Here is a 56,639-nt window from a genome sequence, read left to right on the forward strand (position 1 = left end):
TAGTCGGTCACAGCCTTGCGATGCATGGAGATCAGGTCGGTCACCGGCTTGGTGAACAGCTGGCCGATGACGTCGGCGACATGGGTGCCGCCGCCTGGCCGCGTCGTCAGCAGGCCGCGTCCCTCGAGGGATTTCAGCGCATCGCGCAGGATCGGCCGCGACACCTCGAACTGGCGCGCCAGTTCGCGCTCGCCGGGCAGCCGATCGCCGGTGCGCAGCACGCCTTCGAGGATCAGGCTCTCGATCTGCTGCACCACCTCGTCGGCGGTGCGCGAATGCTCGATCCTGGAGAAAATGTCGCTCAAAGGGGGGCCTTGAAAATCTTGCCGGTGTCGCGCAGATTAAAGCCAGTGTCGCCAACTGGTCAAATTATTTATCCAATTCGCCCGTTCTGGTCGGTTCCCGGGTCGCGTTCGCATATCGGCTGTTGCTAAACTTTGCTGTTTACGTCCTCTGGCGATTGCCTCTAGAGGACGCCATTGCACGAAGGGTCGAAAACAGGGGGACCAGCCGTGTCGGACGAGACGTCCAATCTCGAATTCCAGCCGCGCGCCCAAGGCAGCGTCATGGGCTTTCCGGCGCATGAGGGACGACCGGGCGCGCTCGGCGAGGTCCATGCACGCCCGCATCCGCTGATGGAGAAGCCGCGCGTGCTGGTGCAGCTTGCCTTCATGACCGAGGGCGGTTCCGGCGTCGACATGGCCGTGCTCTCCGAACTGTCACGGCGCCTCGGCATCGCCGCGCCTGACCGTCATGCCCGCCACCATGCCATGAAATGGGGCAAGGGCACGCTGCGCTGGGAGCGGCATACGGAATTCTCGACCTATCTGTGGGAAGGGCCGCTTGCCGAAAGCGGCAGGGCGCAGGAGGATTCGCCCTTCGGCAACGGGTTTTCGCCGCCGGGAACGGTCATTTCCGGCATCAGGCTCGAAATCCGCAAATGGACGCAGGCGAGCGAGAGGCTGATCGCCAGCTTCGACCCGACCAGCCTGTGCTATTCGCTGGTCGAGCGCGGCAACGCCGCCATCATCACCGACTTCCGCCAGGACGGCGACGGCCTGACCCGCATCCTGGTGCTCGATCGCGGCCTGACGCCGGCGCGGACTGGCGCGCTGTCGCAGCGGCTGATCGACATCGAGACCTACCGCACGCTGGCCATGCTCGGCCTGCCGTTGGCCTTGACGCTGTCGGGCCGTGCCCGCCGCATCGAAGACAGGCTGGCGCAGACCACGCTGGAAATGAAGGTCGCCCAGACCCGCGACAGCCAGACTTTGCTCGCCGACCTGACCGAGCTTGCCGCGGAGCTCGAGGCTGATGCCGCCTCCAGCCTCTACCGCTTTGGCGCCAGCCGCGCCTATGACGGCATCGTCGTCGAGCGGCTGGAAGCGCTGGAGGAAGAGGCCGTGCCGGGCTACGACACCTGGGGCGGCTTCCTGCAGCGGCGCGTCGCGCCCGCCATGCGCACCTGCCGTTCGGTCGAGGAGCGCCAGGCCAATCTGTCGCGCAAGCTTACCCGCGCCACCACTTTGCTGCGCACCTGGGTCGATGTCGAGGTCGAGAAGCAGAACCGCGACCTGCTGGCCTCGATGAACAATCGCGCCCGCTTGCAACTGCGCCTGCAGCAGACGGTGGAGGGTCTCTCCGTCGCCGCCGTCTCCTACTATGTCGTCGGCCTCATCTCCTATCTCGCCAAGGGCGCCTCGATCTTCGGCCATGCCTTTGCGCCCGAAGTCGTCACCGCCGCCGCGGTGCCGGTTGCCGTGCTGCTCGTCTGGTGGGGTGTGCGCCGCGTGCGGCGCATGCACGCCGAGCCGGCGAAACATCCGGGCGAATAGGCCGGCCGACCTTGCTACAGATGTGATCGGCGCGCAGCGGCAGATTGCCGCTGCGGAAGGCCGTTCCGCCGCCGGCTTTCGATTTCGACCAAAGCGGGGTTTGCAACAGATGCCTCCATCTGGTAAAAGATTTTTACCAGTCAAGCGATGGAGGCTGCTGATGTCCGGCCTGGCCATGCCGAAGCCAGACGATGCCACGATGCGCCGGCGCGACGAGATCGTCGCCGACATGCGCATCATCGTGCCGGGCGAGGGCGTCGTCGACGCCGAGAACTCCATGCGCGCCTTCGAAAGCGACGGCCTGACCGCCTATCGGCAATTGCCGCTGGTCGTCGTGCTGCCCGAAACGGTGGCGCAGGTCTCGCGCGTGCTGAAATACTGCAACGACCGCAACATCCGTGTCGTGCCGCGCGGCTCCGGCACCTCGCTCTCCGGCGGCGCGCTGCCGCTCGAGGACGCCGTGTTGCTGGTCATGAGCCGCTTCAACCGCATCCTCGAGATCGATTTTCCGAACCGCGCCATCGTCGCCCAGCCGGGCGTCACCAATCTCGGCATCACCACCGCCGTCGAGCAGGAGGGCTTTTACTACGCCCCCGATCCATCCTCCCAGATCGCCTGCTCGATCGGCGGCAACGTCGCGGAGAATTCCGGCGGCGTGCATTGCCTGAAATACGGCCTCACCGCCAACAACGTGCTGGGCATCGAGATGGTGCTGATGAATGGCGAGGTGATACGGCTGGGCGGCAGGCATCTGGACTCAGAAGGATACGACCTGCTCGGCGTCATGACTGGCTCCGAAGGCCTGCTCGGTGTCGTCACCGAGGTCACCGTGCGCATCCTGAAGAAGCCGGAGACGGCACGGGCGCTTTTGATCGGCTTCCCGACCAGCGAGCAGGGCGGCCAATGCGTCGCTGACATCATCGGCGCCGGCATCATCCCCGGCGGCATGGAGATGATGGACCGCCCGGCGATCCACGCGGCGGAAGATTTCGTCCATGCCGGCTATCCCCTCGATGTCGAGGCACTGCTGATCGTCGAGCTCGACGGACCGGGCGTCGAGGTCGACCACCTGATCGGCCTTGTCGAGGCCATCGCCCACAAGAACGGCTCGACCACCTGCCGCATCTCGCAATCAGAGCAGGAGCGGCTGAGTTTCTGGGCCGGCCGCAAGGCGGCGTTCCCCGCGGTCGGCCGCATCTCGCCCGACTACTACTGCATGGACGGCACCATTCCGCGCAAGGAACTGCCGCGGGTGCTGGCCGGCATGCGCGAGCTCTCCGAAAAATACGGGCTCGGCGTCGCCAACGTCTTCCACGCAGGCGACGGCAATCTGCACCCGCTGATCCTCTACGATGCCAACGTGCCGGGCGAACTCGACAAGGCCGAAAGCTTCGGCGCCGACATCTTGCGCCTCTGCGTCCAGGTCGGCGGCGTGCTGACCGGCGAGCACGGTGTCGGCGTCGAAAAGCGCGACCTGATGCCGGAAATGTTCAACCAGATCGACCTCGACCAGCAGATGCGCGTCAAATGCGCCTTCGATCCGAACCATCTGCTCAATCCCGGCAAGGTCTTCCCGCAGCTGCGCCGCTGCGCCGAGCTTGGGCGCATGCATGTGCATCGCGGGCAGGTGGCGTTTCCGGACATTCCGAGGTTTTGAGGGTGATGGCGCCTCAGGTCGACATGTCGGCGTTCCAGGAACGCGGCATCTCCGCACTCGCGGGTGCGTCGCGCCCATGACCACTTTCACCCCTTCCACGCCATCCGAAACTCTCTCCACCGTCCAGTGGGCAGCGGCGGAAGACGCGCCGCTGGAAATCCTCGGCCACGGCTCCAAGCGCGGCATCGGCCGCCCGCAGCAGAGCGAGCACACGCTCGACCTGTCGAAACTCACCGGCGTCACCCTCTACGAGCCAGCCGAGCTGGTGCTGTCGGCCAGAGCCGGCACGCCGCTTGCCGAGATCGAACAACTCCTGGCGCAAAACGGTCAGCAGCTGGCCTTCGAGCCGATGGACTACGGCCGGCTGCTCGGCGGCCAACTGGGGAGGGGCACCATCGGCGGTGTGCTCGCCGCCAACCTTTCCGGTCCGCGTCGGCTGAAGGCTGGTGCCGCGCGCGATCATATCCTCGGCATCAGCGCGGTTGCCGGCCGTGGTGAGGCCTTCAAGTCCGGCGGCCGCGTGGTCAAGAACGTCACAGGCTACGATCTCTCCAAGCTGATGGCGGGCAGCTGGGGCACGCTGGCGGTGCTGACCGACGTCACCTTCAAGGTGCTGCCGGCTGCCGAGACCGAGGTGACGCTCGCCATCCGTGGCCTGCTCGACGATGCCGCCACCGCCGCCATGGCGCTGGCACTCGGCTCCAGCGCTGAAGTGTCGAGTGCCGCCCATCTGCCCGAACGCGTCGCCGCGCGCGTCGCCGGAAGCACGCTCGGCAGCGATGCCGCGACGCTGCTGCGCGTCGAGGGATTTGGTCCGTCGGTCGTTTATCGCATCGCCGCGCTGAAGCAGTTGCTCGGCAAGGCCGGTCCACTGCAGGAGATCGCGGGCGCGTCGTCCAAAGCCATCTGGCGCGATGTCCGCGATTGCGTGCCTTTCGCCGACGGCACGGAAAAACCGGTCTGGCGCGTCTCGATGGCGCCGTCTCAGGCGCACCAGATGGTGCTGACGCTGCGCATGCAGGCCGGCGTCAGCGCCTTCTACGACTGGCAGGGCGGGCTGGTCTGGCTGCGCATGGAGGCGGGGGATCCCGAGGCGAGTCTGTTGCGCGGCCTGATCCGCAAGCATGGCGGCGGCCACGCGACGCTGGTGCGTGCCGCCCTCTCGCATCGCGCCGCCGTGCCCTTGTTCGAGCCGCAGGCCTCGCACCTCGCGGCCCTGTCGGCGCGCCTCAAGGCCGAATTCGACCCCAAGGCGATCCTCAACCCAGGCCGCATGGCGCCGGGCTCAGGCTCTGCTACTCTGAACCCGACAACGGAGGGAGCAGCACCATGAGCAACACCAATCCAGGCCAGAACACACCGCGCCAGACCGACCGCTGGCTGGAGCCGGGCGCGACCAATGCGCTGGTCATCTACATCCTCTATCTCGCCGGCCTCGTCATCGGCATCACCGGCCTTGTCGGCATCGTGCTCGCCTACATCAACCGCGGCAAGGCCGGCGGCTTCGTAGAGAGCCACTATACATTCCTGATCCGCACCTTCTGGATTGGCCTGCTCTACGCGCTGGTCTCGATGGTGCTGATCTTCGTGATGATCGGCTTCCTGCTGATGTTCGCGGTCGCCGTCTGGTTCATCGCCCGCTGCATTCTGGGCATCCAGGCGCTGCAGCGCGGCGAGCCGGTCAAGAACCCGGAAAGCTGGCTCCTTGGGCAATAGAGCATGATCCCGAAAAGTGGGGACCGGTTTTCGGAAAAGATCATGCTCAGAAGGTAAGGACTTCTAGTGCAGACCAATTTCTCAGCTGCCCAGCTTGCCGATCCGCATGTCGCAGAATCGGAGAAGATCCTGCGCAAATGCGTGCATTGCGGCTTCTGCACTGCCACCTGCCCGACCTATGTGACATTGGGCAACGAACTCGATTCGCCGCGCGGGCGCATCTACCTGATCAAGGACATGCTGGAGAACGGTCGTCCGGCCGATAAGCAGATCGTCACCCATATCGACCGCTGCCTGTCCTGCCTCGCCTGCATGACCACCTGCCCGTCCGGCGTCAACTACATGCATCTGGTCGACCATGCCCGCGCCCATATCCAGGAGACCTACAGGCGCCCACTGCTTGATCGGGTGATCCGCGCCATGCTGGCTTTCGTGCTGCCCTATCCCGCGCGCTTTCGCACGGCGTTGAAGCTGGCAAAGCTCGGCAAACCCTTTGTCGGCCTATTCGAAAAGATCCCGGCGCTGAGGCCGCTGGGCGCCATGCTCAAGCTTGCTCCGGCCTCGATCCCCCCGGCATCGCCGATGGCGTCTCCGGGCGTCCATGCCGGGCAAGGCACGAAAAAGGGTCGCGTCGCCATCCTCACCGGCTGTGCGCAATCGGTGCTCGCCCCCGCGATCAACGACACGACGATCTCGCTGCTGACGCGGCTCGGCGTCGAGGTGGTGGTGCCGGACGGCGAGGGCTGTTGCGGCGCGCTGGTGCACCACATGGGCCGCGAGCAGGCAGCCCTTGCCTCGGCGAGGCAGAACGTCGATGCCTGGACGCGCGCCGTCGACCAAGGTGGGCTCGATGCCATCATCATCACCGCGTCGGGCTGCGGCACTACCATCAAGGACTACGGCTTCATGCTGCGCCTCGATCCGGCCTATGCCGAAAAGGCGGCACGCGTTTCGGCGCTGGCAAAAGACATCACCGAGTACCTCGCCGCTCTCGACCTGCCCGAGCCGGTGCGTAAGCCCGGCACGGTCGTCGCCTATCACTCGGCCTGTTCGATGCAGCACGGCCAGAAGATCACCCGCCAGCCGAAGGACCTGCTGACCAGGGCCGGCTTCGTCGTGCGCGAGCCACGCGAGGGACATCTGTGCTGCGGCTCGGCCGGCACCTACAACATCCTGCAATCCGAGATCTCGGCCAAGCTGCGCGACCGCAAGGTCCGGAACATCGAGGCGACCGGAGCTTCAATTGTCGCCACCGGCAACATCGGCTGCATCACCCAGATCGCTTCAGCCGCGAAGCTGCCGGTGGTGCACACGATCAAGCTGCTCGACTGGGCCTATGGCGGCGAGCCACCAAGAATGAGTTGACTGGGAAGAATTCGCCCAAGACGATGCGGCGATGCACAAGCCAGAGCCAGAAGATATCGAAACCGTTGTTCGCCTTCTGTCGGACCAGTCACGTTCGAACTTTCAGGCTCGCTATGCCGAATGCGAAACCGTTGTAGCTCGGCATCTGAAAGATGGATCAGAGTTTCTATTTCAGCTTATCAAGGCGGCTGTTGAAGCCGATGTCCACAGGATCACTCTGATCGAGGATGCAGTTTCGTTTCTCGACGACACGCATTTGGGCAAGCTTGCGTTCTTCCTACAGGGCCGGTCGAAGCGCGGAACCGATGTCGAAGAGCTTTTATCCCATGCCGTTCTGCAAGCGCCCGAGTTGTTCCTGGACAGCGCGCTTGCCGACAATCCCGATTTCGCAGACTGGCTGACGGATGATGATCCACGTTCGCCGCCCGCGTGCCATCACTTTGTCTTTGAAGAGGGCGCTCCGAGCGACATGTCCTTTCCGACACATCGCAATCACCCCACCTGGCATCTGCCGGCGGCGGGGCGGCCATTCACGGTCGGCGGTGAGGGGATGGGCGCATGTCCGGGTTGCGGCAAGAGACTGGTGCATCTCGTTACCTTGGACGATTTTGGCGCCCAGATAGCGGCACCTTTTCCTCGGCTCCGCATCGAGACGTGCCAGGGCTCTCTCGAACCGACCTACTATTCCCATGATACCAATGGAATGCCGACACCGATCGCGCCATTCCATTCCGCCGATGATTTCACATCGGAGCCGGTTACAAAGGAAAGCACTGTCCGTCTGGCACCGACGCCGCCGCGCTGGCTCAGGCAGTCGTGGCTGACGAGCAATTCAAGGCAGAATCTGTTTCGGCTTGGCGGGCTACCGTCGTGGGTTCAAGGACCGCAGTTTCCGCTTGTTCCCAGAACGAACAGGAAAATGAAGTTTCTTCTCCAGTTCGATTCGTTCGCGGGCTTCTTCTGGGGCAGCGGTGGCATGCTTTACGTCTTCTGGGACGAAGAAAGCCGGATCACATGCCATGTGCCGCAATACACGTGACGAAAGCAGTTATTCCGCCGCGAGTTTGTCCGCCACGCCGTAGGTCGCGTTGTACAGCGCGCGCTGGCGGTTGAGTGCCACCATCGTGTTGCGCAGCAGGATCGCGACCGTGATCGGGCCGACACCGCCCGGCACCGGCGTGATCCAGGACGCCACGTCCTTGACGCTGTCGGTGTCGACGTCGCCGACGATGCGGCTTTGCCCGTCCGGTCCGATCTCCGAATTGATGCCGATGTCGATCACCGCGGCACCCGGCTTGACCATGTCGGCCTTGATCAGCCTTGGCTTGCCGACGGCGACGAACAGCGCATCGGCGCGCCTCGCATGCGCCGCCACCGAGCGCGTCATGTGATGACACACCGTCACCGTCGCGCCTTCGCTCATCAATAGGAAAGCGATCGGCTTGCCGACGATCTCGGAGTGGCCGACGATCACCACTTCGAGCCCCTTCAGGTCGAGGCCGGTTTCCTTCAGCAGTTCGACCGAGGCCGCCGCCGTGCAGGGCGCCAGGTCGAGCTGGTTGTAGACGATGTTGCCGATCGAGGCCGGATGCATGCCCTCGACATCCTTCAGCGGATGCACCGCCGCCTGCAGCGTCTTGATCGGGATATGCGCCGGCACCGGCCGCTGAATGATGATGCCGGTGACGCGCGGATCGGCGTTGAGCCCATGGATCGCCGCTTCCAGCTCGCCGGCGGTGATGTCGGCGGCAAAGCGCCGTTCCTCGAAACCGATGCCGGCCAGTTCCGCCTTGGCGCGCTGGTTGCGCACATAGACGTCGACAGCCGCCGTGTCGCCGACGGTGATCGACACCAGCTTGGGCGGGAAACCTTCGGCCCTCGCAATCGCCGCATCCTCGCGCACCGCGGCGATGATGCGCTGGGCAACCGGACCGCCCTTGAGGTAGCGGCTGTCGTCGGGCGAGGCCATGGACTGAACCTTCGATCTGGAAAACGTTGGCGCCGACATAGCAAAAGAACCGCGGGAAGGGCAGCGCGAAACGCGAAACCGCCATGCGACCTATCGTCGAAACCTTGCGGCGGCTGAAGGCGGCGACGCGTTGCGCAAAACGAAAAGGGCAGCGCGGGTTCCCGTGCTGCCCTCTCGTGACTGACCGTATCCCCACACGGCCCGTCCCCCGTTAAATCGTTGCCAGTCTAAGCACGTCCCTCAAAAGCGCGCTATGGCTTGAGGGCAACAGCGCGCCAAAAACCACTCAGCGCTGCCTAACCAGCTGATTCGCAGTGACTATATCACCACCACGGTCGTTCCGACATTGACCCGTTCATAGAGATCGACAACGTCCTCGTTGCGCATGCGGATGCAGCCCGACGACACTGCGCCGCCGATCGTCCATGGCTGGTTGGTGCCGTGGATGCGGTATTCCGTGGTGCCGAGATAGAGCGCGCGCGCGCCGAGCGGGTTCTCCTCGCCGCCGGCGAGATAGGTCGGCAGATAGCGGCCCTTGGCGGCTTCGCGCTTGATCATCACCGCCGGCGGACGCCAGTCCGGCCAGACGCGCTTGTTGGTGATCTTGTGCGTGCCCGACCATTCGAAGCCGGGCTTGCCGGTGCCGACGCCATAGCGCCGCGCCTTGCCGTTCTTCTCGACCAGATAGAGGAAATTCTGCGTCGTATCGATGACGATCGTGCCCGGCTTCTGCGGCCCGTCATAGGCGACTTCCTGCGGCAGGTAGATCGGGTCGATCTGCGGCCGCTTCACCAAGCGCCTGGCCGGCGCCTGCACGGCTGCTGTCCGCACCTGGTCAGGTTGTGCCGGCTGTGCGTAGCGCATGCGCGGCTGCTGCGCGGCCTGCCGGTTCTGCCGCACGATGCCCGGGGCCCGGCCAAGCTGCAGCACCCAGGGCGCCGAAAGGTCGGGGCTCACCATCACCGGCGGCCGGTCGGCATAGCGGTCATCAGCAAAGGAGGAGGTGGTGCCGGTGGCAAGAAGGGCCGCGGCGCCGAACACGGAACGCAAGAAGATATTCATCGGAACGCACCTTGATCGTCTGACACGCGGGGGAAAGTGCCCCCGGTTGCGCGATCCTTGGCGCCAAGCGGCAACCGAAACATGAATCGGAATGCGTAAAATGCCGGTTTGTCAGTAAACCTTTTGGTGTGGTTACCGGCCCGTTCAGGAATCTGGTAAAGCCACGGTAAAAGCAGCGCAAAGGCGCATTAACGAATGGAATTTCGCCATGGAAAACGAAAACACAGGCCTGCTCGCTGGCCCCGATGGCATCTCACGCTGCTTCTGGCACGGCAACCTGCCTGACTATCTGCATTACCATGATCATGAATGGGGCCGGCCGGTGGCCGACGACCGCAGGCTGTTCGAAAAGATCTGCCTCGAGGGTTTCCAGTCCGGCCTGTCCTGGCTGACCATCCTGCGCAAGCGCGAGAATTTCCGCGAGGCCTTCGCCAATTTCGAATTCGACAAGGTCGCCGCCTTCACCGACAAGGATGTCGAGCGCCTGGTCGGCAATTCCGGCATCATCCGTCATCGCGGCAAGATCGTCTCGACCATCAACAACGCCAAGCGCGCCCGCGAAATGGCCGACGAATTCGGCTCGCTCGCTGCCTGGTTCTGGAAATTCGAGCCGGGCTCGGACGAACGGCCAGAAATCGTCGATCTCGCCCATCTGCGCGCCAATCCGACGACGGCGGTTTCGGTCAGGATTTCAAAGGAATTGAAAAAGCGCGGCTGGAGCTTTGTCGGCCCGACCACCGTCTACGCCTTTATGCAGGCGATGGGTCTGGTCAACGACCATCTCGAAGGCTGCGTCTGCCGCAAGGAGGTGGAAGCGGAGCGGAAGAAGTTCAAGCGGCCGAAATGAGCGGCAGTCACACGCCGCTGGCGCCGGTCAGGAACAGGCCGGCGACGATCGCGGCAAGTGCGGCGAAGGCCGGATAAATCACCAGCAGGCCGGTCATCAGCGCATCGCGCGCTGTCGAGCCCTTGCGTTCATCCGCAGTGACCTCGAACGGACCCGCCATCTGGCTTGCCGTCACGGATGCATTGCTGCCCGCCGGCCGGAGCCGTGCCGGCAGTTCGCGGACGCCTCTGTGTTCGATGTCGAACTTTCCTGCCGTGGTCATGGCCCGAACCCCTTGTTTCGGCGTGCTTATCGGCTCTGATTGTGTCGGCACGATGCCGCACCTATGGCGGAATTGTTTCCTTTTGGCGCAGTTTGTTTCAGCAAAGGCGCAAACCCTTGCCGCTCCCGGCTGCATCGGTTAGGACACGCGCGCCGCGGAAATAAGAAATTTTCTACCGCGCAACGCCACGAAACACCGAGTATCCATCCCATGGCCGACAAATCGGAAAAGACGAAAGCGCGGCTGCCGCGCGGCTTTGCCGACCGCAGCGCCGACGATATCCGCGCCGTCGAGAAGATGATGGCGACGATCCGCTCGGTCTACGAGCTTTACGGTTTCGAGCCTGTCGACCAGCCGCTGATCGAATACACCGATGCGCTCGGCAAATTCCTGCCCGACCAGGATCGGCCGAACGAAGGCGTATTCTCCTTCCAGGACGACGACGACCAGTGGCTGTCGCTGCGCTACGACCTGACCGCGCCGACGGCACGCTTCGTCGCCGAGAATTTTGAAAAGCTGCCGAAGCCTTATCGCAGCTATCGCTCCGGCTGGGTGTTCCGCAACGAGAAACCCGGCCCCGGCCGCTTCCGTCAGTTCATGCAGTTCGACGCCGATACGATCGGCACGCCGGGCGTCGCGGCCGACGCCGAAATGGCGATGATGATGGCCGACGTGATGGAAGCGCTGGGCATCAAGCGCGGCGACTACGTCATCCGGGTGAACAACCGCAAGCTGCTGGACGGCGTGCTGGCGGCGATCGGCCTCGGCGGCGATGAGAATGCAGGGCGTCGGCTGACGGTACTTCGCGCCGTCGACAAGTTGGACAAGCTGGGTGTGGAAGGTGTGCAGTTGTTGCTGGGCACCGGACGAAAGGACGAGAGCGGAGATTTTACGAAGGGCGCTGGACTGGACAAGCAACAGATCGAGCTAGTGATGAACTGCGTCGCCGCAGTCGGCGAAATGCACACCAGCAACCATGCCACTGTACAAGATCTGAAAAGCTCTCTCGGGAACATACCGGCTTGTGAAGCAGGCTTGAACGAACTCGAAGAAATTGCGTTGCTTTGCGACGCAGCTGGATATGGACCGGCACGAATTAAGATCGATCCCTCTGTCGTCCGCGGCCTCGAATATTACACCGGCCCGGTCTTCGAGGCCGAGCTGCTGGCAGAGATCCCCAATGAGGACGGCCAGATCGTGCGCTTCGGCTCGGTCGGTGGCGGCGGTCGCTATGACGGGCTGGTTTCCCGCTTCCGTGGCGAGCCGGTGCCGGCGACCGGCTTTTCCATCGGCGTCTCCCGGCTGATGACGGCGCTGAAGAACCTCGGCAAGCTCGACATGTCGGATGTGATCGCCCCGGTCGTCGTGCTGGTGATGGACAAGGACACGACAAGCCTCGGCCGTTATCAGAAGATGGTATCGGAACTGCGCGCCGCCGGCATCCGCTCGGAAATGTATCTCGGCGGCGCCGGCATGAAGGCACAGCTGAAATATGCCGACCGCCGCGGCAGCCCGGTCGCCATCATCCAGGGCGGCGACGAGCGCGCGAAGGGTGAGGTGCAGATCAAGGATTTGATCGAAGGCGCCAGGATGTCGGCCGAGATTGCCGACAACGCCGAATGGCGCGCGGCGCGGCCGGCGCAGGTGACGGTTGCGGAGAGTGAGCTGGTCGGTGAGGTCCGGAAGATCCTGTCGGCGCAAGCAGCCGATCGTGCGAAAGGTGGTGCCTCGCGCCCATCCAACCGATGACCTCCCGCTATCCCGCCATCGCCGCCGACATCGCCAGCCTCTTCGCCGCGCGCAATACCCATGCGGTCGAGGTCGCGGTGCTGCAGCCGGCCGACCCGTTCCTCGACATGGCTGGCGAGGATCTGCGCCGCCGCATCTTTCTCACCGAGAGCGAGACCGGCAAGACGCTCTGTCTCAGGCCGGAATTCACCATTCCCGTCTGCCTCGACCACATCGCCAGCCAGGCCGGCACGCCGCGCCGCTATTCCTATCTCGGCGAGGTGTTTCGCCAGCGCCGCGAGGGCGGCAACGAGTTCTTCCAGGCCGGCATCGAGGATCTCGGTGACCGCGACACACCGCAAGCCGACGCCCGTTCGCTGGCCGACGCGCATGCGCTGCTGTCGTTGGCTCTGCCCGGCAAGACGCTGAACGTCACGCTCGGCGACCAGACCATTTTCGAGGCGGTGCTGGCAGCACTGGGCCTGCCGCGTGGCTGGCGCATGCGGCTTGCCCGCGCCTTCGGTTCGGCGGCGATGCTGGAGGCGGCATTGGCCGACCTCGCCAATCCGCCACGCAACGGCCAGCTGTCCGGCCCGGTGGCTGCCCTTGTCCTAGGTGGCGATCTGGACGGGCTTTCCGCGCACATTGCCGGCGGCATGGAGGAGACCGGCCTGTCGGCGTCGACCGGGCGCTCGCCCTCCGATATCGCGCGCCGCCTGATCGAGAAGGCCGAACTGCGCAGCGTGCGGCTGTCGAACGAGGCGTTCTCGGCGCTGAGGACATTTCTCGCGATCGACGTGCCGCTTGACAGTGCGCCTCAGGCGCTCGAGAGCTTCGCGGCTGGTGCCGGCCTTTCGCTGGGCGCGGCCCTGGACAATTTCGCCGCTCGCGCCAAGGCGATCGAAGCGCATGGCCTGCCGGCCGCGACAATTCACTATGACGCCGCCTTCGGCCGCCCGCTCGACTATTACACCGGCCTGGTCTTCGAGGTCGCGGTGGAAAATGGCGAACGGCCGCTGGCCGGCGGCGGCCGCTACGACCGCCTGCTGACGCTGCTCGGCGCCAAGACGCCGATCCCCGGCGTCGGTTTTTCCGTCTGGCTCGACCGCATCGAGGCGCAGCGGGGGACGGCCAAATGATCACGCTGGCACTGCCGTCGAAAGGCCGGCTCAAGGAGCAGGCGCTGGAAGTCTTGGCCAAGGCCGGGCTTGCCGTCAGCTTGCCCGGCGACGAGCGCAAATACCGCGCCCGCATCGAGGGCATGGACAGCATCGAGGTGGCCTTCCTGTCGGCCTCTGAAATTGCCGGCGAGATCGGCCAGGGCTCCGTCGATTTGGGCATCACCGGCGAGGATCTCTTGCGCGAGAACCTTGCCGACTGGGAGGCTTGTGCCGAAATCGTCGCCCGCCTTGGCTTCGGCAATGCCGATGTCGTGGTGGCGGTGCCCGACATCTGGCTCGATGTCGACACCATGGCCGATCTCGACGATGTTGCCGCAGATTTCCGCCAGCGCCACGGCAGGCGGCTGCGCATCGCCACCAAATACTGGCGGCTGACCCAGCAATTCTTTTCGCAAAAGCACGGCATCCAGGTCTATCGCATCGTCGAGAGCCTGGGCGCCACCGAAGGCGCGCCGGCGGTGGGCTCGGCTGATGTCATCGTAGACATCACCACCACCGGCTCGACGCTACGCGCCAACCATCTCAAGGTGCTGACCGACGGCGTCGTCCTGCGGTCGCAGGCTTGCCTTGTCGCGTCGAGGAAGAGCCGCGCGGCGGCGGATGAAGCAATGTTGCGCGATATTGCTGCGAAGATGAGCGCCCTCCCTCCCCCTTGAGGGGAGGGTGGACAGCCGCCGAAGTCGAATGGACGGGTGGGGTCCGCGGTGACGCGCTCCATCTTTGGTCAAAGCCAAATAAGAGGTTGAGGCAGTTGAGGCGACCCCATCCGCCTCGCTTCGCTCGACACCCTCCCCTCGAGGGGAGGGATCGAGCTTCACTACCATCGACGGGATTTCCACCACCACGGTAGGCTGATAGGTTCGGTATGTCTGCGGAGGAGACGGCGATGGCGATCAAACTCGACGAGCTGAACAACGCCACCAATCTGCGCGGCCCGGGCAAGGGCGGCACCTTCGTCGCGCCGATCGACGGCAGAGCGCATGTGTCGGGCGAGCGCACCATGCCGCTGCTCAACAAGACGATCCCGGCGCTGTTTTCCGATACCGTCAGCAAATACGGCACGCTCGATGCCGCGGTCTTCGTCGACCAGGACAAGCGCTTCACCTGGAGCGAGCTGTCGGACACTGTGGATGCGCTTGCCGCCGGCCTGCTCGCGCTCGGCCTGGAAAAGGGCGAGCGTGTCGGCATCTGGTCGCCCAACCGCTGGGAATGGCTGGTGACACAATTCGCCACGGCGCGCATCGGCCTGATCCTGGTCAACATCAACCCGGCCTATCGGCTGACCGAGCTGGAATATGCGCTGAACAAGGTCGCTTGCCGAGCTCTGGTTACCGCCGTCAGGTTCAAGACCTCCGACTATCTCGGCATGGTCGAGACGCTGGCGCCGGAAATCGCCATGGCCGCGCCCGGCAAGCTCAAGGCGAAAACACTGCCGGCGCTGAAGATCGTCATCCGCATGGGCGAGGACAACTCGCCCGGCATGTACAATTTCGGCGATGTGCTGGCGATGGCGGGCCGCGACGAGCATGACAGCCTCGACCGCATCTCCGAGGGGCTGAAGCCAGGCGAGGCCATCAACATCCAGTTCACCTCAGGCACGACAGGTGCGCCGAAGGGCGCGACGCTGACCCACCACAACATCGTCAACAACGGCAATTTCGTCACCGCGGCGATCAAGCTCACCGTCGACGACCGGCTCTGCATCCCGGTGCCGCTCTATCATTGCTTCGGCATGTCGATGGGCACGATAGGCTGCGTCACCAAGGGCGCGACCATGGTGTTTCCGGGCGAGGGCTTCGATGCCGGCGCGACGCTGAAGGCGGTGGCGCAGGAACGCTGCACCGGCCTCTACGGCGTGCCGACCATGTTCGTCGGCCTGCTCGACCATCCGGACTTTGGCTCCTACGATCTCACCAGCCTGCGCACCGGCATCATGGCCGGCTCACCATGCCCGATCGAGGTGATGAAGAAGGTGGTGTCGCTGATGCATATGTCGGATGTGACCATCGCCTACGGCATGACCGAGACCAGCCCGGTGTCCTTCCAGAGCGGCGTCGACGATCCGTTGGAAAAACGCGTCTCGACGGTCGGCCGCATCCATCCCCATGTCGAGGTCAAGGCCATCGACGCCGAGGGCGCCACTGTCGCGGTCGGGGCGCCGGGTGAGCTTTGCACGCGAGGCTATTCGGTGATGAAGGGCTATTGGGACGACCAGGAGAAGACCCGCGAGGCGATCGACGCCGATGGCTGGATGCACACAGGCGATCTCGCCACCATCGACGCCGACGGCTATTGCAACATCGTCGGCCGGGTCAAGGACATGGTCATCCGCGGCGGCGAGAACGTCTATCCGCGCGAGGTCGAGGAGTTCCTCTATCGCCATCCCAAGGTCAAGGAAGTCCAGGTGTTCGGAATTCCAGATGACAAATATGGCGAGGAGCTGTGCGCCTGGATCGTGCTCAGGCCCGGCCAGACCGCCACCGAGCAGGAGATCAAGACCTTCTGCACCGGCCAGATCGCCCACTACAAGATCCCGCGCTACGTCCGCTTCCGCACCGAATTGCCGATGACGGTGACCGGCAAGCCGCAGAAATTCCTGATGCGCGAGGCGATGGTCGAGGAACTGGGACTGGTGACGCAGAAGACGGCTTGAGCAGGCGAAGACGCTTCGATTTGCCGTCGCGCTGAATGCAGGTGCGTCCCTCACCGAGAGGGCCGAGACCATGCTGCCTTAGCTGGGAAGCGTGATACGCTTCGTCTTGCGCGCGGTGCGCCATTCTTCGACTCGCTGCAGGATGACGAAGAAGGCAGGCACGAAGAGAACGGCGAGGCAGGTGGAGGCGATCATGCCGGAAAACACCGTGATGCCGATCGACTTGCGTGCGCTGGCCCCGGCGCCCGTCGCAAACACCAACGGCGCCACGCCGAGGATGAAGGCGAACGACGTCATCAGGATCGGGCGGAAGCGCGCTCGCGCCGCTTCGATCGCCGCATAGACGATCGGCCTGCCGGCGGCGCGCAACTCGCGCGCCACCTCGACGATCAGGATAGCGTTCTTGGCCGACAGCGCAATCAAGAGGATCAGGCCGATTTGCACATAGAGATTGTTGTCGATGCCGAGACCAGTGAGTACCAGCACCGGGCCGACCAGCGACAGCGGTGCGGCAAGCAAGATCGAGATCGGCGCCAGCCAGCTCTCATACTGGCCTGCCAGAACCAGATAGACCAGCAGCAGCGCCATGCCGAACACAAGGTAGATCTGGCTGCCGACGAGCTTTTCCTGGAAGGAGAGTGCCGTCCAGTCGAAGCCGGTGCCGGGGGGTAACGTGTCGGCCGCGGCCGCCTCCATCAGCTTGATCGCGTCGCCCGACGAGAAGCCCTGAGCCTGCACGCCAAGGATCGATGCCGAGGGATAGAGATTGTAGAGGCTGATCAGCGAGGGGCCGACGCTTGGGGTGATGGTCAACACCGTGCCGAGCGGGATCATGTCGCCGTTCTGGTTGCGCACAGTTAGGCGGCCGATGTCCTCGGGCGCCAGGCGGAATTGTGAATCGCTCTGCACATAGATCTGGAATACGCGCCCGAACTTGTTGAACTGACTGACATAGGTCGAGCCGAGATAACCTGCGAGCGTCTGGAAGACCTGGTCCGTGGTCAGCCCAAGGGTCTGCACCTTCTCGCGGTCGAACTCGACCTTGTATTGCGGGACGTTGGAGCGGAACGTCGCCGATGCACGCTGGATGCCCGACTGCGTCGAGGCGGTCCTGGTCAGCGCGTCCGCCGCGTTCTGCAGCTTTGCGAGGTCGAAACTACCGTCACGCAGCTCGATCTGCATGGTGAATCCGGCAGCGTTGCCGATGCCCTGGATCGGCGGCGGCGGCAGCACCAGAACACGTCCGTCCGCCATGTCCGACAGGCTTTTGTTGAGCGTCGCATAGAGCGACGCGAGATCCTCGCCTTTGCTGCGCACACTCCAGTCCTTGAGGATGATGTAGGCAACACCGGCGTTGGCGAGCGTCGAATTGTTGTCGAGGGCCGATAGGCCTGCGATCGTCACCACCTTGTCGACGCCCGGGGTTGCCTTGGCGATGTTCGAAACCTGTTGCAGCGTGTCCTGCGTACGGCCGAGCGCCGCTCCATCGGGCAGCTGAACCGAAGCCAGCAGGTAGCCCTGATCCTCGATCGGAATGAAGCCGGTGGCGACGCGCGACATGCCGTAGCCCGCCGCGCCGATGATCAGCAGCGCAATGACGCCCATCACGGCGCTGTGACGGACCATAGATCCGATCAAGCGGGCATAGCCGTTCTCCGTGCGCTGGTAGATGCCATTGAAGCCTCGAAAGAAGGCATTGCGCTGGTCCAGCGGCACCGGAATCCTCAGCCAGGTCGCGCACTGAGTAGGCTTCAGCGTTGCCGCGTTGATGGCGCTGATCAAGGCTGTTGCTGCAATCACCAGCGCGAATTGCGCGTACATCTGCCCTGTGAGGCCGGGCAAGAAAGCAGCCGGCAGGAACACCGCCATCAGCACCAGCGTGATGCCGATGATCGGCCCGAACAGCGCATTCATCGCCGCGACCGCCGCATCGTGGCCCGACATGCCGCGCTCCATATTGTGCGCGGCTCCCTCGACCACGACGATGGCGTCGTCGACGACGATGCCGATGGCGAGCACGATGGCGAACAGGGTCGACAGGTTGACGGTAAAGCCGAGTACAAGCATCGCCGCGAACGCGCCGATGATCGTCACCGGCACGGTCGTTGCAGGCACCAGCATAGCCCTCCAGTCCTGCAGGAAGATCAGGATGACAATGAGCACGAGCACCGCGGCTTCGATCAGCGTCTTGTAGACTTCGTGGATCGCCTGGCTGACGAAGATCGTGGTGTCAAAGGGGATCGAGTACACCAGGCCCTGCGGGAACTCGCCCGACAGTTCCTTCATCCTGGCCTCGACCTTGCCGGCCACATCGAGCGCATTGGCGCCTGGCGACAGGAAAACGGCCAGACCCGCCGCAGGCTGGCCGTCGAGATTGAAGAACTGCCCATAGGTCTGGGCGCCGAGCTCGACCCGGCCGATGTCGCGCACGCGCGTCATGTCGCCATTGGCGCCGGTCTTGACGATCACGGCGCCGAACTGGTCGGGGTCGTCGAGGCGGCTGGACACTTCGATCGTGTACTGGAAGGACTGGCCGTCGGGCGAAGGCGGCGCGCCGACCTGGCCGGCGGTCACCTGTTCGCTTTGCTGCTGCAGCGCCTGGACGACGTCCTGCGTGGTAAGGCCGCGAACCTGCATCTTCTGCGGATCGAGCCAGACGCGCATCGAATACTGGCCGGCGCCGAACACATTCACGTTGCCGACACCCGGTATCCGCGACAGCTCATCCTTCAGCTGGATGGTCGCGTAGTTGGCGAGATAGAGGCTGTCGTACTGCTTGTCAGGCGACGTCAGCGTGACGATCTCGAGGATTGCGGTCGATTTCTTCTGAACGGTGACGCCCTGCACCTGCACCGCCTGCGGCAGCGATGCCAGGGCGGTGGACACACGGTTCTGCACGCGCACCTGCGCCTGGTCGAGATCCGTGCCGATGGCGAAGGTGACGGTCAGATTGTAGCTGCCATCCGATGCCGCGAACGACTGCATGTAGATCATGCCCTCGACGCCGTTGACCTGCTGCTCGATCGGCAGCGCCACCGTGTCGATCACGGCACGCGCGCTCGCGCCCGGGTAGCGCGTGGTCACCGAAACGGTGGGCGGCACCACGTCGGGATACTGCGCCACCGGCAGGGCAAAGAGCGAGATGACGCCGATGACGACCATGAGGATGGCGATTGCGTTCGCCAGGACCGGCCGCTCTATGAAGAATTTGGAGATCATTGCGCGGCGCCGTCAGTGGCGACCGCTTCCAGCGTCTTCACCTGCGGTTCGATCTTCTGGCCGGGCACGGCCGTCTGCAGGCCGGAGACAAGGACACGGTCTTCCGCCGCGATCCCCTTGGTGATCACGCGCAACGCTCCGACAAGCTGGCCGGTATCAACAGGACGCTCCTCGACGACGTCGTCTTTTCCTGCGACGAGCACGTAGCGGCCTCTCTGGTCGCTGCCGATAGCCCGGTCTGGAACGAGCAGCATATCCGGCTCTTCGCCCAGCGGCACGCGCACGCGCACGAAATAGCCCGGCAGCAGCGCCCGGTCGTCGTTGGGCAGCACAGCGCGGACCGCGAGCGTGCCGGTGGCGGCGGTGACCTCTGGCGCGGCATAGTCCAGCGTTCCCTGATGCGGATAACCGGTCTCGTTTTGCAAGCCGACCTCGGCCGGTATTTTCTTGAGGTCCTGGGAAGCTATTCCCCGCTTGGCCATGGCGGCGCGAATGCGCAGCACGTCCTGTTCCGAGATGTTGAAGTTGACGTAGATGGGAGCGAGCTGAACGATGGTCGCGAGCGTGGTGGCGCTGCCGGCACCGACGAGCTGCCCCGTCGACACTTGGCGGGAGGTGACGATGCCCGCGAACGGTGCCTTGACCTCGGTGTAGCTGAGATTCAGTTGAGCCTGCTTGACGTCGACCGCGCTCTGCTTCTGCTTGGCAATGTCGACGTCCGCCGCCGCGGCGGCCTGGTCGGCGGTCGATTGCGAAATGAACTTCTGGGACAGCAGCTCCTGCTGGCGCTTCAGGTCGGCACCGGACTGCTTGGCGGCGGCATCGGCTGAACCCTGCCCGGCCTGAGCTTGCTCGAGCGCCAGCTGGTAGGTATCGGGCTCGATCAGGAACAGCCTTGTGCCGGCCTTGACCGCGTCGCCGTCCTTGTAGTCGATTTCCTGGATGAAGCCCGAGACGCGCGCAACCAGTGGCGTCGTGTTCACCGCCGCGGCGCTGCCTGTGGCCTCGAGATAGGGGGTCACGGTCTGCTTGACCGGAAGCGCCACGTCTATCTTGGGCGGAGGCGGCGGTACGTAGGCGTTTTCCTGACTGCACGCGGACATCAGCGCAACAGCGGCAAACAAACCTGCCGTTGGCGCGATTCTAAGCGATACGAAAAGCATTTTGCCCCTCTGCAAACTTCTCAGTATATATCGCATCGTTATGAAAGTGAGTTGAACTTACCTAATTTGGAGGGATTTGTCATGCGGATTGCTTTCAGCGTGCTTTTCTTGGCAACTCAACTTGCAGCCAACACGGCGCTGGCGCAGACAGCTGCCGAGCGTGAGGCCTGCCAGGCGGATTTCGAGAATTTCTGCAAAGGCGTGGAGCCGGGCGGCGGCCGCGTCGTCAAATGCCTGTCCGACCATCTCAGCGAGCTGACGCCGGAATGTCAGAAGGTCGTCAAGGCGAACTCGCCGGGATAGGACCGCCGCGATCCTCCGGCATCCTCTGGAGCCGCAGGTGACGCTACTTGTGGGGACTGGAAACGCCGGCCGATGGGATCTGCCGGCTCGCAATGATATTGGCTAAGGTCACACAGGCTTCCCGCAAGATTCGCAGAACGCACAGGACTTCGATGAGTGGTTTCGCACGATCGGTGACTTCTTATGCGATGCCCTTGGCCGCTCTGGCAATGGCTGTCGCGGTCAGAGCCAGCGGGCTGTCGGTGGACCAAGGTTCGCCGAGCGTCAGGATCCTTGTCGGAGCGCTTTCGAGTGCCATCATGTTTACCACCATTTTCGTGGTGCTCGACCACGCCGAGGCGGTGGCTCGGCGTGTCGGAGAGCCGTACGGCACGTTGGTGCTGACTTTCGCCGTGACGGCAATCGAAGTGTCGATCATCGTTTCCATGATGCTGCATGGCGAGAACAACCCCACGCTTGCGCGTGAGTCCGTCTTCTCGACGGTGATGATCACATCTACCGGCGTTGTCGGCACGTGTCTCACGCTTGGCGGCTGGCGTCATCGCAAGCAGGCGATTGTTCGGCAAGGGACCAGCGCATATCTGGCGGTTCTGGTCGCATTGACCGTCATGACGCTTATTCTGCCGACCTACACGCGTACCACCGATCCCGGCACATTTTCAGCAGCTCAACTTGGTTTTGTGAGCGTACTTTCCGTGCTGCTCTATGCAAGTTTTGTGTTCGCGCAGACAGTTCGGCACCGGGACGATTTCATCGAAGGACTGGCACACGACATTTCGGCGCGAACCGCCCCTCACAAAAACATCTCTGCAAGCGCTCTGCTCCTGGTCATCGGGCTGATCGGAATTGTCATGCTCGCCGAGCAAGTCGCCGCAAGCGTCGAAGATGCGCTCGTTGCCTACCAGGTGACCCAGGCTGACAGTATCGTGGGGGCAATGATCGCGGGGTTGGTTTTGATGCCGGAGGCCATTTCGGCGATCCGTGCTTCACTCAACAACGAGCTGCAGCGCGGCTTGAATGTTGCGATGGGTTCGGCCTGCGCGACGATTGGTTTGACAATACCGGCGGTCGCGGCCGCCAGCCTGCTGACGGGAAGGGGGTTAACGTTAGGGCTCCCGGAGGCTGACGCAGTACTTCTGATCTTAGCGCTTTTCATATGCGGCGTAAGCTTTAGTAACGAAAGAACGACGTTCCTGACCGGCATGGTCCATGCTGTCGTATTTTTTACTTATGTATTTTTGATATTTATACCTTGAAGCTTTGGTGCGAGCTGGCAATCGGACGCATGGATGGGACGGCGACCGCTAGAGCAATTCCAGGAAAAGTGCGGTGCGGTTTTCCGTCCGGAATTGCGTAAAAACAAATGCTTAGAGCGGGTCGGCGATTCTATCAAAAGCTGAACCGCTCTAGGAAATCGCTATCCGACTTGCCTGCATCCTCAAAGCGTCGCCAGCCGCGAATTCGGCATGGTCTTTCCATAGGCTCGGCGCAGCGTCGCCTTCTCCTCCAGCGCGACGATGACTCGTGTGGCAAAATCGGTCTTGTACATGTCGGCGAGCGGTGCCAGCCCGCCTGGCGTAAAGACATTGATCTCCAGAAGTTTGTCGCCGACGATGTCGAGCCCAACCAGAAACATGCCGTCGCCGATCAGTTTGGGGCGTACCATCTCGGCAATGCGCAACATCGTGTCCGTTACCTTGACTTTGCGGGCGGTTCCGGCGGCGTGGATGTTGGAGCGGACGTCGCCCTTGGCCGGGACACGGCGAAAGGCGGCGTAGCTGCCGTCGCGCATCAGCGGCAGGCCGTTCATCAGGAAAAGGCGCACGTCGCCAGCCTTGGCCTCCGGAATGTAGACCTGCGCGATGAGATAGCCGTCACCACTGGCGGCCTCGAAAATCTGGTTGAGGTTGGAATCGGTAGGCGTCGCAATATGGAAGACGTTCTTGCCACCCGACCCTTGCAGTGGTTTGACGATGCAGCCCTTCGAGTGTTTGTCGATGAATGCGCGGATCTCGGCAATGCTGCGCGATATCAGGGTCGCCGGCCTGATCGCTTCGGGAAAGGTCTGCAGGTACAGCTTGCTCTGTGCCTGTGCCAGACCGTCCGGATCGTTGACGACGATGACGCCCTGTTCCGCTGCGAGCCGCCCGAACATGATGCCTGCGTTGGCGGCCCATGGTCGATCGGTGCCGTCGAGCGACGGGTCGTTGCGCAGAAACAAGACGTCGATATCGCCTATCGCGAACGTCTTCTTCTGCTTCGTGGCATCCTTCAGGGCAGCATACAGTTTGTCCGGCGTCTTGCAGGGAGCATCAGGCAGGACCGCGACGCTGACAGCCAGGCTGTCATCCGGACGCAGTATGAAGTCGCCTGGTTCGACATAGACAACCGAATGTCCGCGCTGGGTTGCAGCCAGCGCCAGCGTTGTCGTCGTGTAGCCTGGCGTCTCGCTCTCGATCGAATTGACGAAGAACGCAATGCGCATCGGGGATGCTCCCTCAAGTCTCAACCATATCGATCGGATCGATCCCCGCTATCGCTTTCTTGAGCCGCGGACGCGCCGCGTCGGAAGAGAGGAATGCAGGTTCGAGGCGCGGCGCGCGCAGCAAGCCGCGCGCGTTGAGTTCCTGGATTGCGCCGAAATGCGCGGCCGAGATCTTGCCGATCCAGAACGGCGTGAGGCTGCCGCCATTCCTCAGATGATCGAGGACCTGCACCACGCCGCGCAGATAGATGGCGTCCTTTGCCAGGCCTCCGCCGCGAAACACACGCAGAACGACATTGAAGGCGCTGCGGTCGTCGAGACCGAAATCCTCATGGAGAACGCGGAAGGTTTCCTCGAACGTCGCACCATCAAGCATCGCCCGACACGCGATAACCCTGGCCGCGATCAGCCTCAACCGCGCCGCGGTCATGCCGCCGACCAGATATTCCGCCAGCACGGCCAGACCCTCCTGCATGCCCTCATAGCCGGCGAGCCCGTTGCGGAAGATGGCGAGCCCCTGCGCATCGCCGTTGAAATAGGTCAACAGATGGACACCGATCTCGTGACTGAGCAGCGCGGTGAGACGCTCCGGTGGAAGGTTGGTATCGCGCGAAACCAGCAGCAGGTTTCGAGAGACGAGGAGGCCGGCGGGCAGGTCGCCGCGGATCTCCACGGAAGCATCGAAATCGGAGTAGGCGGCGCGGTATCCGGCGATCATGTCTCGTGCGGCTGCGGCGACGGCGTCGGCGCCCAGTCCCTTCTGCCTCGCCGCCGACGCAGCGCGGGGCACCTTTTCGAGAATGGCGCGTGCTCGAGTCGCCAGGCTCGGCTCGACGCTGCCATAGAGTGCTCGTCCGAGTTCAACGAAGCGGGGCGTCTCGCGTGCCGCGAGCATCGACAGTTGAAGATCGAGTTCCTGCTGCTTTTGCGAGAGCAGCGTGGTCAGCAGCGGATCTTCCAGATGATCGAGCGAGACCGAATAGAGCTTCCGCTTCTGGGCGGCGACCTCGAATTCGAGCGGCCTGTAGAGCAATGCGGGGACATGCTCGAAGCCGCCTGCCTGGAATTCCAGCCAGGCCGGTTCGGCGTTGATCGGTGTGACGGCAAGCAGGAAATCGAATGTCGACGCGACGCTGTCGAGTGCCCGGTCGGTGCGCACGACAGCGTCGATGTAGGCGCGCCGCCCCAGCGAACGATGGGTTGCCGGCTGTTCCAGCTTTGATGCCTTCAGGAAGGCGCTGACTGCCTGAAGCGCGGAATCCACCATGTTGGCGACGACAAGGTCGCGCAATTCGGGATAGACGCGTTCGCTGCCCGGCACCCTGTAGATCGGCGCGAAGCGCACCGTCAGGCCCGCCACATTGCCGAGATCATCCGAGAGCCGCGCTTCGCCGCGTGTCGTGGGAATGAATTCGTCGACGCGCGGCGTGCGGTATTTCGCTTCGCGTCCGGACGCGGCGGCGGTGAAGCGCTTGAGCGCCGCTTTCTCCGCCGCGGTGTCGCCGCTGGACAGTGCAATCTCAAAAGGCGGCAGGAACGGTACGTCCTCCGTCAGGAACCGGTCTTCGGCCAACTCGCCGATGTCGATGACAAGGAATGCGCCGCAATGATCGCGCATCCTTCGCGCCACCAGCCGCGCGACCTCGCTGGCGAGGCCGATGTCGGCCGCGATCAGATAGGAGGCATTCGCGGAAACAATTTGGAACGCCGCATCCTGCTGCGATCCGACATGGACGCAGACAAACGGCAGCGGCCGATCGATATGCAAACGGTTGCCGTCGCCAAACTCGCGGCGGATCGGCTTGCCGTCCCGGAAAAGCGCGTCCAGGTCCGCCTCGATCTCCGCCAACGGAGACGCAGCCTCGACGAGCTTCGGCTTCATGTCATGCCCCGCAGCGCAGCCTCGAGAACGGGCACCGTGGACGCCAGCATGGCGCGCAGCCGTTCGATCGCCGCCCAGTCGGGCTCGCCGCTCCATTCATCCATGAAGATCTTCTTGAACTCGACCGCGATGGCACACCCGGTCTCGGGGAAATTGGCATGGACGAAACGGGTCTGCTCGCCCTTGCCCTGGAAAGACACATTCTCGCGCACGTCGATCGGTTCGGCGTTGAAACGCTGGCCGCGCAGCGCCTCCATGAAGGCGTCGACGACCGGCGCCCAGCGCGCGCGGTCCATCGAAAATGTGCCGATATTGATGTCAGGCGCGCCATCTTGCGACGCAGGCACTGCTTTCGGCCCTGCGCGCCGGTGGTTGTAGCTGTGGACGTCGACAAGGACGAACCTGCCGTAGCGCTTCTCGACATCGGCAAGCACACGCTTGAGCTCGCCGTAGAACGCATCGTGAAAGGCGAGAGACTCGCTCACGATGTCTTCGGCCGGTGGCTCTCGCCATACGTCCAGGCCCCAGGACTGGTCCGGCGACCGGTAGACCGCAGCCTCGCGCGCCCGGTTCAGATCGACCTGAAAGCGCGATCGATGAACGATGATCTGGCTTGGGAAATCGGCGATAAGGTGCTCGGTGAAGGGATCCTCCTCCCGCTGCCGGTCTGGGTCGGGGATACACATGAGCGATTGGCAAACGCGCCCGACGTCGGAGCCGCTGTGGATCGCCGTGCCAATGACGGGAGAATCGCCGAGCTTGATTGTCCAGCCTGCCGGTGACCCACCCGGACTATTGTTGAAAATAGGCTTGCTCACCATCCATCGAAATGCGTGGAGAGGGCGGACGGTTCCGGGTCATCACAAAAGCCCGGCGGGCCTGCTCTTGAGCAAAGCCGAGCTTCCACATGGAGACACAACGCCGAAGATGATCCAATACGCCGGCCTCCATCCTTGGGACTGTCGGAAATGGGCGCTTTGCAGTATGCTGTCCTTATTTAGGTGCGGTCGAATTGGCGGCACGAAATGCCTTGCCGCATTGCAAGGGTGAGCGCCCTCGCGTCCGCTCCCCGGCACATGATCATTTTTGAAAGCGTATTTTTTGTCGGGGAACACGGTGGGGGAAATACTTGATTCCGTTGTCGTAGGCGCCGGCTCGGCCGGGCTCGGCGTAAGCTATTTCCTGAAACAGCAAGGGCTCGAACATTGCGTGCTTGAACGAAGCCGCATCGGCGAGACATGGCGAATGCAGCGATGGGACTCGTTCCGGCTGAATTCGTCGAACATACGCTCGATCCTGCCCGGCGATTCCTACGGCGGGCCGGATCCTTGGGGTGCCATAACGCACCACGAATTCGTCGCCTATCTGGAGAGCTACGTCGAGCGGCACCGACTGCCGGTGAGAACCGGGATTCCGGTGCAGGAACTGACAAGAGACGATGGGCACTATCGGGTGGTGACGCCGCAAGGCCCGGTTCGGGCACGTAACGTGGTGATCGCGAGTGGCAATCTGAATTGTCCGGTGCGGCCGCCCTGGTCCGCCAACCTGCCGCCGGCACTTCGCCAGATCGATTCCTCAGCATACCGCAGTGCGGCCGCACTTGACGACGGCGCGGTGCTGGTGGTCGGCAGCGGCCAGTCGGGAGGCCAGATTGCCGAAGGCCTGGTCCTGGCTGGGCGCTCCGTCTTTCTGGCGACCAGCCGAAACGGCCGCTGGGTGCGGCACTATCGCGGCGGCGGCATGCTCAATTGGCTGACCTTGAGCGGTCATTTCGATGCCCGGCGCCAAGAACTGCTCCTGCCATCCGGCAAGGTGCCATCACGCCCGCTAGCCGGCGCGACGCACACCATCAGCCTGCAGTTGCTCAGCGCGGAGGGCGTCGTTCTGCTCGGTCGATTTCTGGGCGTGGACAACGGCAGCCTCATCTTTGGCGATGAACTCGATGACCATATTCGCTTTGCCGACGAGGTCTCTGCAGATGCCAAGCGCCTGGTCGACCAGTATATCGAGCGCACCGGCCTTCAGGCGCCCCCGGCCGAGGACGATCCGGCCGAAACCGTCGAGCCGCGACTGCCGAGGCCACCCATCCGCTCGATCGACCTAGCCGCAAGCGGGATCTCTTCGGTAATCTGGTGTACCGGCTCTACTGGCGATTTCGGATGGGTTGGGTTGCCGGGCGCGCTCGATGCGACCGGTCAGCCCTTGCACGCGGATGGCATAGGCGTCGATCCCGGCATCTACTTCGCCGGTCTCGATTTCGCATCAACGCGGAAATCGGGCACGGTACCCGGTATTGCCGAGGAGGCAGCCCGTCTGGTTGACCATCTCGCAAAGAGATGAGGCGACCTCGGGTTGGATATTGAAGCAGACGAGGCGCCGCGAACCGGCTGCGATCAAGGGGCAAAAGGTGGACGGGCAATGCAACCTGTAGACAGTCCATTGGCTGTTGTCAGATCGGTGCGACCATCGATCGCCGGGCTTAGAATTCTGGACGTCGGTTGCGGGGCCGGCAACTTTGCAGGGCAACTTGCCGCCGAAGGCGCGCAGGGTGGTCGGCATTGATCCGGGCGTGGACGCCATACGGGCTGCCATGGCCGCTGTTCCGCAGGCCAATTTCGTCGAAGGCATGGCGGAGGCTCTTCCTTTCGACACCGCGACATTCGACCTCTGCACGATGATCAATGCGCTTCACCACGTTCCTGAAATGGCGATGCAAGCGGCGCTGCGCGAAGCAGCGCGTGTCGTCAGGCCAAATGGCGTCGTGATCATTGTCGAGCCGTTGGCGACCGGCACCTTCTTTTCCGCCCTTCGATTGGTCGAAGACGAGACCGTTGTCCGGCTAGCGGCGCAACGCGCGATCGAGACGGCCACACGGTCTGGCGTGCTCGTTCGGAGGGCGACGTTGAACTACATTCGTTGCGATGTCTTTCGAACCGTGGACGGCTTTTTGGATCGCATTGTAGCTGTCGATCCGTCGCGACGCGAAACTGTGGAGCAAAACAAATCGGCCGTCAGAGCTGCCGTGCTCGCGGCGGCAGAGCGCGACAGCGAAGGGTCACTGATCTTCGACCAGCCCATCAAGGCGGATATTCTCGAACGCGCCTGATTTGAGTTCCTATTCCGAAGGTCCCCAAGCGACCCAACGCGCCAGGATCGCTTTCCGCGCCGATTGCCGATCTGGGTCTATGCGGCGGCAGCTCAAGCCGCCAGCACCGCCGCGTCCAGCCCGCGAATAATCTTCGCCAGTTCCACGCATTCGTCGTGGCGCACCTTGTTGCGCCGCCAGGCCAGGCAGATCGTGCGCTGCGGCATCGGCTCCTGGAACGGAACGATCTTGAGATCGCGCATGACGCTGGCCGGCCCTGTCGCCATTTCCGGGATCAGCGTGACACCGAGCCCATGCGCCACCATCTGCAGCAGCGTCGTCAGGCTGGTGGCGCCGTAGCTCGCCATCGCCACCGGGCGCACGCTGCCGCACACCGCGAGCGCCTGCTCGCGCAGGCAGTGGCCTTCCTCCAAAAGCATCAGCCGTTCCAGCGCCGGGCTCTCCGGCGGCACAGGCGGCGAGGCGAAGGCCGGATCGCCTGACGGCACGGCGAGGAAAAAGCGGTCGCAAAACAGCTCCTCGCTGACCAGGCCAGGATGATCGAGCGGCAGGGCGGCGATGAAGGCGTCGAGCCTGCCCGAGGCGCTGTCCTCGATCAGCGAGGCTGTCACCGCTTCGCGCAGTTCAAGCTGCAGGGCCGGGAAATGCCGTTTCAGCTCCGGCAGCACATGCGGCAAGAGATAGGGTGCGACCGTCGGGATGATGCCCAGCCGGAAGCGCCCCTCCAAGGCCGGGCGGCCGCGCCTGGCGGTCGTCTCGACGTCACGTATATCGGCAAGAATGCGCTCGATGCGGGGCTGCAGGGCCAGCGCCTCGTTGGTCATCCGCACTGCTTTGCCGCCGCGCTCGAACAGCCGGCAGTTGAGCCGCTGCTCCATCTCGGCGATCTGCGCGGACAGCGCCGGCTGACTGACGCCGGCGAGTTTGGCCGCGCGGCCGAAATGCAGCATCTGCGTCAGCGCCTCGAAATACTGCATCTGCCGGACGGTGAGACCGATCATAAGAAAATCCTATCGAAAAAAATAGGAAAGGCAATTTGTCTTTATCGGCAAGGCGGCCTAGTCTGGAATCGTTCCAGATTGGCGGCTCGAAGCCGCCCGGAAAAAGATTCAGCAAATCGGAGAGTAAAGATGGACGCGAAAACCGATGACAACAGCGCGGGCAAATGCCCCGTCGTGCACACCACCGCTGCCAGGGCCAACCGCGACTGGTGGCCGAACCAGCTGAACGTGCAGGTGCTGCACCAGCAGTCGCCGCTGTCCGACCCGATGGGCGAAGCGTTCGACTATGCCGAGGAATTCAAAAGTCTCGACCTCAACGCCGTGATCAAGGACCTGCATGCCTTGATGACGGATTCGCAGGAATGGTGGCCGGCCGACTTCGGCCATTACGGGCCGCTGTTCATCCGCATGGCCTGGCACAGCGCCGGCACCTACCGTATCGGCGACGGCCGCGGCGGTGCGGGAGCCGGCCAGCAGCGCTTTGCGCCGCTGAACAGCTGGCCGGACAACGTCAATCTCGACAAGGCCCGCCGCCTGCTATGGCCGATCAAGCAGAAATACGGCCGCAAGATCTCCTGGGCCGACCTGATGATCCTTACCGGCAATGTCGCGCTGGAATCGATGGGCTTCAAGACGTTCGGCTTCGCCGGCGGCCGCGCCGACGTCTGGGAGCCGGAGCAGGACATCTACTGGGGTCCCGAAGGCAAGTGGCTGGCCGACGAGCGCTATAGCGGCGACCGCGATCTGCAGAGCCCGCTCGCCGCCGTCCAGATGGGCCTGATCTACGTCAACCCGGAAGGCCCGAACGGCAATCCGGATCCGCTGGCCGCGGCGGGCGACATTCGCGACACCTTCGCCCGCATGGCCATGAACGATGAGGAGACCGTCGCGCTGATCGCCGGCGGCCACACCTTCGGAAAGACCCATGGCGCGGGCGACGCGAGGCTGGTGGGCGTGGAGCCGGAAGGCGCCGACATCGAGCTGCAGGGCCTCGGCTGGGCCAGCACATTCGGCACCGGCAAGGGTGGCGATGCGATCGGCAGCGGCCTGGAAGTCACCTGGACGACGACGCCGACCAAATGGAGCAACAACTTCTTCGACAATCTGTTCGGCTTCGACTGGGAGCTGACCAAGAGCCCGGCCGGCGCTCACCAGTGGACGCCGAAGGGTGGTGCCGGCGCCGGCAGCGTGCCGGATGCGCACAATTCGGCCAAGCGTCATGCGCCCTCGATGCTGACCACCGACCTCGCTCTGCGGTTCGATCCGTCCTACGAGACGATCTCGAGGCGCTTCCATGAGAACCCGGATCAGTTCGCCGACGCGTTCGCGCGCGCCTGGTACAAGCTGACCCATCGCGATATGGGTCCGCGCGTGCGCTATCTCGGCCCGCTCGTTCCGAAGGAAGAGCTGCCCTGGCAGGATGTCATTCCGGCGGTCGATCATGTCCTGATCGACGAGCAGGACGCTGCCGCACTGAAGGCGAAGATCCTTGCGTCCGGCTTGTCGGTGCCGCAACTGGTCTCGGCGGCCTGGGCCTCGGCCTCGACCTTCCGCGGCTCCGACAAGCGCGGTGGCGCCAACGGCGCGCGCATTCGCCTGGCGCCGCAGAAGGACTGGGCCGTCAACCAGCCGGCCGAGCTGGCCAAGGTGCTGGACAAGCTCGAAGCGATCCAGAAGGAGTTCAACGCATCGCAGACCGGCGGCAAGAAGGTCTCGCTCGCCGACCTGATCGTTCTCGGCGGCGGTGCCGCCATCGAGAAGGCCGCCGGGAACGGCGTGACGGTTCCCTTCACGCCGGGGCGCATGGACGCTTCGCAGGAGCAGACAGACATCCACTCCTTCGCGCCGCTGGAGCCGACGGTTGACGGCTTCCGCAACTATGTCAGCGGCAGGCAGCGCCTGACCATCGAGGAAGCGCTGGTCGATCGGGCGCAGTTGCTGACGCTGACGGCGCCTGAGATGACGGTTCTCGTCGGCGGCCTGCGTGTTCTCGGCGCCAATGCCGGGCAGTCGAAGCACGGCGTCTTCACCAGCCAGCCGGCAACGCTGAGCAACGACTTCTTCGTCAACCTGCTCGACATGGGCACGGAATGGAAGGCGGCGTCGGACGCCAAGGATGTGTTCGAGGGCCGCGACCGCAAGACCGGCGAAGTCAAGTGGACCGGCACCCGCGCCGACCTCATCTTCGGCTCGCATTCGCAGTTGCGCGCGCTGGCCGAAGTCTATGCGACGGCGGACGCCAAGGCGAAGTTTGCGAGAGACTTCGTGGCGGCGTGGACCAAGGTGATGAACGCCGATCGCTTCGACCTCTTGGCCTGATCGCGGTAGTCTTCAAGATCCAACAAAAAAGCGCGGGGCCAAGCTCCGCGCCTTCTTCGTATTCAGGCTTCGAAAATCAGACTTTCTCGAAGATGGCGCCTTGGCGACGACGCCGGCAATGGCGCCGCCGATCAGCGGCGCGACGATGAACAGCCACAGCTGGCTGAGCGCCGCACCGCCCGAAAACAGCGCCGGCCCGATCGAACGGGCCGGATTGACCGAGGTGCCGGTGATCGGGATCATGGCGAAGTGGATGCCCGCCAGCGTCAGGCCGATGACCAGACCGGCAAACGCCGTCGAGTGCTTTTCCGCGGTGACGCCGAGGATCACGGTGACGAAGGTGAAAGTGCCGATCAGCTCCCACAGGAAGGCCGAGCTCATGCCCCATTTCGCCTCGTCCCAGCCGTTGGCGCCGAAGCCGCCGGTATGTCCACCAACCTGGCCGGAGACGATGATCCACAATGCCAGCGAGGCCAGGATGGCGCTGATGATCTGCGCGATCCAGTAGGGGACGACGTCCTTGGCCGGCAGCCGGCCGGCGAGGAAGACGCCGAGCGTCACCGCCGGATTGAGATGCGCGCCCGAGATCGGACCGATCGCATAGGCCGCCGCAATGAGGCCGATGCCGAACGCCAGACCGATGCCTTCCTGGCCGAGCGGCAGCGCGCCGCCGAAGCCGCCGGTGACCACAGCAGCCGTGCCGATGAACACCAACAGAAACGTGCCTAGAACTTCCGCCAGATAAGTCTTCATTGCCCTCACCTCGTATCGATCCGCGGCTGCGCCTTTTCTGCGATGCGAATCATGGCGGTAAGAGTATTCGCAACCGGAAAACTTGGAAAGCAGAGCGCTTGCTCCAGACGGAATGCTTGTACATGCCAGTCGCGCGCATTAGAGATCTTTGATGTATTGATCGAATTGTTTCGTTGTCGCTGGAAACGACTGCTTTTTCTGGCGGTTTGCAAGATGCAGCACATCGGGCACTCGTCGCATTCCGCGCGGGCCGTCTCGCCATCGGGCAAACGGAACTATTTCAATCTGGGCATGAAAGGCTCTAAGAGCAGGGCCGGACATGAATTGTTGAGCATCGGAAGACGAGAATGCGACTGGGCGGAAGGTTGGCGGCGGCCATCGAAGTGCTGGAAGACATTGGCCGGCGCCACCGGCCGGTGGCCGATGCGCTGAAGGATTGGGGCCTGTCGCACCGCTTCGCCGGCGGCGGCGACCGCGCGGCGATCGGCAACATCGTCTATGATGCGCTGCGCCGCAGGCGCTCGGCCGGCTGGCTGCTCGGCGAGGACACGCCGCGCGCCATCGGCTTCGGCGCGCTGCTGCTCGAATGGGGGCAGACGGCGCAGTCGCTGAACGATGCGCTCGACGGCGACAAGTTCGCGCCGCCGCTGCTCGACGCCGAGGAATTGCAGGCACTCGCCGCCCGCCGGCCCGAAGACGCGCCCGAGGCGGTGCGGGCGGATATCCCCGACTGGTGCGAGCCGCTCTTCGAACAGGCTTTTGGCGGGGCCTGGGTCGAGGAGGGGGCCGCCCTTGCCACCCGCCCGCCGCTCGACCTGCGGGTCAACACGCTGCAGGCCGATCGCGGCAAGGTGCTGGCCGAACTCGCCGACACTGGCGCCAAACCGGCGCGCATCGCGCCGCAGGGCATCCGCATCCCGCCGATCGACGGCGATGGCCGGCACCCCAACGTGCAGGCCGAACCCGCCTTCCAGAAAGGCTGGTTCGAAGTCCAGGACGAGGGCTCGCAGATCGTCGCCGCACTGGCAGGTGCGGAAGCCGGAATGCAGGTGCTCGACTATTGCGCCGGCGCCGGCGGCAAGACGCTGGCGCTGTCGGCCGAGATGGGCAATCGCGGCCAGATCTTCGCCCATGACGCCGAAAAGGCGCGGCTGGCGCCGATCTTCGACCGCATGCGCCGTTCGGAAAACCGCAACATCCAGATCGTCAGCAAGCCGGCGGAACTCTCGCCGCTGTCAGGCCATATGGATATCGTGCTCGTCGATGCGCCTTGCACCGGCAGCGGCACCTGGCGGCGGCGCCCCGATGCCAAATGGCGGCTGACGCAGAGACAGCTCGACCAGCGCAAGGGCGAGCAGTCGGTGATCCTCGACGCGGCGAAGGCCTTCGTCAAACCCGGCGGCTTGCTGGTCTACATCACCTGTTCGGTGTTCGACGCTGAAAATAGCGAACAGGTCACCGCCTTCCGCGAGCGCCACGACGGCTTCGTTCCGGTCGATCATCGGGCGCTCTGGAACGGCCATTTTCCGGGCCATGCGGCGGCCGCGCGCATCGGCGCCGTTGGCGGCATTTCGCTGTCGCCGGCACTCAGTGCCACTGACGGGTTCTACGTCTGCGCGCTGCGCCGTGCCGGCTGATTGTTTTGCCGGCCAACAGGGGCGGCTTCGGCTCCATTGGAGCGGAAGGCCGATTGCTGCAGTGCAGCATTAGCGATTGCCTGCCGCCCATGCCTCTGCGATAAGCTTTGCCCAAAGCATTGGACCCAAAAGTGGAAACCGGTTTTGGGAGAATCCAATGCTCAAACAAAAAGAAAGAGTGGCGGCTAAGTCCGCCGCTCTGGAAACAAAGGCGAAGGCCAATGGCAGCAAAGATCGTACCCGCTCCGGATTATGAGGACCGCGTGAGGACGTCTTTTGCGCGTCAGAAAGCAATGACGACCATCGGCGCCGAATTGACCCTGGTCACGCCCGGCATCATCGAAATCGAGATGCCCTATTCGGCAGCGCTCACCCAGCAGCACGGCTTTCTCCATGCCGGCGTCATTTCGACGGCGCTGGACTCGGCCTGCGGCTACGCGGCGTTTTCGCTGATGCCGGAGAATTCCACCGTGCTGACCATCGAGTTCAAGGTCAATCTGTTGGCGCCGGGCAGGGGCGAACGTTTCCTGTTCCGCGGCTCGGTGACCAAACCCGGCCGCACCATCATCGTCGCCGACGGCCAGGCCTACGCCTTCGCCTCCGACGGCGAGGCCAAGCTGATCGCCACCATGACCGGCACGATGATGACGGTGGTCGGGCGTGACGGCATTGCGGGCTGAACGATGAGCAAGGCCGTTCAGGTCGCCGGCAAGTCCGTCCTCTTCGTCATGGCGGTCGAAGCCGAGTACGGTCCGCATCTCAAGCGGCTGTTCACGCCGCTGATGACCGGCGTCGGGCCGGTCGAGGCCGGTGTCAGGCTGGGCGCTGAGTTCGCCCGGCTGAAGGCCGAAAAGGCGCTGCCGGATCTCGTCGTCTCGCTCGGCTCGGCCGGCAGCCGCACGCTCGAGCAGGCCGAAATCTACCAGGTGGTTTCGGTCGCCTATCGCGACATCGACGCCTCGCCGCTCGGCTTCGAGAAGGGCGCCACGCCGTTTCTCGACCTGCCGGTGGCCGTGCCCTTGCCGTTCAGGATTCCCGGCATAAGAGAGGCGACGCTGTCGACCGGCGGCGCGGTCATTTCCGGCGCCGCCTACGACGCCATCGCCGCCGACATGGTCGATATGGAGACCTTCGCCTGTCTGCGCGCCTGCCAGATGTTCGGCCTGCCGCTGGTCGGCCTGCGCGGCATTTCCGACGGCGCCGCCGACCTGAAGCACGTCAATGACTGGAAAGAATATCTGCACGTCATCGACGAGAAGCTGGCCGGGGCGGTCGGGCGGCTTGAGCAGGCGATCGCCTCAGATGCGCTGCAGCTTGGTTCAGAAGGCGTCTGACCGGATTGACGGTGCGGCCCCGCAACCCATTGCGCCGACTCATTTCTTTCTCTAAACGCTCGCCATGAAGACAGCCAATCACCCCGACACCGTCCTGATTGTCGATTTCGGCAGCCAGTTTACGCAGCTCATCGCCCGTCGCATCCGCGAGGCCGGCGTGTTTTCCGAGATCGTGCCGTTCCAGTCGGCCGAGGCGGCGTTCAAGCGCATCAATCCCAAGGCCGTGATCCTCTCCGGCGGCCCGGCCTCGACCTCCGACATCGGCAGCCCGCGCGCGCCGCAGATCGTCTTCGACGCCGGCGTGCCGGTGCTGGGCATCTGCTACGGCCAGATGACGCTGTGCGTGCAGATGGGCGGTGTCGCCGAAAGCTCCGATCATCGCGAATTCGGCCGCGCCTATGTCGAGATCGAGAAGGACAACCCGCTGTTCGAGGGCTTGTGGGCGCCCGGCCAGCGCCACCAGGTGTGGATGAGCCATGGCGATCGCGTCATCTCCTTGCCCAAGGGGTTCGAGGTGTTCGGCCGGTCGGAAGGCTCGCCCTTCGCCATCTTCGGCAATGTCGAACGCAAGATGTACGGCATCATGTTCCACCCCGAAGTGGTGCACACGCCGGACGGCGCAAAGCTGCTGCGGAATTTCGTACACAACATCGCCGGCATCGAAGGCGACTGGACGATGCGGGCCTATCGCGAGCACGCGGTCGAGACGATCCGCAAGCAGGTCGGCAAGGGCAAGGTCATCTGCGCGCTGTCGGGCGGCGTCGATTCCTCTGTCGCGGCCCTGCTGATCCATGAGGCGGTCGGCGACCAGCTGACCTGCATCCTCGTCGACCACGGATTGATGCGCAAGGACGAGGCCGCAGGCGTGGTGGCGATGTTTCGCCAGCACTACAATCTGCCGCTGATCCTGGTCGATGCTTCGGACCGTTTCATCTCGGCGCTGGAAGGCGAGTCGGACCCCGAGAAGAAGCGCAAGACCATCGGCCGGCTGTTCATCGAGGTGTTCGAGGAAGAGGCGCAAAAACTCGGCGGCGCCGATTTCCTGGCCCAGGGGACGCTCTATCCCGACGTCATCGAAAGCGTCTCCTTCACCGGCGGCCCATCGGTGACCATCAAGTCGCACCACAATGTCGGCGGCCTGCCCGAGCGCATGAACATGCAGCTGGTCGAGCCGCTGCGCGAGCTGTTCAAGGACGAGGTCAGGGCGCTCGGCAAGGAGCTTGGCCTGCCCGAGAGCTTCATCGGCCGCCATCCGTTCCCCGGCCCCGGTCTCGCCATCCGCTGCCCGGGCGGCATCTCTCGCGAAAAGCTGGAGATCCTGCGCGAGGCCGACGCCATCTATCTCGACGAGATCCGCAAGGCGGGCCTTTACGACGCCATCTGGCAGGCCTTCGCTGTGCTCTTGCCGGTGCAGACCGTCGGCGTGATGGGCGACGGCCGCACCTACGAGTTCGTCTGCGCCCTGCGCGCCGTGACGTCCGTCGACGGCATGACGGCGGACTTCTACCACTACGACATGGCCTTCCTGGGCGCCGCCGCCACCCGCATCATAAACGAGGTCCGCGGCATCAACCGGGTCGTCTACGACGTGACGTCGAAGCCGCCCGGCACCATCGAATGGGAATGATTCAGACCCACTCAAACGCCGCAGAAAATACGCCAATCTGCGACGTAACGTACTGAAAATAAAAATAAATCATTTCATAGACAATCAGCGACAATCGGTACGCAGAGATTGGCTGTGACGGACCGCTTGACGGACCTCCGGCATATTGCCCACTCCTATTTTTCAAAGTACCGTCACGACCAATGAGGCTCATGACGGTACTTTTTTTGCATTAAAGCATTGAAAGTATACGGGATTTTCTCCCGAGATGCCTCAAGATTGTCCTGACGGTACTTTTTAGGAGGTAGCGGGCATGTTAACGGATGTCGCCCTTAAGGCGTTGAAATCAAAACAGAAAATCTACAAAATTGCGGATCGTGACGGCATGTATGTCAAAGTCATGCCGAGTGGCGCGATCTCGTTTCTGCTGGACTACAGGCTCAATGGGCGCCGGGAAACGGTGCAACTAGGCAGATATGGACGAGACGGAATCTCGCTCGCGCTCGCTCGAGAGAGATGCCTCGACGCAAGGCGCGTCATCAGCCAGGGACGGTCGCCAGCGATAGAGAAGCAGCGCGCGAAGCGCCGCCTGAAAGAGGCGAAGAGTTTTGGCGAGTTCGGGGAGAAGTGGCTCGCTGCCGCGCCGATGGCCGACAGCACGCGCGCCATGCGGCGCTCCGTCTTTGAGCGAGAGCTTCTTCCGATCTGGCGCAATCGCCTCCTGACGGAGATCACTCCGGACGATCTAAGAGCCCACTGCGGAAGCATCGTCGAACGGGGTGCCCCGGCTACCGCTATCCACGTACGAGACATCTTGAAGCAGATTTACAGCTACGCAATCCTGCACGGGGAAAAGGTGGCCAACCCGGCGGATGAAGTCGGGCCCGCATCGATTGCCACGTTCGTGCCAAAGGACCGCTCGCTCTCGCCCTCGGAAATTCGCGTGATGCTGAAGCAGCTTGAGCACATCGCCACACTTCCCACGATCCGTTTGGGAATGCGGCTCTACCTGCTCACCATGGTGCGCAAGAGCGAGCTGCAGGACGCGGTGTGGGACGAGGTCGATTTCGAGAATGCGGTCTGGACGATCCCGAAGGAGCGGATGAAGCGGTCGAAGGCGCATAACGTCTACCTGTCACGCCAAGCGCTCGACATCATGATTGCCCTGAAGACCTGCGCGGGAAATTCCAGATACCTTCTTCCATCGCGGTATGATGCAGATGCCCCGATGTCGCGTGCCACGTTTAATCGGATCACCTACGCAGTCGTCGAACGGGCGAAGGCGAACGGACTGCCTCTGGAGCCGTTTACCGTTCATGATCTGCGGCGAACGGGCTCGACCCTGTTGAATGAGCTTGGCTTCAACAGCGATTGGATCGAGAAATGCTTGGCCCACGAGGACGGGCGCTCATCGCGAGGCGTCTACAACAAGGCCGAGTATGAGCTACAGCGCCGCCATATGATGCAAGAGTGGTCAGACATTGTTGATGCATGGGTAAACGGTAAGAAGCACATACCGGCGCTCATCCCGCCGTCGATGCCGCTCTTTGAACCCGATCCAGCACTTTGACAGGGCGGGTTTGGCGTTGGGTCACATCGGGACCGGCGGCACGCAGAATTGGCGTTGAGCGACGGGCCGCCAACCAGGCCTGAACCTCGCTCAGATCCCAAACGACGCAGCGCGGGGTCAAGGCAAAGCGTCGAGGAAATTCCCCCCGCTGCTCCATCTCGTAGATTGTGCTGTCGGCCAGAGGCACGATGTTCCGCAATTCCTTACGCCGAATGGTCCGACTCATTGTCGTGTCTTTCTTTGAAATCATGAAAACCTCCTGTCCGAGCGCTCGAAGAGTCTGGATTCAATCGATCATCAAGAAAAGGCGCATTTGGGAGGCGTCGTGGAAACGGCGAAAATTGAGTACAGATAGGACATACACGCGTCACCAAGCACCCCCGCTGCGTCCTCTTCCTGCTGGTCGAAATGCATGGACTGGCCGCGCATCAGGCGATTGCAGGAGCGGACCGCCGCGGTCGGGGACAGTCGGTCCCGCGTCCCGGCCTGCGGCCGTCGCTATGCTGACATGGGGTAATTGCGGGCGATGCTAGATTCTTCGCCGTCAATGATTCTCATGGAGGCCACCATGGACCAATTTGTTGGGTTAGACGTCTCGCAGGAGATGACCCACCTTTGCGTTATCGGCAGCGACGGTAAGCTTGTCTGGCAAGGAAAGTGCCTATCGACGCCAGGAGACATAGCCGGAAACATCAGATCCAAAGCACCCGATGTTCTGCGCATTGGGCTCGAAAGCGGTCCCCTGTCCACCTGGCACTGGCACGCGTTGAAGGCGATGGGGCTACCGGTGCTATGTCTTGATTCCCGCCATGCGCAGGCGACCATGAGTGGCCAGGTAAACAAGACCGACAAGAATGATGCATATGGATTGGCCCAGATCGTCAAGGCGGGCTGGTATCGGGAGGTCGGGGTAAAGAGTCTCGACAGCCACGCGGTTCGCTCGATGCTTGGAGCACGAGCTCAACTCGTCGGAATGCGGGTAGAGGTCACCAACCAGATCAGGGGCATTCTCAAAACTTTTGGCGTCGTTCTGTCAAGACGAACGGGCGAGCCGTTCGAACGGCTCGTGGATGAGGCGTGCGACAATAGCGACCCCATGCTCAATCAAACCGTGCGGTCGATGCCGTGCGTCCACTCCTGCCTGAAGGAGCAGATTCGGCAGCTTGACCGCCAACTGATGAGTCGTGCTCGAGGGAGTGCTGTGTGCCGGCAGCTTATGGCCATTCCTGGCGTGGGCGTCCTCACGGCCCTTGCGTTCGTGACAGCGGTCGATGATCCGTCCAAGTTTGCGAAATCCAGCAGCGTTGGCGCGTGCGTGCGGCTCGAACATGATGACATCGCGGCTCACAGACCGGTGTGCAAGCGCGAAGCCTGTCGGCATAGCGCTTGCACAAGGCTACAAGCTGACATTCTGGAAGCCGAGCGACGACGGCTCCGGTAAGGGGCATCTGACCGAAAACGAAGGAACCAGCCAAGCCGGTGTTCTCTACGAGATCAACGTAGATGATCGGGCGGACTAGGATAGCTTCGAAGGTGTTGGGAACGGCTATCGTCGCGAAGACAACTTCCCTGTTCGGCGCGCGAGCGATGGCGAGATCGTGAACGCAGTCGCCTATCTCGCAACCGATCCCGACGAGAGACGCCAGCCCTATGATTGGTATCTGGCTCTGATTGTCACGGGAGCGCGTGAACATGGGCTCGGTGACCATGTGATCGGCAGACTGATCGGCACCCCCTACAATCCCGACCCAATGCCAAGACGCAACGGAGGCTGGAGGCGATTGACCTGCTCGCGAGAGCCGGAACCGATATCGCAACCGCGCTCAGACCCCCGGACGCGCTGCCTGCCTAAATTAGCCCGAACCCGCGCGCACATTCACAACATTGAGCGACCCTCCGGGAAGAGGCCGAAGGAGTTCCGATTCGGGTTTCGTCAAATAAATCCACGCCGCCCAGTCCGGCGGCTGCAACACGACAATTTGGCGATCGTGAATGGGAGCGACGTCTGGGCCGGGTTCAGTCGTCAGCATCGTGAAGGCGGGCGGATGATTGCCCTGGCCCTCACGCCAAAGGCCCGCGATCGCCATAAAGGGGGCACTCGTCAGAGTGAACCGGTACTTGGCTTTTGGGTATTTCTTGCCAGTGAATTCGAAGAAAGCGCTTGCCGGAAGCAGGCAGCGATTGCTGTTGTCGAAGCTTCGCCCTTCTGAACGGAAGTTGAAGACTGGCCCGCCTTTGCCGGAGGGCCGAAAGCTGAAATTCATTGGAACCAGCTCGATCAGATTGCCGGCCGCGCGCATGACCGGCCCATGTCGTTGATCTTGACGTCGTCCGACTGAGGCAGGTCGAGTTCCGTCTGTTGCGTGGGTATGCCGAGCCCCAGGTCCTGCATCATCTTGCAGTATTCGGCCCAGCGGATGGGTTGTTCATAGTCGTTGCACATGACCCAGCTTAGCGACTTTTCATCGCTTTTCGAGGGCCGATCGGGCATCCCCCTGACGGGGTCGGGCTCTCGGCAAACCTGAAGCCCAGCCTGCGACGGGTCTTCACCCATACGGGCTTCCATCCCTGACGCCTGTCATGCTGGCGTTTCTTCCTGTCGCTGATGGTATCGAGACGTGGCGACGAGAGTGAGAGTGCGGACCGGGTTTGCCGTGACGGGTTGAAGGTCGGGAGACAGGCTCCTGGCGCCCGTCGCGGAGAACCGCGATGCCCAGAAACACCGCTAGCGCCCGTTCCGGCAACGACCGGCCAGGCCTCTATCAGGAAATCACCGACAAGATCATCGCCGAGTTGGAAGCCGGACGCATCCCGTGGGTGCAGCCCTGGGGCACGGCGGCGGCAAAGGCGCCGCTCGCCGTGCCGGAAAACGCGTCGACCCACCGTCGCTACTCCGGCATCAACATCCTGATCCTGTGGGGCGCGGTCATCGAGCACGGTTTCACCGGCCAGAGCTGGCTCACATTCCGCCAGGCGCTTGGGCTCGGCGGCAACGTCAGGAAGGGAGAACATGGGACGACCATCGTCTACGCCGACCGCTTCGTGCCCGACGATGAGCGCAAGCGAGTCCGTGAGAGCGGGGACGAAGCACAGGCGGTCCCATTCCTCAAACGCTTCACAGTCTTCAACGCCAATCAATGCGAGAACCTGCCGGAGGACATCGCCGCCGTCGCACCACCACCTCTCCCGGGCATGATCGAACCGCAAGCAGAGGCGCTGATCCGGGCCACCGGCGCGGATTTTCGGATCGGAGGCAGCCGCGCCTTCTACAGCCCTGCGAGCGACTTCGTGCAGGTCCCGCCGCCAGCCGCCTATTTCGAACCGATCAATTGGCACCGCACCGCATTCCATGAACTGGGGCATTGGTCGGGTCATTCCTCCCGGCTCGGCCGTGATATGGCTGGTTCCTTCGGCTCCAAATCCTACGCGCGGGAGGAACTGGTGGCAGAGATGGCAGGGGCCTTTGTCTGCGCTTCTCTCGCCATCGTGCCGACGGTGCGCCATGCCGACTACATCGGCTCGTGGCTGGCAGTCCTGCGCGAGGACAATCGCGCCATTGTCCGTGCCGCCAGCGCCGCCTCGAAGGCCGCCGAATTCATCCTCGGTTTCCAGCCTGGCGTGGATCCGCAAGCGACCGCGGCAGCAGCGAATGACAAACGGGAGGCGGCGTGATGGGCCACGCCGAACCGGAGTCCGGACCGCGCTTCGCCGGCTTCCCGGTTCGGTGGGCAGGAGAGTGAGAGGGGTGCCGGTATTTCATGACGGGTTTGGGTCGAGAGAGAGGCTCTCGGCGCCCGTCGCGGAGAAAACACCATGGCTACTACCGTTCAAAAGATCACCTTGTCGTCCTCGCGCGACATTCCTTTCAACAAGTTGGTGCTTGCCCAGACCAACGTCCGGCGCATCAAGGCCGGCGTCTCGATCGAGGATCTGGCAGCTTCGATCGCCCGCCGGGGCCTGATCCAGAGCCTCCATGTTCGTCCCGTGCTCGATGCCGGCGGCGAGGAGACGGGCATGTTCGAGGTGCCGGCCGGCGGCCGCCGCTACCGCGCTCTCGAAATGCTCGTGAACCAGAAGCGGCTTGCCAAGACCGCACCCGTTCCTTGTGTCATGGGCAGCAACGCTGTCCTGGCGGAGGAAGTTTCGCTGGCCGAGAACATCGATCGCGCTCCACTTCATCCGTTGGATGCCTATCGAGCGTTCAAGGACATGCGCGACAAAGGCATGTCGGAGGAGGAGATTGCCGCCGCTTTCTTCATCTCCGTCACCATCGTCAAGCAGCGCCTCAAGCTCATCGCCGTGTCGCCGGCGCTGCTCGATGTCTATGCCGACGACGGCATGACGATCGCCCAGCTCGAAGCGTTCTCGGTCAGTGACGATCACGCGGGACAGGAGCAAGTGTGGGAGGCGATCAAGAACAGCTGGTCGAAAGAGCCATACCAGATTCGCCGCATGTTGACGGAGAACACTGTCCGCGCTTCCGACAAGCGTTCGGTGTTCGTTGGGCTCGATGCCTATGAGGCAGCTGGCGGCCAGGTGCTGCGTGACCTCTTCCAGTCGGATGACGGCGGATGGCTCCAAGACGCGCTGCTGCTCGACCGTCTTGTCACCGAAAAGCTCCAGGTCATGGCTGACGAAATTGCCAATGAGGGCTGGAAGTGGATCGAAGTCGCGGTGAGCTTTCCCTACGGCGCCGCGAACGGCTTGCGTGAACTCGAGGGCACGCCCGTTGACTTGGCCGACGAGGAGCAGGCAACGCTCGGGGCGCTGCGTGACGAGTTCGACAAGCTGCAGGCGGAATACGAAGAGGCAGACGAGTTGCCGGATGAGATCGACCAACGGTTTGGCGAGCTTGAAGCCGCCATTCGTGCGCTAGAGGCGCGCCCCGTCCACTTCGATCCGGTCGACATTGCAAGAGCGGGTGTCTTTCTCAGCGTTGACGCGGATGGATCGCTTCTCGTCGAGCGTGGCTATGTGAAGCCGGAGGACGAAGCCTCCGTTGCGCCCGATCGCGAGAGTGACTCCGGGGCCGTGGGATCTGACGATGGGGCGACAGCGGGTGTGGTCCAGCGGGCGGTAATCACCGTGGGCGGCCAGCCAGCTCAGCCGCAGGATGATGACGAGGATGGCATCAAGCCATTGCCGGATCGCCTGATCATGGAACTGACCGCCGAGCGCACGCTGGCGCTACGCGACAAGCTCGCGAACGATCCGGCGACCGCCTACCTTGCCGTGCTCCACAAGTTCGTGCGCGACGTGTTTTCCCGCTACAGATCACAGGGTGTCGCGATGGAAGTCTCTGTCCGCGGCACGGTTTTCTCGGCCCAATCTGCCGAGCTTCGTGACACGCCTTACGCGCGCGCGATCGAAGCCCGCCACGAGGCCTGGGAGACCCGTCTGCCTGGGGGTGTCGACGACCTCTGGGATGCGCTTGCGGCGCTCACTGACGACGAGCGAGTCGCGCTTTTTGCCCATTGCGCATCCTTCGGCGTGAACGCCCTTTATGAAAAGGCCGATCGCTACGGCAACGGCGCCACCTCGGCGCATGGCGTGCGGCAGCGTCTCACTGATGCCGATCACCTGGCGCGGGTAGTCGGCCTCGACATGGTTGATGCCGGTTGGCGGCCGACGGTCGGCAACTATCTCGGACGCGTCACCAAGGCGCGGATTATCGAGGCCGTTCGCGAGGGTGAGGGAGAGCGCGCAGCCCAGCTTGTCGACCACCTCAAGAAGGACGACATGGCCAAAGAGGCGGAGCGGCTCCTCGCCGGCAGTGGCTGGCTACCTGAACCGTTGCGGCTCATCGACATCGATGTCGAGGGCGCGTCAAACGCGGACGAGGCAGACAAAGCGCTGCCCGATTTTCTCGCCGGTGACGACGAAGACAGTCGGGGCGACGAGAAGAGTGAGCAGCAACTCGACGCCGCCGAATAGCCTCGGCTTCGCTGATGATCGGGCTGCCCGGCACTCGCAAGAGCGCCGGGCATTTTTGTGTGCGGTGGTCAGAGTGAGAGTTCGGCCGCGACGGGTTTGAGCCCGTCCGGTCAGAGAGAGCGTCGGAAGGGCTTTCCCATGTCGCTCTCCCGAGGACCTTCCCGATGAATGTTTCGTTCCCGACAGCCACCGCCGACCCAGTCGCGGCAATCCACGCGGCAGCCCTGCTTGTGCTTCCCCATCTCGAACGGGGTCAACGCATCGACATAGCGCTTCTGCGCGCGGCGATGGAAGCCTCGTTCGGCGCGTCCGACGCAAGCGGCGCCTGGGATTGGAAGACCGCCTATGACGCATGCGAGGCGGCAACCGTCCTCTTCCTGCGCAAATACGGAAAATCACTTCTGTGCAAAGCCGGATCTTCGGCTCACGCCTTGCCGCTTTTTGGCAGGATCGCTGGCCTACTGCCCACGCAGACGCGCCGCTCCGAGGAAAGTCAGGCGTTGCAGCAGTTCTCGACGCCGATCCCGTTGGGCCTCGCGGCTGTCACCGCTGCCGCTATCACCGCCTCCGACCGGGTCCTGGAGCCTTCCGCCGGCACGGGCCTGCTTGCCATCCTTGCCGAGATGGCCGGCGGCTCGCTCATCCTCAACGAACTTGCCGAGGTCCGCGCCGGCCTGCTGTCCAGCCTCTTTCCGGCGCGCGCGGTGACCCGGTTCGACGCCGCGCAGATCGATGACCACCTCGATCCGGCGATCAAGCCGACTGTCGTGCTGATGAATCCGCCATTTTCCGTCCTCGCCAATGTGCAGGGTCGCGTCTCCGACGCAGCCTGTCGCCACATCGCCTCGGCGCTCGCCCGCGTTGCCGACGGCGGTCGGCTGGTCACGATCAGCGGCGCAAACTTTGGACCGGAAGCGCTTGCCTGGCGTGACGCTTTCATCCGTCTGCAGGAGCATGGCCGCGTCGTCTTCACTGCGGCTATCGGGGGCTCTGTCTACGCCAAGCATGGCACGACGATCGAGACGCGCCTGACGGTCATCGACAAGCTGGCGGCCGACGATCCGTCTCACTTTCCAGTCTCGCCCGGCCTTGCTCCGGATGTTGCAACGCTGCTCAGCTGGATAGAAGAGCGTCTTCCCGCAAGGTTGCCGATCGCCGACACGGTAAAGGTAGCTCCCATTGTTGCGATACCGCGCTCCGTGCGCGGCTATCTCGATCGCTCTACCGCTACGCCTGCTCGGCCGGCGCCTTCCGAACCGGCAGGCGTTGAACTCTCGTATGAAACGATCGACTGGGCAGCCGACGAGAGAGTGCGGCTGACTGACACGATCTATGAGCAATACAGCTTGCAGACGATCCGCATTCCAGGCTCCCAGGCGCACCCAACGACGCTTGTCCAATCCGCCGCCATGGCCTCCGTCGCGCCGCCACAGCCCAGCTATCGACCAACGCTTCGCGGCGACATCCTGACGTCACTCTCCGACGCCCAGCTCGAAACGCTGATCCTCGCCGGCGAGGCCCATTCGGGCTTTCTCGCTGGATCGTGGTTGGTCGACGATACGTTCGATATCGTCAAAGCAGCTGCCGAGGATGCGGAAGGGGCCGTGCGCTTCCGACGAGGGTTTTTCATCGGGGATGGCACGGGCGTCGGCAAGGGCCGAGAGTCGGCCAGTATCGTCCTCGACAACTGGCTGCAAGGCCGCCGCAAGGCCGTGTGGATCTCCAAGTCGGACAAGCTGCTAGAGGATGCGCAGCGCGACTGGTCGGCCCTTGGAATGGAGCGTCTGCTGGTCACTCCACTGTCGCGCTTCCCGCAAGGCCGTCCCATCACTCTGGTGGAAGGCATCCTGTTTACAACCTACGCCACGCTGCGTTCCGACGACCGTGGCGAGAAGGTTTCGCGAGTCAAGCAAATCGTCGAATGGTTGGGCCTCGATTTCGATGGAGTGCTCATTTTCGACGAGGCGCACGCGATGCAGAACGCCGGCGGCGGCAAGGGAGAACGCGGGGATGTCGCGCCCTCGCAGCAGGGCCGCGCCGGCCTGCGTCTGCAGCACGCACTGCCGAGCGCGCGTGTCGTGTATGTCTCCGCGACCGGCGCGACCACGGTCGGCAATCTGGCCTATGCGCAACGACTCGGCCTATGGGGTGGCGAAGATTTTCCGTTCTCGACCCGGGCGGAGTTCGTCGAGGCGATAGAAGCGGGTGGCGTGGCAGCCATGGAGGTGCTCGCCCGTGATCTGCGGGCACTCGGACTTTATACAGCTCGTTCGCTCTCCTTCGACGGCGTCGAGTATGAACTGCTCGAGCACGAACTGACGCCCGAGCAGCGGCGCATCTACGATGCCTATGCTGGCGCCTTTGCCGTCATTCACAACCATCTCGATGCGGCCATGCAGGCGGCTAACATCACGGGCGATAGCGGCACGCTGAACCGCCAGGCGAAGTCAGCCGCGCGCTCGGCCTTCGAGAGCGCCAAGCAGCGCTTCTTTGGTCACCTGCTGACATCGATGAAGACGCCAACGCTGATCCGCTCGATCGAGCAGGATCTCGAGGCCGGTCATTGCGCGGTCATCCAGATCGTTTCCACAGGCGAAGCGCTGATGGAGCGGCGGCTGGCAGAGATACCGACGCAGGAATGGAACGATATCCGCGTCGACATCACACCGCGTGAATATGTGCTCGACTACCTCGCCCATTCCTTCCCGGTCCAGCTCTATGAACCCTTCACGGATTCCGAGGGCAATCTGTCGTCCAGGCCGGTCTATCGTGACGGGCAGCCGGTCGAGAGCCGCGAAGCGGTCGCGCGTCGCACGGCGCTGATCGAAAAGCTTGCCAGCTTGCCGCCGGTCCCCGGTGCGCTTGACCAGATCGTCCAGCGCTTCGGTACGGAAACAGTCGCGGAGGTGACGGGGCGGTCGCGGCGCATTGTGCGGAAGGGAGACCGATTGAGGGTCGAGAGCCGCGCGGCCTCTGCAAATCTCGCCGAGACGCACCGCTATGGCGGATCCGTCGAGAACAGGGCGCGTTTCCTGCTCGAAATCGTCGACGAGCTTATCGATGTTTGGGGAGCTGACAGGGTCGGCGTCCACCTGCGCCCGAGGGGCGAAGAGCACGACATGGGCGACAGCAATCCTAAGGCGATCTTCGGGTATGTCGCCACGGAGCTGAGGAGACGCGGAATCGCCTTCATTTTCGTCCGCGAGATCGAGGCCGATGACAGCCTCCTAGGGGTAATCAAGCGTCTGTTCGGTGGTTCGGTCATCGCCAACGAATTGATGTCCCAGGCCGATGGGGAGCGCTTCATTTGCGAGGGTACTGCAGATGCCCTCGCGTTCGGACGAGACTATATTGCTACTCCGGATCTGGTTGAGCGCGTGGCGAAAAACATCGCGTTCAATACCCCCGACTCATCAACTTTTTACGGAATTGGCCCAAAAGGGTATACCGACTATCCGTTTGCGCGATGAGACCCTTGTTAGGCATTTGGCTCGCATGTGAGGCGTCGAGGTTATCTGAACGTTGTCGACGCTGACCAAAATGATTGGCGGGGCTTTGGAAAATGCCCCCCGCGATGTAGAGGCCGCACCCTTTCTCGCTATCTGGCCTGCTATAGCTGCCTGTTGCCGGGAAGCCCCGCCTCCGAAACTGACTGTCCGAATTTTTGGACAATGTCGCAAACGGCTCAATTTCGTGGCACCGCTGGGCGCCGCAAAGGCTGTGTGCAGGTGTCATAGGCAGCCGATGGCAGAAGAAGCTACCTGCCATTCATCAACTGATCAGTGTATCCGTATCCGTTGTGGCTGCGGCGCATGAACCCGCTGAAGCGTACGCATAGATCAAACTCGCTGGCGCGGAGACCTGTTTGGCTGAAGCGAAGCTAGCAATCTGACACTCCCGCGGCAACAGGCGCCTATGAACCTTTCACGTCAGCTTCTTGTTGGCCTGCTCGTCCAGCGCCTGGCTGAAGGCCTCCGTCGCCCAGCCCGCATCGAGTGCACGATGAAACAGTGCCTGTTGCGTCTCCGGCGCCAGCCCGCCGATCGGCGGGTCGCGGTCGAGGTTTGTCGGGAAGGAATAACCCTCGGCCGTCGAGGCGATTGCGCTCGCGGCGTTCTCCTTGGAGATTGCGCCTGCGGCCAGCAGCTTCTGGATGGTCGGATAGAGCGCGCGGCTCATCCTGGTGCGGTCGACGCTTTCCATCGCCCGGCCGTAGCCTGACGAGACCTGCAGCAGATTGGCCATGCGGCGAATGTTGCTCGAGCGGTTGTTACCGGCGCCATGGAACAGAGCCGGGTTGAAAAACGCCGCATCGCCTTTCTCCAGAGCGAGTTGAACGTGATTCTCGGCGAAATAGGCCTTGAACTCGGGCAGGCCCGTGGCGAGGTAACCGTGCAGATAAGCTTGCGAGTAGGGCAGGTAAAGCGTCGGACCGCTCTCCAGCGGCATGTCGCAATGGGCGACGGCTCCCTGCAACGTCAGCACCGGTGAGATGCGATGCACATGCACCGGATAACGCTCGATGACTTCCGGCGACTGGAAGCCCAGATGATAGTCGCGATGCGCCGATTGCGCCGCGCCGCCGGGGTTCACGCAATTGATCTGTGACGTCATCTGGTAGGCCGGACCGAGCCAAGCCTCGGAGATCAGCGCAATGATCTCATTGCCGTAATAAGCCGCGAAGGCGGCGGGATCGCGCAGGCAGAATTTTTCCAGCGCGTTCCAGATGCGGTCATTGGCGCCCGGCTTGGCGAAATGGTCGCCGCCACCGGTGCCCGTGGCATGCTGCTCGGCAATCATAGCGTTGAAGAGCGTCGTTGCCGCGTCGATCGGCATGGTGTCGGCAAACGCCTTCTTGAACGCCACCACGCCCGGTCCGTCAGTCAGCGCCTCGACCCATTCGGCCAGCAGCGCCTTGCGGGTTTCGGGATCGCCCACCGCCTTGCGCACGGCGTCGCCATCATAGACCGGCACGTTCTTTTCGATGCTCGTGGCGAAGGGATAGTCGGCGGCATCAGTGTTCTGCTCGACGAGCGCGCGAAAATCCTGGATGTCGCATTGCTGCTTGGTCAGCCAGACCTTCGCGGACCGGATCCTAGCTGTGTTGTCGGCCTTCATGACGCATCCTCCTGTTGCGGTTCTGATTGTGATTGCCGTATACAACAGCCTGCTGTGCTTGTTGCCTCGCAAACACCTCAAAAACACCTCAGCTGATGTCGCGCGCATTTCTCCTCAAGGATATCGCTCTCCAGGCCGGGCTCAGCCTCGCTACAGTCGACCGCGTGCTGAATGACAGGCCGGGCGTGCGCGAGCACACGGTGCGGCGGGTGAGGCAGGCCGTTGGCGAACTCGAACAGCAACGCGACCAGATCGGTCTGTCCGGCCGCAAATTCGTGCTCGATGTCGTCATGGAGGCTCCCGCCCGCTTCAGCGAAGCGGTCCGCCAAGGGCTGGAGCAGGCGATGCCCTCCTTGCAGCCGGCGATTTTTCGCGCCCGCTATCATCTGGCCGAAACCCGCAACGTCGAGAATACCGTCGGGATCATCGACGCCCTCCAGCGCCGGGGCTCAAATGGCGTGATCCTCAAGGCCCCGGATGTCGCGGAGGTGAGAGCCGCCGCGGCGCGGCTCGTCGGAGCCGGCATCCCCGTCGTGACGCTGGTGACGGATCTTCCTGATACAGGGCGGCAAGCCTATGTCGGGATGGACAACCGCGCGGCGGGCGAGACGGCCGCCTATCTCCTGGGCGAATGGCTTGGCGGTGGTCCGGCGCGCATTTTGGTGACGATCTCAAGCAACCGTTTCCGCGGCGAGGAGGAGCGCGAGATCGGATTTAGGCGAGCGCTTCGCGAGCGCTATCCTGGACTTGGCATCATCGAGGTCAGCGAAGGCCATGGCCTCGACTGCGATACCGGCCGGCTCGCGCGCGACGCCTTGCGCGAGCATTCCGACATTGCCGGCGTCTATTCGATCGGCGGTGGCAATCTGGCCGTTATTGAGGCTTTCGCCTCGCTTGGCCGCTCCTGCCGCGCTTTCGTCGGCCATGATCTCGATGCCGAAAACATCGCGCTGCTGCGTAGCGGCCGCATCAGCGCCGTCCTGCATCACGATCTAGGTCAGGACATGCGCAACGCTTGCCTGCAGGTCATGCGTGCCCACGGGCTGCTCCCGAAATTGCCTATCTCGGGCATGGCCAACATCCAGATCATCACGCCGTTCAACGTGCCGCAGGCGCGGGCAGCGCCGTAGCTGCCGTCGTGGCAGACAGGCACGAAGGCATCGAGACGACGCTATCGCTCAGATGCGCCTTGCCCGACATGGCGATGGCTGGGGCACTCTCGGCAGCCCATCTTGCCGCCATCCTGTTCCCTCCGAACCTGCGGCGGCTCTATGTCATCCGCGACAACGATCCGGTGACGGTGCCCGAGACAGCCTGCTCGAGCGCGCGACGGACGCCGGAATCGAGGCAATTGTGCTGTCGCTGGAGACGGAGCACTTCAACGAAGACCTCCGCCATTTCGGACTTGCCGCCTTCCGGGCCTCGATTGCGGACCAGCTCATGAGCAAAGATCGCATCCGCTATCTGACACAGGCGGCATGAGCCGTGAGGGGAAGCGCACGGCGCACGGTGCCGGCGCGCCGCATGGATGCGTGGGTCGCCGGCAGAGAACCGCAACCCGGCCTTCAAGAGGGCGATCGGGCCCACGAACTGGCCGGCCAGGCAATGGCGGCGGCCGACTATTTTCCGGCGGCGCACGACTACTCGCGAATAGCAGCGATTGGGCGCGACGCCTTTCCATCGCGATGCAAAATAGCCGGCCGCCGCCATCCTCCGCTGCGCTCCGGCCCTCCGCTTCGCTGCGGGTGTCAGGCCAACCCGCCCGTGGGCTCTCGTCGCCATGAAGGCCGCGAGGGTTGCGGTCAAACAGACGGGAGCATCCCCATGAGCGAGCACGACTACACCGAACCGCACCACGCCGCTTCTCCGACGGATCACATCGTCACCGAACTCCAGCTCTATGGCTGGCGCCCATTTGCCGACGAGCCCGATCCGCGTCCGCTCCCTGGCGGCGACCATGTCGCCGGAGCCGTGGCCGACATCTTTGACGCCCTCATCGCCACCTTGGCCGACACACGCCTCGAACCCGACCTCGATGACCTGCTCTGGTCCGTCACCAATGTCTTCCACCGAGCTGTACAACGGATCGATCGGCAACTGGACGACAACGAGCAGGCCCAGCGCCGTCTGCAGCGCGAACAGGACGGCAGCGAGATCAAGGCGGTCGAACTCGAGAACCTCACCGCCCAGGGCCAGACCATGATCGAACGGCGCGACGCCTTCGAGCTCATGCGTGACCAGGCCGCCGACCACTACGATCAGTACACCGGCTCGGCCTGGCGACCGCGCACGGGGTCGATGGTCAACCACCACCATCTCACCGCCGCAATGATCGATAGCCGCGACTTCCTCGCGGCCAGGCGGCGCGCGGAAACCGAGGTCATGTTACCCGCCGGCCCCAAGATCGCCTTCTCCGGCGGCGATACCGCTGATCACGAGCTGATCTGGGCAAAGCTCGACCAAATACGCTCCAAGCACCCCGACATGGTGCTGATGCACGGCGGATCACCGAAAGGCGCCGAAAAGATTGCCGCCCGCTGGGCCGATCATCGCAAGGTGCCGCAGGTAGCCTTCAAGCCCGACTGGAGCAGACATGCCAAGGCCGCTCCCTTCAAGCGCAACGACCAGATGTTGGCGGTCATGCCGATCGGCGTCATCATCTTTCCGGGCACCGGCATTCAGGAGAACCTGGCGGACAAGTCTCGCAAGCTCGGCATCCCGGTCTATCGGCTCGGTAACGGCGGCGCGTGAGCGCCGCCGGAACCTAAGCGCCCCTATAAATGCCCGGGAGGTACGGCATCCTTCAAGCCATGTCGCTCGTATCCTTTCCCAAAAGCTTCACACCGGACATCGCGCTTGCCGACACCCTCTTACGCATTACCGCCGCCCACCTCGATAGCGCTGACCGGGCGGCGGATCTAGGCAGACACAATGCGGCCCTTCACGCCATCGCCGTCGCCATTGAATTGCTCCTGAAGTCGCATCTTCTCAGTGTCGCGACCGACGATCACTGGAACCGCCGCCATATCGGGCACGATCTCGGCAAGGCGGCTCTTTACGCCTAGAGAACTGGATTGGGCCTGCCACCGCGACTGCACAGCGTCATCGCCCAGCTTCATCCTCATTTTCGGCGAGGCGGCTTCCAACGGGATCCATCGCGATCATGGCCGTCCGGTTCTCCCTCGACGCCCGCCACATCGCGCGGCAGCTCGCTCAGACGCTCCTGGAGCAAGAGCGTCGCCTCAACAGTGCCCGCTGCACCTGACTTGAAGATGACCGCACCCCCGCGATCCATTGCGCTGATCCTTGGTCCAGCCGATGGCCTAAAGCCATCAACCCGCAAGGGGTCGGACTACGCGAAGCGTGCCGCCGCTCCGGCTTCGCCTTCGCGGTGATTGCGGCCATCGGCCGAACACATCGGGCGCCTGTCAGCGGGGGAGGGTCCTCCGCTTCAAACAGGAGCCGGGTCGATGTCCTTCGCCGACGCACATGCCTTCGCCTTCAGCCTCGCCGCCACTCTCATGGTCACCATCGTCATCTTTCGTGCTGGCGACGGCACTCTCTCGGTCGTGCCGGCGAACGAGTATGACGGCAACGACACCGCCATCATCGGCGAAATCGACCCGTTCGCCCCATGACGGGGCGGACATAGCGCCTGGCGATGCAAGAACACCGGCGGGTTTCGCCCGCGCTTTTCCTTTGCTATGCTGTGCACTGCGCCAGGTGGTGGTGGAAGGCGCAATCGCCAGAGCTATTCTCTCGGAGACACCACCATGATAATCCTCGGCATTCTCCTTTGCATCGCGGCCATCGGCATCTTGTGCTGGTTGCTGTTCACGCTTGCTATCGTCGCCCTTCCGTTGTTCGTCGGCGTCAACGCAAGTACATGGGCATTCAACACCGGTGCCGGCTGGTTTGGCGCGATCCTTGTCGGCATCCTCGCAGCCGGATTGACGCTCGGCGTCGGCCAAATCCTCCTCGGCGTCGTTCGCCCCATGTGGGCGAAGCTGGCGATCGCGATGGTCTTCGTCGCTCCCGCGATCGTTGCCGGCTACCATGCCACTCATGGCATCGCGAAGCACATGATGCCTTCGGAAACCTGGCAGATCGTCTTTTCCGTCATTGGCGCGATCGCCGTCGGCGTCGCGGCATTTCTCCGGGTCGCGGGCATGGCCGCCGCCGACTATTCCGGTAGGGACATGGTTCAAGCTTAAACCCGCGAGAGCGAGGCGGGTGGATCAGAGCGACGAAGGCCTTAGCCTCCTCATCATCGGTGGCTGGAGCAATCGGGCTGCATGCCAAGGATCGAGCAACGGCCGCGCCGGCGCGGCCTCGGACTTGGACTTTCTTCGGTCGATGCCGCAAGGCAGGCCGACCAGTCGGTGGCAGGACGGCAGCGCGACCGGTGGCTGCGGCGTTGGAGGTGCGTGGGGTTCCCCGGCGCCTAGAATGCGTGGCCGACGCCAGTGAACTCGTAGCGATCTGCTGGAGGCGTGTTGGACGCCAACGTCTCCGTTGCCAATCTGTCCCAAGAGCGCTCCAAACGGCCTCTTCAATGGGCTGATCTGGCCGAAGGACGGCTGAGGCCTCGACCGCCTAGGCCGCAACGGCGCGTCTCTACTTTCTTCCCCTGCCGGCTCCCACCCCATGCCGCAAGCGCATGGGGACCCCGAGCGCCGCCATTCCTCGCGAGACAAGAAAGTCGTTCCTACGCCGTCCTCCGCGTTGCTTCGGTCGCAAGCGATGCGTCGTCGGTCGCCTCCGGCCAATTGATCGCCATCGAGGCCGCATGGTGCGGGCTCGGGAACAGAAAATGGAGACTTACAATGGCTACCATCGGCACCTTCAAGAAGTCCGCCTCGAACGAGTTCACCGGCGAAATCGTCACCCTCAGCGTCCAGGCAAAGAACGTGCGCATCGTCCCAGACACACGCGCCACTGGCGAGAACGCTCCCAGCCACCGGGTGGTGGTCGGCCGCGCCGAGATCGGCGCCGCCTGGTCGAAGACCTCCAACGAGGGCCGCGACTACCTCGGTCTCAAGCTCGACGATCCGAGCTTCAACGCCCCGATCTACGCCAACCTTTTTGACGATGAGGAAGGTGAGGGCTTCTCGCTCATCTGGTCCCGCCCGAACGCCCGGCGGGGCGATTAAGGCCCCGCGCAGGCCCCGGCCGGAAGGCCGGGGCCTTCTTCTGCGGAGGCCGGTTCATCCCACTCAAGCCGAGGCGATGCCGAAACCGCATCGCGTGATGCTTATCGACCATGCTCCGCTGGCAAAATTGTTTCTATAAAATGCAGTCTTACTCTGTGAAGACGAGGGCGAGCGATGATCGAGCCGTTTGATGACACCGCGCCAACGGGTGACGAACTCACCGAATACGATCAGGAGCACATCAAGCTCTATGTGCGCCTTCTTGACGCCGCCGACGACGGCGCGGACTGGCGCGAGGTGGTCGAAATTCTCTTCGGCATTGATCTGACGAAGGAGCCACAACGCGCCCGGCGCATCCATGACAGCCATCTGGCGCGAGCGCGCTGGATGGCGCGTGCTGGCTACCGCCATCTCTTGCGTCAACCCGGCAGCTAGCACCATCGCTCCTGTCGTTCCCGGGTGATGCCGAAACGGCATCACCCGATGCCCGGCGAGGGTCTTCCGCCAATCGCTGCAACCCGGAATTGTTTTGAGGCGGGGTCTACGCGTTTCTTGCGAGGAGCTCTTGGATGAGGCCGGATACGTCGCATTGGCGAGACAATGCCAGCTATGATTATTTCGATACATTACCCATCGAAGGACTCGCCTGGGAGTGTCTGCGGCGTCACGAACCCTATCAACGGCACTACCAAACGCTCCTGACCACAAGAGCCGAAAAAGCACCCTTCCACCCTCAGACACAGCGGCTGTGGGGGTTACGATTTCCCGGCCAGGCCGGATTTGTCCGCCTTGGCGCAAGACGTTCTGTGGTCGCCTGACGTCGATCCAGCTGTGGTTTCTCTCGTGCCGGCGCCGGAATTCCTGTCGTCCTTGCGATCGGCGCCTTTGACCGGCCTGGGCGGGGTCCACGACAGCCCGGAAGGACGTCACATTGTCCACAGTGCAGGTGTCGCCACCCAACTTCTCCTTCTGCCCGGCAGTGACCCGCACGGCCACCTGGCGGCGCTGATCCCCTTGGATGCAGAAACGTTGGGACGGATCGAAGCACTCACCCGTTTCTGGCGTTCCTTGCGGGGGCGCCCAGCACCTGCGGACACGCGGATGACCGGCCAGCAACGCCGCCGGATTCGTCTGATGATGCAGGCCGCTGACGGCCGTGCGAACGGCGCGAGCTACCGCGACATTGCGGTTGCGTTCTACGGACACAAGCGCATCGCCGCCGATCCTTGGAAGACCTCGGCGTTGCGCGATGCGGTGATCGGCCTCGTCGAAGGCGCCACGGCCATGATCGGTGGCGGCTATTTGCAGATTCTGCGTCATCGCCGCCGATCGTAGCGGTTGTGACACTGGACAGGGGGTGGGGATTTTAGCCTCCCTCAACTTCCCCATCCCTTGCGAAGCCCATTCTCCGCCACCGTGGTCGCAGTCCACCGCTGAACGCCAGCGGCTGCCCAAAACCCACGGAGGCCCGATCCATGCGACCCGATATCGCCGTCCTGCCGCCACGCTTCCTGCGCACCAAGGAAGCCGCGGATTTCCTAAGCCTGTCCGCCCGCACGCTCGAAAAGCACCGTACCTATGGCACTGGTCCTTCCTACCGCAAGCTCGGCGGCCGTGTCGTCTATGCCGTCGACGATCTTCAGGCTTGGGCCGAACGCGGCGCTGTCACTTCTACATCCGATCCACGTGGGTCGGTCCTGCCCGCCAAGCGTCATACACCGACGCTGCCGGCGCATGGCGGACGATACGCACGCTGACCGCGGGCGGATTTCCAAATGACG

Annotated in this window: 49 protein-coding genes and 4 pseudogenes (2 of these 53 only partly in view); 39 read left to right on the forward strand and 14 right to left on the reverse strand. The window is 63.4% G+C overall.

Annotated elements, in window-relative coordinates:
* Positions 1 to 305 carry the 5' portion of a FadR/GntR family transcriptional regulator gene (locus tag ACSQ3Z_RS08795; RefSeq protein WP_436170901.1) on the reverse strand. 493 nt of this gene lie to the left of the window's left edge, so 305 of the gene's 798 nt are visible here — the first part of the coding sequence; its start codon is at positions 303 to 305; its stop codon lies off the left edge, out of view.
* A gap of 207 nt (positions 306 to 512) precedes the next feature.
* On the opposite strand from ACSQ3Z_RS08795, the gene ACSQ3Z_RS08800 reads away from it, so the two are divergent.
* The 6 genes from ACSQ3Z_RS08800 (at position 513) to ACSQ3Z_RS08825 (ending at position 7,612) form a co-directional block, all read left to right on the forward strand.
* On the forward strand, positions 513 to 1,835 hold the full coding sequence (locus tag ACSQ3Z_RS08800; RefSeq protein ID WP_436170902.1) for a DUF3422 family protein: 1,323 nt from the start codon (positions 513 to 515) through the stop codon (positions 1,833 to 1,835).
* Positions 1,836 to 1,995: 160 nt separating this feature from the next.
* Entirely contained in the window at positions 1,996 to 3,492 is a 1,497-nt protein-coding gene (locus ACSQ3Z_RS08805) for an FAD-linked oxidase C-terminal domain-containing protein (RefSeq protein ID WP_436170903.1), read from the forward strand.
* A 76-nt stretch (positions 3,493 to 3,568) separates the two neighbouring features.
* Positions 3,569 to 4,825 carry a glycolate oxidase subunit GlcE gene (gene glcE / locus ACSQ3Z_RS08810; RefSeq protein ID WP_436170904.1) on the forward strand — a complete coding sequence of 419 codons (1,257 nt, stop codon included), beginning with the start codon at positions 3,569 to 3,571 and terminating at the stop codon, positions 4,823 to 4,825.
* Positions 4,822 to 5,208 (forward strand): DUF4870 family protein, encoded by a 387-nt coding sequence (locus ACSQ3Z_RS08815; protein ID WP_436170905.1) that lies wholly within the window; start codon positions 4,822 to 4,824, stop codon positions 5,206 to 5,208. Before glcE ends, ACSQ3Z_RS08815 begins: the two co-directional genes overlap by 4 nt.
* 66 nt (positions 5,209 to 5,274) lie before the next feature.
* On the forward strand, positions 5,275 to 6,573 hold the full coding sequence (glcF, locus tag ACSQ3Z_RS08820; protein ID WP_436170906.1) for a glycolate oxidase subunit GlcF: 1,299 nt from the start codon (positions 5,275 to 5,277) through the stop codon (positions 6,571 to 6,573).
* 31 nt (positions 6,574 to 6,604) lie between these two features.
* Complete coding sequence (locus ACSQ3Z_RS08825) at positions 6,605 to 7,612, forward strand: hypothetical protein (RefSeq protein ID WP_436170907.1); 1,008 nt, start codon at positions 6,605 to 6,607, stop codon at positions 7,610 to 7,612.
* Between the two features lie 9 nt (positions 7,613 to 7,621).
* Here the strand turns inward: ACSQ3Z_RS08825 and ACSQ3Z_RS08830 are convergent, their stop codons facing one another.
* Positions 7,622 to 8,542, reverse strand: a complete 921-nt coding sequence (locus ACSQ3Z_RS08830; RefSeq protein WP_436170908.1) for a bifunctional 5,10-methylenetetrahydrofolate dehydrogenase/5,10-methenyltetrahydrofolate cyclohydrolase — start codon at positions 8,540 to 8,542, stop codon at positions 7,622 to 7,624.
* Positions 8,543 to 8,860: 318 nt separating this feature from the next.
* Positions 8,861 to 9,604, reverse strand: coding sequence for a L,D-transpeptidase (locus ACSQ3Z_RS08835; RefSeq protein WP_436170909.1), 744 nt, complete (start codon positions 9,602 to 9,604; stop codon positions 8,861 to 8,863).
* A gap of 208 nt (positions 9,605 to 9,812) precedes the next feature.
* Between ACSQ3Z_RS08835 and ACSQ3Z_RS08840 the strand changes: the two genes are divergently transcribed.
* The gene (locus ACSQ3Z_RS08840; RefSeq protein WP_436170910.1) at positions 9,813 to 10,451 is read left to right on the forward strand and encodes a DNA-3-methyladenine glycosylase I; all 639 of its coding nucleotides are present in this window, start codon (positions 9,813 to 9,815) and stop codon (positions 10,449 to 10,451) included.
* 7 nt (positions 10,452 to 10,458) lie between these two features.
* Here ACSQ3Z_RS08840 and ACSQ3Z_RS08845 read toward each other — a convergent pair whose 3' ends face one another.
* Complete coding sequence (locus tag ACSQ3Z_RS08845; RefSeq protein ID WP_436170911.1) at positions 10,459 to 10,713, reverse strand: hypothetical protein; 255 nt, start codon at positions 10,711 to 10,713, stop codon at positions 10,459 to 10,461.
* A 210-nt stretch (positions 10,714 to 10,923) separates the two neighbouring features.
* Between ACSQ3Z_RS08845 and hisS the strand changes: the two genes are divergently transcribed.
* The 4 genes from hisS to ACSQ3Z_RS08865 all read left to right on the forward strand — a co-directional run bounded on the left by hisS (position 10,924) and on the right by ACSQ3Z_RS08865 (position 16,275).
* On the forward strand, positions 10,924 to 12,462 hold the full coding sequence (gene hisS / locus ACSQ3Z_RS08850; RefSeq protein WP_436170912.1) for a histidine--tRNA ligase: 1,539 nt from the start codon (positions 10,924 to 10,926) through the stop codon (positions 12,460 to 12,462).
* On the forward strand, positions 12,459 to 13,580 hold the full coding sequence (locus ACSQ3Z_RS08855; RefSeq protein ID WP_436170913.1) for an ATP phosphoribosyltransferase regulatory subunit: 1,122 nt from the start codon (positions 12,459 to 12,461) through the stop codon (positions 13,578 to 13,580). The genes hisS and ACSQ3Z_RS08855 overlap by 4 nt, the downstream gene beginning before the upstream one ends.
* Positions 13,577 to 14,278: an ATP phosphoribosyltransferase gene (gene hisG, locus ACSQ3Z_RS08860; protein ID WP_436170914.1), complete on the forward strand. Its 702-nt coding sequence runs from the start codon at positions 13,577 to 13,579 to the stop codon at positions 14,276 to 14,278. The genes ACSQ3Z_RS08855 and hisG overlap by 4 nt, the downstream gene beginning before the upstream one ends.
* A gap of 230 nt (positions 14,279 to 14,508) precedes the next feature.
* A complete protein-coding gene (locus tag ACSQ3Z_RS08865) occupies positions 14,509 to 16,275 on the forward strand; it encodes an AMP-binding protein (RefSeq protein ID WP_436170915.1) in 1,767 nt (588 codons plus the stop codon).
* Positions 16,276 to 16,353: 78 nt separating this feature from the next.
* Here the strand turns inward: ACSQ3Z_RS08865 and ACSQ3Z_RS08870 are convergent, their stop codons facing one another.
* Positions 16,354 to 19,494, reverse strand: a complete 3,141-nt coding sequence (locus ACSQ3Z_RS08870; RefSeq protein ID WP_436170916.1) for an efflux RND transporter permease subunit — start codon at positions 19,492 to 19,494, stop codon at positions 16,354 to 16,356.
* Positions 19,491 to 20,657: an efflux RND transporter periplasmic adaptor subunit gene (locus ACSQ3Z_RS08875; RefSeq protein WP_436170917.1), complete on the reverse strand. Its 1,167-nt coding sequence runs from the start codon at positions 20,655 to 20,657 to the stop codon at positions 19,491 to 19,493. The genes ACSQ3Z_RS08870 and ACSQ3Z_RS08875 overlap by 4 nt, the downstream gene beginning before the upstream one ends.
* A gap of 81 nt (positions 20,658 to 20,738) precedes the next feature.
* On the opposite strand from ACSQ3Z_RS08875, the gene ACSQ3Z_RS08880 reads away from it, so the two are divergent.
* Positions 20,739 to 20,960 carry a cysteine rich repeat-containing protein gene (locus tag ACSQ3Z_RS08880; RefSeq protein ID WP_436170918.1) on the forward strand — a complete coding sequence of 74 codons (222 nt, stop codon included), beginning with the start codon at positions 20,739 to 20,741 and terminating at the stop codon, positions 20,958 to 20,960.
* Positions 20,961 to 21,112: 152 nt separating this feature from the next.
* The gene (locus tag ACSQ3Z_RS08885; protein WP_436170919.1) at positions 21,113 to 22,216 is read left to right on the forward strand and encodes a calcium:proton antiporter; all 1,104 of its coding nucleotides are present in this window, start codon (positions 21,113 to 21,115) and stop codon (positions 22,214 to 22,216) included.
* Between the two features lie 182 nt (positions 22,217 to 22,398).
* On the opposite strand, the gene ACSQ3Z_RS08890 is transcribed toward ACSQ3Z_RS08885, so the two are convergent.
* Genes ACSQ3Z_RS08890 through ACSQ3Z_RS08900 form a run of 3 tightly spaced genes read right to left on the reverse strand, consistent with a single transcriptional unit; the run spans position 22,399 to position 26,148 of the window.
* The gene (locus ACSQ3Z_RS08890; protein WP_436170920.1) at positions 22,399 to 23,445 is read right to left on the reverse strand and encodes a glutathione synthetase; all 1,047 of its coding nucleotides are present in this window, start codon (positions 23,443 to 23,445) and stop codon (positions 22,399 to 22,401) included.
* Between the two features lie 13 nt (positions 23,446 to 23,458).
* A complete protein-coding gene (locus tag ACSQ3Z_RS08895) occupies positions 23,459 to 25,327 on the reverse strand; it encodes a flavohemoglobin expression-modulating QEGLA motif protein (RefSeq protein ID WP_436170921.1) in 1,869 nt (622 codons plus the stop codon).
* Entirely contained in the window at positions 25,324 to 26,148 is an 825-nt protein-coding gene (locus ACSQ3Z_RS08900; protein WP_436170922.1) for an N-formylglutamate amidohydrolase, read from the reverse strand. Before ACSQ3Z_RS08900 ends, ACSQ3Z_RS08895 begins: the two co-directional genes overlap by 4 nt.
* A 295-nt stretch (positions 26,149 to 26,443) precedes the next feature.
* Here ACSQ3Z_RS08900 and ACSQ3Z_RS08905 point away from each other — a divergent pair, with 295 nt between their 5' ends.
* Both ACSQ3Z_RS08905 and ACSQ3Z_RS08910 read left to right on the forward strand, forming a co-directional pair.
* Entirely contained in the window at positions 26,444 to 27,667 is a 1,224-nt protein-coding gene (locus ACSQ3Z_RS08905) for a flavin-containing monooxygenase (RefSeq protein ID WP_436170923.1), read from the forward strand.
* 187 nt (positions 27,668 to 27,854) lie between these two features.
* Entirely contained in the window at positions 27,855 to 28,433 is a 579-nt protein-coding gene (locus ACSQ3Z_RS08910) for a class I SAM-dependent methyltransferase (RefSeq protein WP_436170924.1), read from the forward strand.
* 92 nt (positions 28,434 to 28,525) lie between these two features.
* Here the strand turns inward: ACSQ3Z_RS08910 and ACSQ3Z_RS08915 are convergent, their stop codons facing one another.
* Positions 28,526 to 29,434, reverse strand: coding sequence for a hydrogen peroxide-inducible genes activator (locus tag ACSQ3Z_RS08915; protein WP_436170925.1), 909 nt, complete (start codon positions 29,432 to 29,434; stop codon positions 28,526 to 28,528).
* A gap of 129 nt (positions 29,435 to 29,563) precedes the next feature.
* Between ACSQ3Z_RS08915 and katG the strand changes: the two genes are divergently transcribed.
* Positions 29,564 to 31,753 carry a catalase/peroxidase HPI gene (katG, locus tag ACSQ3Z_RS08920; protein ID WP_436170926.1) on the forward strand — a complete coding sequence of 730 codons (2,190 nt, stop codon included), beginning with the start codon at positions 29,564 to 29,566 and terminating at the stop codon, positions 31,751 to 31,753.
* Between the two features lie 12 nt (positions 31,754 to 31,765).
* On the opposite strand, the gene ACSQ3Z_RS08925 is transcribed toward katG, so the two are convergent.
* Complete coding sequence (locus tag ACSQ3Z_RS08925) at positions 31,766 to 32,506, reverse strand: MIP/aquaporin family protein (RefSeq protein WP_436170927.1); 741 nt, start codon at positions 32,504 to 32,506, stop codon at positions 31,766 to 31,768.
* A 347-nt stretch (positions 32,507 to 32,853) separates the two neighbouring features.
* On the opposite strand from ACSQ3Z_RS08925, the gene ACSQ3Z_RS08930 reads away from it, so the two are divergent.
* From ACSQ3Z_RS08930 to ACSQ3Z_RS08950, 5 genes are all read left to right on the forward strand, one after another.
* Positions 32,854 to 34,143, forward strand: coding sequence for an RsmB/NOP family class I SAM-dependent RNA methyltransferase (locus ACSQ3Z_RS08930; RefSeq protein WP_436170928.1), 1,290 nt, complete (start codon positions 32,854 to 32,856; stop codon positions 34,141 to 34,143).
* 221 nt (positions 34,144 to 34,364) lie between these two features.
* A complete protein-coding gene (locus tag ACSQ3Z_RS08935; protein WP_436170929.1) occupies positions 34,365 to 34,823 on the forward strand; it encodes a PaaI family thioesterase in 459 nt (152 codons plus the stop codon).
* Positions 34,824 to 34,826: 3 nt separating this feature from the next.
* Positions 34,827 to 35,477: a 5'-methylthioadenosine/S-adenosylhomocysteine nucleosidase gene (locus ACSQ3Z_RS08940; protein WP_436170930.1), complete on the forward strand. Its 651-nt coding sequence runs from the start codon at positions 34,827 to 34,829 to the stop codon at positions 35,475 to 35,477.
* 64 nt (positions 35,478 to 35,541) lie between these two features.
* Positions 35,542 to 37,104, forward strand: coding sequence for a glutamine-hydrolyzing GMP synthase (gene guaA / locus ACSQ3Z_RS08945; protein WP_006205021.1), 1,563 nt, complete (start codon positions 35,542 to 35,544; stop codon positions 37,102 to 37,104).
* Between the two features lie 292 nt (positions 37,105 to 37,396).
* Entirely contained in the window at positions 37,397 to 38,653 is a 1,257-nt protein-coding gene (locus ACSQ3Z_RS08950; protein WP_436170931.1) for a tyrosine-type recombinase/integrase, read from the forward strand.
* Here the strand turns inward: ACSQ3Z_RS08950 and ACSQ3Z_RS08955 are convergent.
* Entirely contained in the window at positions 38,607 to 38,903 is a 297-nt protein-coding gene (locus ACSQ3Z_RS08955) for a helix-turn-helix transcriptional regulator (RefSeq protein ID WP_436170932.1), read from the reverse strand. The two genes, ACSQ3Z_RS08950 and ACSQ3Z_RS08955, sit on opposite strands and share 47 nt — an antisense overlap.
* Positions 38,904 to 39,221: 318 nt before the next feature.
* Between ACSQ3Z_RS08955 and ACSQ3Z_RS08960 the strand changes: the two genes are divergently transcribed.
* Entirely contained in the window at positions 39,222 to 40,094 is an 873-nt protein-coding gene (locus ACSQ3Z_RS08960; protein WP_436170933.1) for an IS110 family transposase, read from the forward strand.
* Between the two features lie 91 nt (positions 40,095 to 40,185).
* Positions 40,186 to 40,350, forward strand: a pseudogene (locus ACSQ3Z_RS08965) (hypothetical protein); the annotation flags it as partial.
* A gap of 156 nt (positions 40,351 to 40,506) precedes the next feature.
* Here ACSQ3Z_RS08965 and ACSQ3Z_RS08970 read toward each other — a convergent pair.
* Positions 40,507 to 41,096 (reverse strand): annotated as a pseudogene (locus tag ACSQ3Z_RS08970) (SOS response-associated peptidase family protein).
* 266 nt (positions 41,097 to 41,362) lie between these two features.
* On the opposite strand from ACSQ3Z_RS08970, the gene ACSQ3Z_RS08975 reads away from it, so the two are divergent.
* From ACSQ3Z_RS08975 to ACSQ3Z_RS08990, 4 genes and pseudogenes are all read left to right on the forward strand, one after another.
* Entirely contained in the window at positions 41,363 to 42,325 is a 963-nt protein-coding gene (locus tag ACSQ3Z_RS08975; RefSeq protein WP_436170934.1) for an ArdC family protein, read from the forward strand.
* A gap of 141 nt (positions 42,326 to 42,466) precedes the next feature.
* Positions 42,467 to 44,587 (forward strand): ParB/RepB/Spo0J family partition protein, encoded by a 2,121-nt coding sequence (locus tag ACSQ3Z_RS08980; RefSeq protein ID WP_436170935.1) that lies wholly within the window; start codon positions 42,467 to 42,469, stop codon positions 44,585 to 44,587.
* A 164-nt stretch (positions 44,588 to 44,751) separates the two neighbouring features.
* Positions 44,752 to 47,589, forward strand: a pseudogene (locus tag ACSQ3Z_RS08985) (strawberry notch-like NTP hydrolase domain-containing protein); the annotation flags it as partial.
* A gap of 39 nt (positions 47,590 to 47,628) precedes the next feature.
* On the forward strand, positions 47,629 to 48,057 hold the full coding sequence (locus ACSQ3Z_RS08990; protein WP_436171874.1) for a hypothetical protein: 429 nt from the start codon (positions 47,629 to 47,631) through the stop codon (positions 48,055 to 48,057).
* A gap of 454 nt (positions 48,058 to 48,511) precedes the next feature.
* Here ACSQ3Z_RS08990 and ACSQ3Z_RS08995 read toward each other — a convergent pair whose 3' ends face one another.
* On the reverse strand, positions 48,512 to 49,705 hold the full coding sequence (locus ACSQ3Z_RS08995; RefSeq protein ID WP_436170936.1) for a phytanoyl-CoA dioxygenase family protein: 1,194 nt from the start codon (positions 49,703 to 49,705) through the stop codon (positions 48,512 to 48,514).
* A gap of 95 nt (positions 49,706 to 49,800) precedes the next feature.
* Here ACSQ3Z_RS08995 and ACSQ3Z_RS09000 point away from each other — a divergent pair, with 95 nt between their 5' ends.
* From ACSQ3Z_RS09000 to ACSQ3Z_RS09055, 12 genes and pseudogenes are all read left to right on the forward strand, one after another.
* Complete coding sequence (locus tag ACSQ3Z_RS09000) at positions 49,801 to 50,835, forward strand: LacI family DNA-binding transcriptional regulator (protein WP_436170937.1); 1,035 nt, start codon at positions 49,801 to 49,803, stop codon at positions 50,833 to 50,835.
* Positions 50,823 to 51,187: pseudogene (locus ACSQ3Z_RS09005) on the forward strand (toprim domain-containing protein); the annotation flags it as partial. The gene ACSQ3Z_RS09000 and the pseudogene ACSQ3Z_RS09005, both read left to right, overlap by 13 nt.
* A gap of 342 nt (positions 51,188 to 51,529) precedes the next feature.
* Positions 51,530 to 52,456: a DUF2493 domain-containing protein gene (locus tag ACSQ3Z_RS09010; protein ID WP_436170938.1), complete on the forward strand. Its 927-nt coding sequence runs from the start codon at positions 51,530 to 51,532 to the stop codon at positions 52,454 to 52,456.
* 59 nt (positions 52,457 to 52,515) lie between these two features.
* On the forward strand, positions 52,516 to 52,770 hold the full coding sequence (locus tag ACSQ3Z_RS09015; RefSeq protein ID WP_436170939.1) for a hypothetical protein: 255 nt from the start codon (positions 52,516 to 52,518) through the stop codon (positions 52,768 to 52,770).
* A 405-nt stretch (positions 52,771 to 53,175) separates the two neighbouring features.
* A complete protein-coding gene (locus ACSQ3Z_RS09020; RefSeq protein ID WP_436170940.1) occupies positions 53,176 to 53,343 on the forward strand; it encodes a hypothetical protein in 168 nt (55 codons plus the stop codon).
* A 135-nt stretch (positions 53,344 to 53,478) separates the two neighbouring features.
* Complete coding sequence (locus ACSQ3Z_RS09025) at positions 53,479 to 53,919, forward strand: hypothetical protein (protein WP_436170941.1); 441 nt, start codon at positions 53,479 to 53,481, stop codon at positions 53,917 to 53,919.
* Between the two features lie 612 nt (positions 53,920 to 54,531).
* Entirely contained in the window at positions 54,532 to 54,858 is a 327-nt protein-coding gene (locus ACSQ3Z_RS09030; protein ID WP_436170942.1) for a DUF736 domain-containing protein, read from the forward strand.
* 174 nt (positions 54,859 to 55,032) lie between these two features.
* On the forward strand, positions 55,033 to 55,293 hold the full coding sequence (locus tag ACSQ3Z_RS09035) for a DNA -binding domain-containing protein (protein WP_436170943.1): 261 nt from the start codon (positions 55,033 to 55,035) through the stop codon (positions 55,291 to 55,293).
* Positions 55,294 to 55,427: 134 nt separating this feature from the next.
* The gene (locus ACSQ3Z_RS09040; protein ID WP_436170944.1) at positions 55,428 to 55,676 is read left to right on the forward strand and encodes a transcriptional regulator domain-containing protein; all 249 of its coding nucleotides are present in this window, start codon (positions 55,428 to 55,430) and stop codon (positions 55,674 to 55,676) included.
* Positions 55,648 to 56,193: a DUF2285 domain-containing protein gene (locus ACSQ3Z_RS09045; RefSeq protein WP_436170945.1), complete on the forward strand. Its 546-nt coding sequence runs from the start codon at positions 55,648 to 55,650 to the stop codon at positions 56,191 to 56,193. The genes ACSQ3Z_RS09040 and ACSQ3Z_RS09045 overlap by 29 nt, the downstream gene beginning before the upstream one ends.
* A gap of 140 nt (positions 56,194 to 56,333) precedes the next feature.
* Positions 56,334 to 56,615, forward strand: a complete 282-nt coding sequence (locus tag ACSQ3Z_RS09050) for a helix-turn-helix transcriptional regulator (RefSeq protein WP_023822857.1) — start codon at positions 56,334 to 56,336, stop codon at positions 56,613 to 56,615.
* Between the two features lie 18 nt (positions 56,616 to 56,633).
* Positions 56,634 to 56,639, forward strand: partial view of a replication initiator protein A gene (locus ACSQ3Z_RS09055; RefSeq protein ID WP_436170946.1) — the beginning only. Its footprint extends 1,155 nt past the window's final position; 6 of the gene's 1,161 nt are visible here — the first part of the coding sequence; the start codon lies at positions 56,634 to 56,636; the stop codon falls past the right edge of the window.

Source organism: Mesorhizobium sp. LjNodule214, assembly GCF_964252735.1.
In the GTDB taxonomy this organism is placed as follows: Bacteria; Pseudomonadota; Alphaproteobacteria; order Rhizobiales; family Rhizobiaceae; genus Mesorhizobium.

Bases quoted from the DNA above. Each gene is read 5' to 3' on its own strand.
- ACSQ3Z_RS08805 (WP_436170903.1), top strand. From the start codon at position 1,996: ATGTCCGGCCTGGCCATGCCGAAGCCAGACGATGCCACGATGCGCCGG.
- glcE (WP_436170904.1), top strand. From the start codon at position 3,569: ATGACCACTTTCACCCCTTCCACGCCATCCGAAACTCTCTCCACCGTC.
- ACSQ3Z_RS08815 (WP_436170905.1), top strand. From the start codon at position 4,822: ATGAGCAACACCAATCCAGGCCAGAACACACCGCGCCAGACCGACCGC.
- ACSQ3Z_RS08825 (WP_436170907.1), top strand. From the start codon at position 6,605: ATGCACAAGCCAGAGCCAGAAGATATCGAAACCGTTGTTCGCCTTCTG.
- ACSQ3Z_RS08830 (WP_436170908.1), bottom strand. From the start codon at position 8,542: ATGGCCTCGCCCGACGACAGCCGCTACCTCAAGGGCGGTCCGGTTGCC.
- ACSQ3Z_RS08835 (WP_436170909.1), bottom strand. From the start codon at position 9,604: ATGAATATCTTCTTGCGTTCCGTGTTCGGCGCCGCGGCCCTTCTTGCC.
- ACSQ3Z_RS08840 (WP_436170910.1), top strand. From the start codon at position 9,813: ATGGAAAACGAAAACACAGGCCTGCTCGCTGGCCCCGATGGCATCTCA.
- ACSQ3Z_RS08845 (WP_436170911.1), bottom strand. From the start codon at position 10,713: ATGACCACGGCAGGAAAGTTCGACATCGAACACAGAGGCGTCCGCGAA.
- hisS (WP_436170912.1), top strand. From the start codon at position 10,924: ATGGCCGACAAATCGGAAAAGACGAAAGCGCGGCTGCCGCGCGGCTTT.
- ACSQ3Z_RS08855 (WP_436170913.1), top strand. From the start codon at position 12,459: ATGACCTCCCGCTATCCCGCCATCGCCGCCGACATCGCCAGCCTCTTC.
- hisG (WP_436170914.1), top strand. From the start codon at position 13,577: ATGATCACGCTGGCACTGCCGTCGAAAGGCCGGCTCAAGGAGCAGGCG.
- ACSQ3Z_RS08865 (WP_436170915.1), top strand. From the start codon at position 14,509: ATGGCGATCAAACTCGACGAGCTGAACAACGCCACCAATCTGCGCGGC.
- ACSQ3Z_RS08870 (WP_436170916.1), bottom strand. From the start codon at position 19,494: ATGATCTCCAAATTCTTCATAGAGCGGCCGGTCCTGGCGAACGCAATC.
- ACSQ3Z_RS08875 (WP_436170917.1), bottom strand. From the start codon at position 20,657: ATGCTTTTCGTATCGCTTAGAATCGCGCCAACGGCAGGTTTGTTTGCC.
- ACSQ3Z_RS08880 (WP_436170918.1), top strand. From the start codon at position 20,739: ATGCGGATTGCTTTCAGCGTGCTTTTCTTGGCAACTCAACTTGCAGCC.
- ACSQ3Z_RS08885 (WP_436170919.1), top strand. From the start codon at position 21,113: ATGAGTGGTTTCGCACGATCGGTGACTTCTTATGCGATGCCCTTGGCC.
- ACSQ3Z_RS08890 (WP_436170920.1), bottom strand. From the start codon at position 23,445: ATGCGCATTGCGTTCTTCGTCAATTCGATCGAGAGCGAGACGCCAGGC.
- ACSQ3Z_RS08895 (WP_436170921.1), bottom strand. From the start codon at position 25,327: ATGAAGCCGAAGCTCGTCGAGGCTGCGTCTCCGTTGGCGGAGATCGAG.
- ACSQ3Z_RS08900 (WP_436170922.1), bottom strand. From the start codon at position 26,148: ATGGTGAGCAAGCCTATTTTCAACAATAGTCCGGGTGGGTCACCGGCA.
- ACSQ3Z_RS08915 (WP_436170925.1), bottom strand. From the start codon at position 29,434: ATGATCGGTCTCACCGTCCGGCAGATGCAGTATTTCGAGGCGCTGACG.
- katG (WP_436170926.1), top strand. From the start codon at position 29,564: ATGGACGCGAAAACCGATGACAACAGCGCGGGCAAATGCCCCGTCGTG.
- ACSQ3Z_RS08925 (WP_436170927.1), bottom strand. From the start codon at position 32,506: ATGAAGACTTATCTGGCGGAAGTTCTAGGCACGTTTCTGTTGGTGTTC.
- ACSQ3Z_RS08930 (WP_436170928.1), top strand. From the start codon at position 32,854: ATGCGACTGGGCGGAAGGTTGGCGGCGGCCATCGAAGTGCTGGAAGAC.
- ACSQ3Z_RS08935 (WP_436170929.1), top strand. From the start codon at position 34,365: ATGGCAGCAAAGATCGTACCCGCTCCGGATTATGAGGACCGCGTGAGG.
- ACSQ3Z_RS08940 (WP_436170930.1), top strand. From the start codon at position 34,827: ATGAGCAAGGCCGTTCAGGTCGCCGGCAAGTCCGTCCTCTTCGTCATG.
- guaA (WP_006205021.1), top strand. From the start codon at position 35,542: ATGAAGACAGCCAATCACCCCGACACCGTCCTGATTGTCGATTTCGGC.
- ACSQ3Z_RS08950 (WP_436170931.1), top strand. From the start codon at position 37,397: ATGTTAACGGATGTCGCCCTTAAGGCGTTGAAATCAAAACAGAAAATC.
- ACSQ3Z_RS08955 (WP_436170932.1), bottom strand. From the start codon at position 38,903: ATGATTTCAAAGAAAGACACGACAATGAGTCGGACCATTCGGCGTAAG.
- ACSQ3Z_RS08960 (WP_436170933.1), top strand. From the start codon at position 39,222: ATGGACCAATTTGTTGGGTTAGACGTCTCGCAGGAGATGACCCACCTT.
- ACSQ3Z_RS08975 (WP_436170934.1), top strand. From the start codon at position 41,363: ATGCCCAGAAACACCGCTAGCGCCCGTTCCGGCAACGACCGGCCAGGC.
- ACSQ3Z_RS08980 (WP_436170935.1), top strand. From the start codon at position 42,467: ATGGCTACTACCGTTCAAAAGATCACCTTGTCGTCCTCGCGCGACATT.
- ACSQ3Z_RS08995 (WP_436170936.1), bottom strand. From the start codon at position 49,705: ATGAAGGCCGACAACACAGCTAGGATCCGGTCCGCGAAGGTCTGGCTG.
- ACSQ3Z_RS09000 (WP_436170937.1), top strand. From the start codon at position 49,801: ATGTCGCGCGCATTTCTCCTCAAGGATATCGCTCTCCAGGCCGGGCTC.
- ACSQ3Z_RS09010 (WP_436170938.1), top strand. From the start codon at position 51,530: ATGAGCGAGCACGACTACACCGAACCGCACCACGCCGCTTCTCCGACG.
- ACSQ3Z_RS09015 (WP_436170939.1), top strand. From the start codon at position 52,516: ATGTCGCTCGTATCCTTTCCCAAAAGCTTCACACCGGACATCGCGCTT.
- ACSQ3Z_RS09020 (WP_436170940.1), top strand. From the start codon at position 53,176: ATGTCCTTCGCCGACGCACATGCCTTCGCCTTCAGCCTCGCCGCCACT.
- ACSQ3Z_RS09025 (WP_436170941.1), top strand. From the start codon at position 53,479: ATGATAATCCTCGGCATTCTCCTTTGCATCGCGGCCATCGGCATCTTG.
- ACSQ3Z_RS09030 (WP_436170942.1), top strand. From the start codon at position 54,532: ATGGCTACCATCGGCACCTTCAAGAAGTCCGCCTCGAACGAGTTCACC.
- ACSQ3Z_RS09035 (WP_436170943.1), top strand. From the start codon at position 55,033: ATGATCGAGCCGTTTGATGACACCGCGCCAACGGGTGACGAACTCACC.
- ACSQ3Z_RS09040 (WP_436170944.1), top strand. From the start codon at position 55,428: ATGAGGCCGGATACGTCGCATTGGCGAGACAATGCCAGCTATGATTAT.
- ACSQ3Z_RS09050 (WP_023822857.1), top strand. From the start codon at position 56,334: ATGCGACCCGATATCGCCGTCCTGCCGCCACGCTTCCTGCGCACCAAG.